The 55,652-nt window shown below is 67.4% G+C and carries 53 protein-coding genes and 1 tRNA gene (1 of these 54 running past the window's edge); 28 read left to right on the forward strand and 26 right to left on the reverse strand.

Annotated features, from left to right (window positions below; genetic code table 11):
• Window positions 1-141: 141 nt before the first annotated feature.
• From ACE3P2_RS05365 to ACE3P2_RS05405, 9 genes are all read right to left on the reverse strand, one after another.
• Window positions 142-651, reverse strand: coding sequence for a nitrous oxide reductase accessory protein NosL (locus ACE3P2_RS05365; protein ID WP_374261838.1), 510 nt, complete (start codon window positions 649-651; stop codon window positions 142-144).
• Window positions 648-1,019 carry a hypothetical protein gene (locus ACE3P2_RS05370; protein WP_374261840.1) on the reverse strand — a complete coding sequence of 124 codons (372 nt, stop codon included), beginning with the start codon at window positions 1,017-1,019 and terminating at the stop codon, window positions 648-650. The genes ACE3P2_RS05365 and ACE3P2_RS05370 overlap by 4 nt, the downstream gene beginning before the upstream one ends.
• Complete coding sequence (locus ACE3P2_RS05375) at window positions 1,016-1,288, reverse strand: hypothetical protein (RefSeq protein WP_374261842.1); 273 nt, start codon at window positions 1,286-1,288, stop codon at window positions 1,016-1,018. The genes ACE3P2_RS05370 and ACE3P2_RS05375 overlap by 4 nt, the downstream gene beginning before the upstream one ends.
• Before the next feature lie 3 nt (window positions 1,289-1,291).
• Window positions 1,292-1,840 (reverse strand): nitrous oxide reductase accessory protein NosL, encoded by a 549-nt coding sequence (locus ACE3P2_RS05380; protein ID WP_374261844.1) that lies wholly within the window; start codon window positions 1,838-1,840, stop codon window positions 1,292-1,294.
• Complete coding sequence (locus ACE3P2_RS05385) at window positions 1,837-2,652, reverse strand: ABC transporter permease (protein WP_374261968.1); 816 nt, start codon at window positions 2,650-2,652, stop codon at window positions 1,837-1,839. The genes ACE3P2_RS05380 and ACE3P2_RS05385 overlap by 4 nt, the downstream gene beginning before the upstream one ends.
• Before the next feature lie 6 nt (window positions 2,653-2,658).
• Window positions 2,659-3,570 carry an ATP-binding cassette domain-containing protein gene (locus ACE3P2_RS05390; protein ID WP_374261846.1) on the reverse strand — a complete coding sequence of 304 codons (912 nt, stop codon included), beginning with the start codon at window positions 3,568-3,570 and terminating at the stop codon, window positions 2,659-2,661.
• On the reverse strand, window positions 3,551-4,828 hold the full coding sequence (locus ACE3P2_RS05395; protein ID WP_374261848.1) for a nitrous oxide reductase family maturation protein NosD: 1,278 nt from the start codon (window positions 4,826-4,828) through the stop codon (window positions 3,551-3,553). The genes ACE3P2_RS05390 and ACE3P2_RS05395 overlap by 20 nt, the downstream gene beginning before the upstream one ends.
• 96 nt (window positions 4,829-4,924) lie before the next feature.
• The gene (locus ACE3P2_RS05400; protein ID WP_374261850.1) at window positions 4,925-5,569 is read right to left on the reverse strand and encodes an HAD hydrolase-like protein; all 645 of its coding nucleotides are present in this window, start codon (window positions 5,567-5,569) and stop codon (window positions 4,925-4,927) included.
• 2 nt (window positions 5,570-5,571) lie between these two features.
• A complete protein-coding gene (locus tag ACE3P2_RS05405) occupies window positions 5,572-5,874 on the reverse strand; it encodes a monooxygenase (RefSeq protein WP_374261852.1) in 303 nt (100 codons plus the stop codon).
• Between the two features lie 104 nt (window positions 5,875-5,978).
• Here ACE3P2_RS05405 and ACE3P2_RS05410 point away from each other — a divergent pair, with 104 nt between their 5' ends.
• The 5 genes from ACE3P2_RS05410 (at window position 5,979) to ACE3P2_RS05430 (ending at window position 10,615) form a co-directional block, all read left to right on the forward strand.
• Entirely contained in the window at window positions 5,979-6,254 is a 276-nt protein-coding gene (locus tag ACE3P2_RS05410) for a type II toxin-antitoxin system HicA family toxin (protein ID WP_374261854.1), read from the forward strand.
• 178 nt (window positions 6,255-6,432) lie between these two features.
• Complete coding sequence (locus ACE3P2_RS05415; protein ID WP_374261856.1) at window positions 6,433-7,701, forward strand: hypothetical protein; 1,269 nt, start codon at window positions 6,433-6,435, stop codon at window positions 7,699-7,701.
• A gap of 9 nt (window positions 7,702-7,710) precedes the next feature.
• Window positions 7,711-8,130, forward strand: a complete 420-nt coding sequence (locus tag ACE3P2_RS05420; protein ID WP_374261858.1) for a hypothetical protein — start codon at window positions 7,711-7,713, stop codon at window positions 8,128-8,130.
• A gap of 291 nt (window positions 8,131-8,421) precedes the next feature.
• A complete protein-coding gene (locus ACE3P2_RS05425) occupies window positions 8,422-9,531 on the forward strand; it encodes a glycosyltransferase (protein ID WP_374261860.1) in 1,110 nt (369 codons plus the stop codon).
• A 16-nt stretch (window positions 9,532-9,547) separates the two neighbouring features.
• Window positions 9,548-10,615, forward strand: a complete 1,068-nt coding sequence (locus tag ACE3P2_RS05430; protein ID WP_374261862.1) for a glycosyltransferase family 4 protein — start codon at window positions 9,548-9,550, stop codon at window positions 10,613-10,615.
• Here ACE3P2_RS05430 and ACE3P2_RS05435 read toward each other — a convergent pair whose 3' ends face one another.
• The 5 genes from ACE3P2_RS05435 to trxB form a co-directional block, all read right to left on the reverse strand.
• A complete protein-coding gene (locus ACE3P2_RS05435) occupies window positions 10,616-11,038 on the reverse strand; it encodes a transcription regulator (protein WP_374261864.1) in 423 nt (140 codons plus the stop codon). It abuts the gene before it with no gap.
• Window positions 11,035-13,242, reverse strand: a complete 2,208-nt coding sequence (locus ACE3P2_RS05440) for a 4Fe-4S binding protein (RefSeq protein ID WP_374261866.1) — start codon at window positions 13,240-13,242, stop codon at window positions 11,035-11,037. The genes ACE3P2_RS05435 and ACE3P2_RS05440 overlap by 4 nt, the downstream gene beginning before the upstream one ends.
• A gap of 182 nt (window positions 13,243-13,424) precedes the next feature.
• Window positions 13,425-15,377 carry a TAT-dependent nitrous-oxide reductase gene (gene nosZ / locus ACE3P2_RS05445; RefSeq protein WP_374261868.1) on the reverse strand — a complete coding sequence of 651 codons (1,953 nt, stop codon included), beginning with the start codon at window positions 15,375-15,377 and terminating at the stop codon, window positions 13,425-13,427.
• A 283-nt stretch (window positions 15,378-15,660) separates the two neighbouring features.
• Window positions 15,661-16,665, reverse strand: coding sequence for a Smr/MutS family protein (locus ACE3P2_RS05450; protein ID WP_374261870.1), 1,005 nt, complete (start codon window positions 16,663-16,665; stop codon window positions 15,661-15,663).
• A 71-nt stretch (window positions 16,666-16,736) separates the two neighbouring features.
• Window positions 16,737-17,696, reverse strand: a complete 960-nt coding sequence (gene trxB, locus ACE3P2_RS05455) for a thioredoxin-disulfide reductase (protein WP_374261871.1) — start codon at window positions 17,694-17,696, stop codon at window positions 16,737-16,739.
• Window positions 17,697-17,930: 234 nt separating this feature from the next.
• On the opposite strand from trxB, the gene ACE3P2_RS05460 reads away from it, so the two are divergent.
• The 4 genes from ACE3P2_RS05460 to ACE3P2_RS05475 all read left to right on the forward strand — a co-directional run bounded on the left by ACE3P2_RS05460 (window position 17,931) and on the right by ACE3P2_RS05475 (window position 23,037).
• Window positions 17,931-18,602, forward strand: a complete 672-nt coding sequence (locus ACE3P2_RS05460; RefSeq protein ID WP_153160900.1) for a Crp/Fnr family transcriptional regulator — start codon at window positions 17,931-17,933, stop codon at window positions 18,600-18,602.
• A 141-nt stretch (window positions 18,603-18,743) separates the two neighbouring features.
• On the forward strand, window positions 18,744-21,035 hold the full coding sequence (locus tag ACE3P2_RS05465; RefSeq protein WP_374261873.1) for a DNA translocase FtsK: 2,292 nt from the start codon (window positions 18,744-18,746) through the stop codon (window positions 21,033-21,035).
• Window positions 21,035-21,655: an outer membrane lipoprotein chaperone LolA gene (lolA, locus tag ACE3P2_RS05470; protein ID WP_374261876.1), complete on the forward strand. Its 621-nt coding sequence runs from the start codon at window positions 21,035-21,037 to the stop codon at window positions 21,653-21,655. The genes ACE3P2_RS05465 and lolA overlap by 1 nt, the downstream gene beginning before the upstream one ends.
• A 26-nt stretch (window positions 21,656-21,681) precedes the next feature.
• Complete coding sequence (locus tag ACE3P2_RS05475) at window positions 21,682-23,037, forward strand: replication-associated recombination protein A (protein ID WP_374261879.1); 1,356 nt, start codon at window positions 21,682-21,684, stop codon at window positions 23,035-23,037.
• On the opposite strand, the gene ACE3P2_RS05480 is transcribed toward ACE3P2_RS05475, so the two are convergent.
• A complete protein-coding gene (locus ACE3P2_RS05480; RefSeq protein ID WP_374261881.1) occupies window positions 23,006-23,272 on the reverse strand; it encodes a hypothetical protein in 267 nt (88 codons plus the stop codon). The genes ACE3P2_RS05475 and ACE3P2_RS05480 overlap by 32 nt on opposite strands.
• A gap of 240 nt (window positions 23,273-23,512) precedes the next feature.
• On the opposite strand from ACE3P2_RS05480, the gene serS reads away from it, so the two are divergent.
• The gene (gene serS / locus ACE3P2_RS05485; protein WP_374261884.1) at window positions 23,513-24,799 is read left to right on the forward strand and encodes a serine--tRNA ligase; all 1,287 of its coding nucleotides are present in this window, start codon (window positions 23,513-23,515) and stop codon (window positions 24,797-24,799) included.
• 171 nt (window positions 24,800-24,970) lie between these two features.
• A tRNA-Ser gene (locus ACE3P2_RS05490) sits at window positions 24,971-25,061 on the forward strand.
• Window positions 25,062-25,235: 174 nt separating this feature from the next.
• Here ACE3P2_RS05490 and ACE3P2_RS05495 read toward each other — a convergent pair.
• The 5 genes from ACE3P2_RS05495 to ACE3P2_RS05515 form a co-directional block, all read right to left on the reverse strand.
• Entirely contained in the window at window positions 25,236-27,308 is a 2,073-nt protein-coding gene (locus ACE3P2_RS05495) for an ATP-dependent helicase (RefSeq protein WP_374261887.1), read from the reverse strand.
• Window positions 27,305-27,505: a hypothetical protein gene (locus ACE3P2_RS05500; RefSeq protein WP_374261890.1), complete on the reverse strand. Its 201-nt coding sequence runs from the start codon at window positions 27,503-27,505 to the stop codon at window positions 27,305-27,307. Before ACE3P2_RS05500 ends, ACE3P2_RS05495 begins: the two co-directional genes overlap by 4 nt.
• 107 nt (window positions 27,506-27,612) lie before the next feature.
• Window positions 27,613-28,131, reverse strand: a complete 519-nt coding sequence (locus ACE3P2_RS05505; RefSeq protein WP_374261893.1) for a YkgJ family cysteine cluster protein — start codon at window positions 28,129-28,131, stop codon at window positions 27,613-27,615.
• Window positions 28,128-29,036, reverse strand: coding sequence for a DMT family transporter (locus ACE3P2_RS05510; RefSeq protein ID WP_374261894.1), 909 nt, complete (start codon window positions 29,034-29,036; stop codon window positions 28,128-28,130). The genes ACE3P2_RS05505 and ACE3P2_RS05510 overlap by 4 nt, the downstream gene beginning before the upstream one ends.
• 145 nt (window positions 29,037-29,181) lie before the next feature.
• On the reverse strand, window positions 29,182-31,296 hold the full coding sequence (locus tag ACE3P2_RS05515; protein WP_374261896.1) for a carboxy terminal-processing peptidase: 2,115 nt from the start codon (window positions 31,294-31,296) through the stop codon (window positions 29,182-29,184).
• 205 nt (window positions 31,297-31,501) lie between these two features.
• Between ACE3P2_RS05515 and ACE3P2_RS05520 the strand changes: the two genes are divergently transcribed.
• Window positions 31,502-33,994, forward strand: coding sequence for an EAL domain-containing protein (locus ACE3P2_RS05520; RefSeq protein ID WP_374261899.1), 2,493 nt, complete (start codon window positions 31,502-31,504; stop codon window positions 33,992-33,994).
• 9 nt (window positions 33,995-34,003) lie between these two features.
• Complete coding sequence (locus ACE3P2_RS05525) at window positions 34,004-36,223, forward strand: histidine kinase dimerization/phosphoacceptor domain -containing protein (RefSeq protein ID WP_374261902.1); 2,220 nt, start codon at window positions 34,004-34,006, stop codon at window positions 36,221-36,223.
• A gap of 9 nt (window positions 36,224-36,232) precedes the next feature.
• Here the strand turns inward: ACE3P2_RS05525 and narL are convergent, their stop codons facing one another.
• Together narL and ACE3P2_RS05535 are read right to left on the reverse strand one after the other, a co-directional pair.
• Window positions 36,233-36,904, reverse strand: coding sequence for a two-component system response regulator NarL (gene narL / locus ACE3P2_RS05530; RefSeq protein WP_374261904.1), 672 nt, complete (start codon window positions 36,902-36,904; stop codon window positions 36,233-36,235).
• On the reverse strand, window positions 36,901-38,817 hold the full coding sequence (locus ACE3P2_RS05535) for a histidine kinase (protein WP_374261906.1): 1,917 nt from the start codon (window positions 38,815-38,817) through the stop codon (window positions 36,901-36,903). Before ACE3P2_RS05535 ends, narL begins: the two co-directional genes overlap by 4 nt.
• Before the next feature lie 357 nt (window positions 38,818-39,174).
• Here ACE3P2_RS05535 and ACE3P2_RS05540 point away from each other — a divergent pair, with 357 nt between their 5' ends.
• Both ACE3P2_RS05540 and ACE3P2_RS05545 read left to right on the forward strand, forming a co-directional pair.
• Complete coding sequence (locus ACE3P2_RS05540) at window positions 39,175-39,951, forward strand: Crp/Fnr family transcriptional regulator (RefSeq protein WP_374261909.1); 777 nt, start codon at window positions 39,175-39,177, stop codon at window positions 39,949-39,951.
• Between the two features lie 48 nt (window positions 39,952-39,999).
• Window positions 40,000-40,875, forward strand: a complete 876-nt coding sequence (locus tag ACE3P2_RS05545) for a dienelactone hydrolase family protein (RefSeq protein ID WP_374261912.1) — start codon at window positions 40,000-40,002, stop codon at window positions 40,873-40,875.
• A 39-nt stretch (window positions 40,876-40,914) separates the two neighbouring features.
• Here ACE3P2_RS05545 and ACE3P2_RS05550 read toward each other — a convergent pair whose 3' ends face one another.
• Both ACE3P2_RS05550 and hda read right to left on the reverse strand, forming a co-directional pair.
• Window positions 40,915-41,577, reverse strand: a complete 663-nt coding sequence (locus ACE3P2_RS05550) for an HAD family hydrolase (protein ID WP_374261914.1) — start codon at window positions 41,575-41,577, stop codon at window positions 40,915-40,917.
• A gap of 8 nt (window positions 41,578-41,585) precedes the next feature.
• Entirely contained in the window at window positions 41,586-42,266 is a 681-nt protein-coding gene (gene hda, locus ACE3P2_RS05555; protein ID WP_374261917.1) for a DnaA regulatory inactivator Hda, read from the reverse strand.
• Between the two features lie 187 nt (window positions 42,267-42,453).
• Between hda and purM the strand changes: the two genes are divergently transcribed.
• The 5 genes from purM to ACE3P2_RS05580 all read left to right on the forward strand — a co-directional run bounded on the left by purM (window position 42,454) and on the right by ACE3P2_RS05580 (window position 46,504).
• Window positions 42,454-43,488 (forward strand): phosphoribosylformylglycinamidine cyclo-ligase, encoded by a 1,035-nt coding sequence (gene purM / locus ACE3P2_RS05560; RefSeq protein WP_374261919.1) that lies wholly within the window; start codon window positions 42,454-42,456, stop codon window positions 43,486-43,488.
• A 141-nt stretch (window positions 43,489-43,629) separates the two neighbouring features.
• Entirely contained in the window at window positions 43,630-44,022 is a 393-nt protein-coding gene (locus tag ACE3P2_RS05565) for an MbcA/ParS/Xre antitoxin family protein (protein WP_374261921.1), read from the forward strand.
• The gene (locus tag ACE3P2_RS05570; protein ID WP_374261923.1) at window positions 44,019-44,717 is read left to right on the forward strand and encodes an RES family NAD+ phosphorylase; all 699 of its coding nucleotides are present in this window, start codon (window positions 44,019-44,021) and stop codon (window positions 44,715-44,717) included. Before ACE3P2_RS05565 ends, ACE3P2_RS05570 begins: the two co-directional genes overlap by 4 nt.
• 89 nt (window positions 44,718-44,806) lie before the next feature.
• Window positions 44,807-45,601, forward strand: a complete 795-nt coding sequence (locus tag ACE3P2_RS05575; protein ID WP_374261926.1) for a crotonase/enoyl-CoA hydratase family protein — start codon at window positions 44,807-44,809, stop codon at window positions 45,599-45,601.
• A 144-nt stretch (window positions 45,602-45,745) separates the two neighbouring features.
• Complete coding sequence (locus tag ACE3P2_RS05580) at window positions 45,746-46,504, forward strand: TetR/AcrR family transcriptional regulator (protein WP_374261929.1); 759 nt, start codon at window positions 45,746-45,748, stop codon at window positions 46,502-46,504.
• 258 nt (window positions 46,505-46,762) lie between these two features.
• Here the strand turns inward: ACE3P2_RS05580 and ACE3P2_RS05585 are convergent, their stop codons facing one another.
• Together ACE3P2_RS05585 and xseA are read right to left on the reverse strand one after the other, a co-directional pair.
• Window positions 46,763-47,350: a superoxide dismutase gene (locus tag ACE3P2_RS05585; RefSeq protein WP_374261931.1), complete on the reverse strand. Its 588-nt coding sequence runs from the start codon at window positions 47,348-47,350 to the stop codon at window positions 46,763-46,765.
• A 119-nt stretch (window positions 47,351-47,469) separates the two neighbouring features.
• A complete protein-coding gene (gene xseA / locus ACE3P2_RS05590) occupies window positions 47,470-48,828 on the reverse strand; it encodes an exodeoxyribonuclease VII large subunit (RefSeq protein WP_374261933.1) in 1,359 nt (452 codons plus the stop codon).
• A gap of 299 nt (window positions 48,829-49,127) precedes the next feature.
• Here xseA and ACE3P2_RS05595 point away from each other — a divergent pair, with 299 nt between their 5' ends.
• The 8 genes from ACE3P2_RS05595 to ACE3P2_RS05630 all read left to right on the forward strand — a co-directional run.
• Entirely contained in the window at window positions 49,128-49,733 is a 606-nt protein-coding gene (locus ACE3P2_RS05595; protein ID WP_374261936.1) for a MotA/TolQ/ExbB proton channel family protein, read from the forward strand.
• 9 nt (window positions 49,734-49,742) lie between these two features.
• Window positions 49,743-50,165 carry an ExbD/TolR family protein gene (locus tag ACE3P2_RS05600; protein ID WP_374261939.1) on the forward strand — a complete coding sequence of 141 codons (423 nt, stop codon included), beginning with the start codon at window positions 49,743-49,745 and terminating at the stop codon, window positions 50,163-50,165.
• 22 nt (window positions 50,166-50,187) lie between these two features.
• Complete coding sequence (gene lpxK / locus ACE3P2_RS05605; protein ID WP_374261942.1) at window positions 50,188-51,198, forward strand: tetraacyldisaccharide 4'-kinase; 1,011 nt, start codon at window positions 50,188-50,190, stop codon at window positions 51,196-51,198.
• On the forward strand, window positions 51,179-51,367 hold the full coding sequence (locus ACE3P2_RS05610; RefSeq protein WP_374261944.1) for a Trm112 family protein: 189 nt from the start codon (window positions 51,179-51,181) through the stop codon (window positions 51,365-51,367). The genes lpxK and ACE3P2_RS05610 overlap by 20 nt, the downstream gene beginning before the upstream one ends.
• Before the next feature lie 2 nt (window positions 51,368-51,369).
• Window positions 51,370-52,143: a 3-deoxy-manno-octulosonate cytidylyltransferase gene (kdsB, locus tag ACE3P2_RS05615; RefSeq protein WP_374261947.1), complete on the forward strand. Its 774-nt coding sequence runs from the start codon at window positions 51,370-51,372 to the stop codon at window positions 52,141-52,143.
• 46 nt (window positions 52,144-52,189) lie between these two features.
• A complete protein-coding gene (gene adk, locus ACE3P2_RS05620) occupies window positions 52,190-52,843 on the forward strand; it encodes an adenylate kinase (protein ID WP_374261949.1) in 654 nt (217 codons plus the stop codon).
• Between the two features lie 96 nt (window positions 52,844-52,939).
• Window positions 52,940-54,205 carry a 6-phosphofructokinase gene (locus ACE3P2_RS05625; protein ID WP_374261952.1) on the forward strand — a complete coding sequence of 422 codons (1,266 nt, stop codon included), beginning with the start codon at window positions 52,940-52,942 and terminating at the stop codon, window positions 54,203-54,205.
• A protein-coding gene (locus ACE3P2_RS05630) for a gamma-glutamyltransferase family protein (protein WP_374261955.1) crosses the window boundary here: on the forward strand, window positions 54,195-55,652 show its 5' portion. 252 nt of this gene lie beyond the right edge of the window; 1,458 of the gene's 1,710 nt are visible here — the first part of the coding sequence; it begins with the start codon at window positions 54,195-54,197; its stop codon lies off the right edge, out of view. Before ACE3P2_RS05625 ends, ACE3P2_RS05630 begins: the two co-directional genes overlap by 11 nt.

The raw sequence follows: 55,652 nt of genomic DNA on the forward strand, positions 1-55,652 counted from the left end.
GAATCGGATAAAACCCATTTCCCGACCCATTCGATGGGCATCAAAACGGGAATGGGAAGCCAATTCCGGGAATGAAGTCATGAGAAATCGAATGGCGAGGACCACTGCTGGCGCGGTTTCTCGGGGTTTTGCATCGGGCTGCTAGTGGTTATGGGCGCCGGCCAGGCTCTTGATGACTTCCCGCGTCACGTCGCCAAAGGCGAGCACCTTGCCGCCTTCCGCTTTCACATGCGCATCGGCGGCTTCGCGGCTGGCGAAGGCGGGGAGGTTGGGGTCGTTCATGGGGCCGCGGGCTTTCGAGCCGAGGACGAAGAAGGCTTTCTTGGCGTCGACCCAGGCTTTGGTGGTGTAGTCGGCCACCCAGATGGCGCCCACGTCGGCGGGTTTGTGCTGCTTGTCGAAGAGCGCCATGTTGCCCAGAAAGCGGAACAGGTCGACGGGGGAGTCGAAGCTGCTGGCGGTCTGGTCGTTGAAGACGATCTGGGCCGTCCATTGCGGGGTGCGGTAGGGGTACATGCCGCACACGGGGCAGCGGGCGGAGCGTTGGACGTATTGGGGCGAGAGATCCGCGGCGCTGGCGGCAACGGGCTGGCCGATGACGAGGGTGGCGAGCATTGCGGGGACGAGGGCGGCGCAAAGTCTGCGGATCATGGCTGGGCTCCGGGGGTGTTTTCGAGCAGCGGGTCTTGCAGGATGGCGTGGATGACGCGGGTGAGGTTGTCGATGGGGGCGCCGCCGCAGTGGGTGAGGGGATCGGCCCGCAGCGTGCCGTCGGCGGCGTGCAGGTGGTTGGGGTAGGTGGCCAGATCGGTGTGCAGGGGGGCGGTGTCGATGCGCAGTTCGGCTTCGCCCCAGATCCAGGCGATGGCGTAGGCGTCGGGGGCGGCGATGCGGGCTTCGAGGATGGCGCCGTTGTCGAGGCGGACGAGGAGGGCGTCGAGCTTGACTTCGACGGGGGCGTCGAGGTGTTCGCCGAAGTGTTCTTCGATCCGCGTGGCGAGGTCGAGGTGCAGGCTCATTGCTGTTGGGTGTCCTTGAGGCGGTCGGCGAGATCGGTGCGGACGTCGGCGTGCAGGGTGGTGAGGATGCGCACGGAGAGGTATTGCTCGTAGCTGGGGTGCTCGGGCAGCTGGCCGTCGGCGATGCGGGCGAGGGCTTGGGCGGCGTCGCTGGCGCCGAGCTGGGCGAGCAGGCTGTCGCGGCCGGCGCGGATTTCGTACATCAGACGGGCGGCGTGTTCGATCTCGATGGCGTCGTCGGGGGCGAGGTGGTCGTAGAAGGTGTGCATGGCTTACATCCGCTGGTCGTGGAGGGCGCCGCCGTCGAGGCGGGCCATGTCGGCGGTGACTTCGGCGAAGGGGTAGACCTTGCCGCCGTTGGCGTCGGCGAACTTCTGCGCGCCGTCGCGGCTGCCGAAGGAGGGGATGGTGGGGCCCATGGCGCCGCGTTTCTTGGAGCCGACGACGTAGAAGGCGCCGCGGGCGTCGATCCAGGCGCCCTTGGGGGCGTCCCAGGGGGTCTTGTCGAGGTCTTGCACGTAGATGCCCTTTACCTTGCGGGCCTGTTCGGGCTTGAGGTAGAGGGAGAACATTTCCATGGTGTCGCAGAAGAATTCGGGCTCGGGGGCGCCATCGTAGAGGATTTGCGCCTTGGGGCCGGGGTAGTCGGCGAGGAACATGCCGTCGAGGGCGCAGGCGGTTTCCTTGGCGATGTCCTTGGGGCCGGCGCTGGTGTCGTCGGTCTTGCCGCAGGCGGCGAGCAGGCCGGCGACGAGCAGGAGGGTGGCGGTGTGCACGACGAGGGGCGGGAGGCGCAGGGTGTGCGGCAGGGGCAGTTTCATCGTTCGAATCTCCAGATGGCCGCAAGGAGCGGGCCGACGATCCAGGCGAGCATGACGCCGCCGAGGGTGGCGGGGTGGCTCAGGGCTTCGGGGAAGACGGTGGCGAGGCCGTAGAGGGTGCGCACTTCGTCGAGGCTGAAGACGTTGAGGACGCGGAACACGTCGGCGGGGTTGAGCAGCAGCAGGTAGGGGAAGACCGCACCGCCGTAGTCGCCGGCGGTGACGACCAGCGCGCCGAGCAGGAGCAGGTCGAACACCAGCACGAAGAAGAACCAGGTGCCGATGGCGAGGCCGGAGGCGCGGGTGCGGTCGGAGGCGAACACCGAGAGCATTACCGCGAGGCTGAGGAAGGCGAAGCCGAGGAGGATGGCCGAGGCCATGAAGCCGGCGTAGTGGAACAGGGCGTTGAGGTTGAGCTGGGGCGACAGGATGACGCCCACCGCGCCGAAGCCGGCGATGGTGGAGAAGGCCAGCGCCCCGGCGAGACCGGCGTATTTGCCGAGGATGAGTTCCTTGCGGGTGATGGGCAGGGTGAGGAGCAGGTCGAGGGAGCCGCGTTCCCGCTCGCCGACGATGGCGTCGAAGCCGAGGATGAGGGCGATGAGCGGAATGAGGTAGATGACCAGACTGACCAGCGAGGCGATGGTGACCTCGATGGAACGGAAGCCCACCGCGCCTTGCTGGGCGGCGCCGAAGTAGGCGATGACGAGGGCGAAGACGGTGAATACGACGGCCACCGCGAGCACCCAGCGGTTGCGGATGCGATCCCAGAATTCCTTGCCGGCGACGATGCCGATCTGTCGAAAGTCGATCATGGTTCAGCTCCGGTACCCGAAGAAGACGTCTTCGAGGGACGGTTCGCGCACGTGCAGGTCGCGCATGGTGTCGCCGAGGGTGGCGAGGCGGGCGAGGGCGGGCATCTTGGCGTCGCGGGGGAGCCGGATGTGGAGGACGCTGCCGCTTTCCTCGATGCTTTCGACGGCCATGCCTTCGAGGACGCGGGCGACGTGTTCGCGCAGGCCGGCGCCGCCGGCGATCTCGAGGGTGAGGGGCAGGTTCATGGCTTCGCGCAGTGCCTGCACGGTGCCGGTGGCGCGGATCAGGCCGCCTTCCATCACGGCGAGGCGGTCCACCCGCTCCTGGATCTCGGCGAGGATGTGGGAGGTGAGGATCATCGTCACGCCCTCGGCCTTGAGTTCCTTGAGGATGCGATAGAAGTCGCGGATGGCGCCGGGGTCGAGGCCGGTGGTGGGTTCGTCGAGAAAGAGCAGGCCGGGCGTGCCGAGCAGGGCCTGGGCGAAGCCGAGGCGCTGGCGCATTCCCTTGGAGTATTCGCGCACGCGGCGGCCGGCGGCGTGGGCGAGGCCGACCTTGTCGAGCAGGCCGGCGCACTGGCTGCGCGGCACGGCTTTGAGGTCGGCGAAGAAGAACAGGGTTTCGATGCCGGTGAGGTTGTCGTAGAGCACGACGTTCTCGGGCAGGTAGCCGATCCTGCGGCGGGTCTCGCGAAAGCGTGGGCCGTTGACCGGCTCGCCGCCGATGCGGATTTCGCCCGAGGTGATGGGGATGAGGCCGAGCATCATCTTGAACAGCGTGCTCTTGCCGGCGCCGTTGTGGCCGATGAGGCCGAAGAGTTCGCCTGTCGCGATGGTGAGGTCGACACCCTTGACCGCTTGAACGGTGCCGAAATCCTTGGTCACCCCGCGGGCTTCAACGATAGTGCTTGCCAAGCCAGTTTCTCCAGTCGGAATGTTCGGGGCGCATGCGCGGCTTGGGGTCCACGATGCTGGGGGCGCGCAGCAGCGGAAACTGCTGGGCGATGAGGCGCAGGGTCTGGATCGCGGGGCTGGCGAGCAGCAGCTTGACCATCGGGTGCCGCCACGAGAGCCGGTCGACCATGTCGTTGGCTTCGTAGGGCACGTCGCCGAGGCCGTCGCCGTTGCGGTCCCAGCCCACGTAGTTGCTCCAGTGGTTGCCTTCCCTGGCGCCCCAGGTTTCGTCCTTCGAGGCGACGTACTTGACCTGCTCGCGGTTGGAGATGAAGTCGTTGCGTTCGACTTCGTTGCGCGTCGAGCCGGCCCACAGGTGCACGCCGACGGCGTTGTCGACGATCAGGTTGCCGCGCAGGGTGTTGTATTCGGCGTCGTAGATGAAGAAGCCGCGGGCGTTGCCGGCGACGACGTTGTTCTCGACCACGGCGTCCTGGATGGTGCGCAGCATGATGCCGTGGTCGGAATTGCCCCAGGCGCGGTTGTTGCGCACGATCTGGTCGCGTACCTCCATCAGGGCGAGGCCGCCGCGGTTGTAGTAGGTGTCGTTGTCTTCCCACAGGTTGTGGTAGGAGTTCATGTAGTGGGTGCCGTAGCGGCTGTGGTGCATCTGGTTGCCGCGGAAGACGGCGCGGTGGGAGACGTCCACGTAGATCGCGTCGCGCACGAAGCTGATGTTGTTGCCGATGATCTGCGCGCCGGTGGTGTTGTAGAGCTGGATGCCGTTGCCGCGCTGGGAGGAGTCGAGGTCGCGCTTGCCGGTGATGAGGTTGTGCTCGATCTTCACGTCCTCGGCCTTCTCGATCCACAGGCCGAACAGGGTGTAGCTGAAGTCGCAATGGGCGACGCGGGCGCGGTGGGCACCGGGCTGGATGTAGACGCCGGCGTTCTGGGCGCCCAGATCGGCACCGGAATCGGCGACGATGAGGCCTTCGACGCTCACGTCGGTGGCGACGATGCGGATGGTGTCGCCCTTGCCGCCGCCGTCGATGGTGGGGCGGCCGTCGCCGACGAGCGTGAGCGGCTTGTCGATGCGCAGGTTTTCGAGGTAGGTGCCGCGGGCGATGCGCAGGGTGTCGCCGGGCGCGGCGCGGGCGATGGCGGCCTGGATCGAGTCGCCGGGCTTGATCTGCCACTGCGCGGCCTGGGCGGTGGCCGACAGGCCGGCCAGCAGGGCCGGCACGAGCGGCAGGAGAGGTGAAAGGCGGAGTCGGGGCATGGGGCAGGCGGGTCTTGTTTGAGCGGAGTATGCGGCGGAGTGTCGCAGCCGGCCTTGATTTGGGTGAAGTCGCACCGCCCGCCGGGGGGCGCCCGCTCAGGTCATGGCGGTGTGGGCCGCGACGGCGGCGGGCAGGGCGGCGAGGGTGTCGAGCAGGGGCGCCGCGCTGTGAGGCTGCAGGGCGTCCGGGTGGGTGTAGCCCCAGCGCACGCCGATGAACGCGATGCCCACCGCGCGGGCGGCGTCGGCGTCGCGGATCTCGTCGCCGATGCTGACCGCCGCGCCGGCCGGCAGCCGGCTGGCCCACAGCAGTTCGCGCAGCTTGAAGCGCTTGCCGAACATCGCGGTGCCGCAGTGCAGATGGTCGAACAGCGCCAGCGTGGCGTCGCCGAGCACCTGCCGGGCGGCGTCGCGGGTGTTGGAGGTGACCAGCGCGAGGCTCACGTCCTGCGCGGCCAGGGCCCGCAGCGCCGCATCCACGCCGGGAAAAGGGCGCACCGTGTCGATGCGCGCCAGCATCCGCCGGCGCATGTCGACGGCGAGGGTCGGCACCTGCCACAGGGCGACGCCGAGGTGCGCCATGAGTTGCCGGCTCGACATCTGGCGGACGCGCTCGGCCTCCTCGTCGGCGATGCGGCGAAAGCCGTGGACCAGGGCGGCTTCGTCCAGGCAGGCGCGGAAGGCGTCGAAGGAGTCGGCCAGGGTGCCGTCGAAATCGAGGACGGCGAGGGCGCGCGGCACGCTCAGAGCGGCGCGCGGTCGATGGCGGAGAGTTCGGCGTTTACGTCGAACAGCTTGCCATTGACCTGCGGGACGCCGAAGCCCTTGAGGCGCGCGGTGTGCATCGCGAGGTAGGCTTCGGCGCTGGGACGGTCGGTAAAGAGGTAGATGCCGCCCGCTTCGCCGGCGGCGGGGTTTTCGGTCCAGATCTTCCAGATCAGGCCCGGTTCCTGGGCGATCGAATGGGCGAGGCCTTGCAGGGCATCGGTCATCGCCTGACCCCAGGGGCCGGAAAAGGGGAAGTCGACTTGCAGCAGCACGGGCATGTTGGGACCTGTTCTTGTCATGGATCAAAGGTGGTGCAAAGGCTACGCGATTCCGCGCGCGGGCGGTGCAAGAATGGCGGAATCGATCATTGGGAGGCCAGGCCATGAGCCAGAAGCACAAGCATGTTCTCGAAGCGATCTACCGCGAGCCGCTGAGCAGCAACATCCAGTGGCGGGAGGTGGAATCCCTGCTCAAACACCTCGGAGCCGAGATCGAGCCTAGCCACGGCGCGCGTTTCCGCATCCTGCTCAACAAGCACGAGTTCTTCGTGCATCACCCGCATCACGGCAACGAGTTCGGCAAGCCGGAGGTCAAGCATCTGCGGGAATGCCTGGCCGCGGCGGGGGTGACGCTGTCGAGCTACGAAGAAGGGCTTTGAGCGAAACTGTTCGCGGTGCGGGTTGTCGCGCTGGGTTATCATCGCGCCCTCGATTGTTTCCCCTGCCCGTCCGCCTGCCCCGAGGGCCGTCCCGCACGGTTCGTCCTGGCGGCTTGCGGGTCGATGCGCCATCACCCTGGTCTGTGAGTCGATGCGGAGCCTGAAGCCCCTTCTCTGAGTGCTTGCCCTTGCGCCGCTGGCGATGGGCGCGCTGTCGGCCCGGGCTGACGACGTCAGCATATCGGGCTTCGGGACGCTGGGTTACGCGGTCTCGAATCGGCCGTACATCTACCAGCGTTTCATCGACGACAAGGGCACCTTCGACCGCGACAGCGTCCTGGCCGTGCAGGCGGATGCGCCCATCGCGCCGCGCTGGAGCGCCACCGCCCAGCTGAAGCTCGCGCCGGACACCGCCGACGACAACCGCTGGCTACCCAAGCTCGCCTGGGGTTTCCTGTCGTGGCGACCCGATGACGACTGGCTGTTGCGCGTCGGCAAGCTGCGCGTGCCGCTGTACCTCAACGCCGAGAACATGGACGTGGGGGTGTCGTTCGATTACGCGCGGCTGCCGGTCGAGATGTATTCGCTGTCGCCCACGTCGGACTTCACCGGCCTGGCGCTGGCGCGCTCCTGGGATGCCGGCAAGGGCGAACTGAGCCTAGAAGGCTACTGGGGCAAGGCGCGCACCCACTGGCGGCAGTACGTGCGCGAGGGCGTGCCGGGGTTTATCGACCCCGGCGTCTCGTACACCGCGCTCGATGTGGTCGCCAGCGGGCTGGTGCTGACCTACCGCGGCGAAAACGCCAATGCCTACCGGTTTGGCCTGCACCGTGCGAGCGCCAAGCTGGCCAGCGGCGATATCTGGATCGACCAGCCCGGTCTCGTGCGGCCCCCCATCGCGCCGTGGGCGAGCTTTTACTGGATGCTGCCCGGCGCCGGTCTGGGTGAGAGCCGCAACCAGGAATTCCTGATCGCCACGTTCGGGGCGGACGTCGAGATAGCCCACGGCCTGCGCGGAGCGGCGGAGTACGCGATCCGCAAGGAAGGCGACATGGAGCGGGGCCAGAGCAGCCGTGGCGGCTACGCGTCGCTGCGCAAGCAGGTCGGGCGGTGGACGCCTTACGCCTACTACGCCGAGCTGCGCTCCGAAGGCTGGCTGCGGCGCCTCTACCAGACGGTCGACAGCTATCGGGTGCCGTCCAGCGTGCCGCTGTCGGGCGCCATCAATGCGTCCCAGGGAGTGGTGGCCGACGGGCTGGAGATCTTCGACCAGTCGTCATGGGCGGTCGGCACCTCGTATTCCCTCACCCCGACCAGCAAGCTGAAGGCGGAATGGATGCGGACCCGGGTCGGGACGACATCCACCTTCGTCGATGCCCCCGCTGGGTCGTCCGTGCGCAATCAGAACATCGATGTGCTCTCTCTTTCCTACAGCTTCATGTTTTAGGGCCGGGCTGTGGAAAAGCGATTCATTCGACACCTGACCGGCCTGCTGCTCGGACTCCTCGCGACCTGCGCTCAAGGTGATGGCGTGGCGGTCATCGGCCATCCGCTCCTGCCCAAGGTGGATGCGCAGCTCGTGCGCAAGCTCTACACCGGGCGTGCGCTCGAAGTGGGCAGCACGCCGGCGGTGGTGCTCAATGCCCGCCCGGGTACGCCGTTGCGTGAGCGTTTTCTGGCGCTTTACCTCAACGAAGAGGACGAGAAGTACATCGCCTACTGGACGGTGCGGCGTTTCATCGGCAAGGGCACGCCGCCCCAGGAGCTCGAATCGCCCGTCGCGATCATCGATTTCGTCCAGAAGACGCCGGGCGCCATCGGTTACATCGACGCAGCCGACGTCAAGCCGGGCATGAACGTCCTGATCCGGCGTTAGCCGGTGGCAGCCCCGCCGCAACGGGTGGGCGATTCCATCTTTCTCCGTGTTGCAGGCCCGTGAACGGGCGCCACTCGCTGCCGGCGGTCCGCGCGACGCGGTGTGACATTCCTTTTTGTCATGCCGGCGCGGACTTGCCAGGTAGTTGTCGGATTTTGCAATTTTTTTGATTCGTAATCCTTTTTTGCTAGGTCGTCGGGTTTTTCGCGTTCAGCATGATCGTCAATGACGACGTATGAATTGCGCCGGTGTGGCAATGGCCAGGCCGGAAATCGATGACGGGTATCTGGGATGAGGATTCTGCATGTGGTGCACGGGCTTGCTCGTGGCGGGCTGGAAAACGGCGTGGTGAATCTGCTCAACGGCCTGCCGCCCGGTGAGTTCGAGCAGGCGGTGTGCTGCCTCGACACGCGCGGCGAGATGGCCGACCGGGTGCGGGGCGACGTGCCGATCTTCGTGCTCGACCGCGGTCGTCACGACCTGCGCCTGCCCCTTCGGCTCAAGCGCCTGATCGCCGACTGGCGGCCCGACGTGGTGCATTGCCGCAACTGGAACAGCTGGCTCGACACGGTTGCCGCCCACCAACTCGCCCCGGGCCGGCGCAAGCTGGTGTGGAGCTTCCACGGCTTTGCCGATCGGGACGATTTTCCGACCCGCCGGCAGGTGATCTCGCGGATGCTGGCGCGCCGCACCGACCGCCTGGCGGCGGTGTGCCACGACGCCGCCAGCCGCTTTGCCGACAAGGCCGGCGTGCCGGTGCGGCGCTTCGAGGTGCTTTACAACGGGGTCGATACGACCCGCTTCGGGTGCGTTGCCGATCGGTCGGCGCGCCGCGCGGCGCTGGGGATCGCCGACGACGCGTTGCTGGTGCTGACGGTGGCCAACTTCAGCCCGGTGAAGGATCACGCGGCTTTGCTGGAGGCCATCGCACGTCTGCCGGCGGCCGGGAGCGCGTCGCGACGCTTCCTTTTCCTTGGCGAGGGGCCGCTGCGTGGCGCGCTCGAGGCGCAGGCGGCGGCGCTGGGCCTGCAGGATCAGGTGTCGATGCCGGGCAGTTCCGACCGGGTGGCCGATTACCTCGCGGTGGCCGACGCCTTCGTGCTGCCCAGCCGCCTGGAGGGGATGAGCAACGCGATCCTCGAAGCGATGGCGAGCGGCCTGCCGGTGATCGCCCGGGCGGTAGGCGGCAATCCGGAGCTGGTGGTGGATGGGGAGACGGGTTTCCTGTGCCGGCCGGGCGATGTGGCCGATCTGGCGGATGCGCTCGGCCGGCTTGTCGCCGACGCGCCGCTGCGCCGGCAGATGGCCCTGGCTGCCCGGGTGCGCGCCGAGGCCCTGTTTTCCATCGACGCAATGATGAATGCCTACGGCGATTTCTATCGTCGCGTGGTGGCGTCCTGACGAGGCGGCGACGATCATGAAAATTCTTCACGTGGGGCCGCTACCGCCGCCGGTGGGGGGCATGGCCAGTGTGGTCGAGGGGCTGACCGGCGCACTCGCCCGCTTTGGCGACGTGCGCATCCTCAACACCGTCAAGACCACCCGGGACGACCGTTCGTTGTTCGAGGGCGTCTTCGCCCAGTTGCGCCTGCTCGGGCGGCTTGCCCAGTTGTGCGTGATGTGGCGGCCGCAGGCGGTGCACGTGCACACCTGTTCGTGGTTCAGTTTCTGGCGTTCGGCGGTGGATGTGGTGCTGGCGCGCCTGCTCGGGCGGGCGGTGCTGCTGCACATTCACGGCGGACAGTTCGAGGAGTTTCTCGATTCGCTGCCGCCCTTCAAGGCGCGCCTGGCGCGGCTGGTGTTCGCGGCCTGCAGCAGCGTGATCGTGCTCGGTGAGGGCTGGAAGGCGCTGCTCGACCGCTGGTGCAACCCGGCGAAGGTGATCGTGGTGCCCAACGGCGTCGAGCTGCAGCCCCAGCAGGTGCTGGGCGGCGACGGCGATTTCACGGTGATCTGCCTGGGCGCCTACGGCCCCGGCAAGGGGCAGGCCGAGCTGCTGCGGGCAGTGGCCGCGCTGCGAGGCGAGCGCCGGGTGCGCGTGGCGCTGCTCGGCCCGGAAGGGCGGCCGGGGCAGCACAAGGCGCTGCAGCGGCTGGCCGACGAGCTGGGACTGGCGGATCGGGCGGACATTCCCGGCCCGGTTTTCGGTGTGCAGAAGGATGCTTGGTGGGCGTTGGCGGACTGCTTCTGCCTGCCGTCCTACAACGAGGGTTTGCCGATGGCGATGCTGGAGGCGATGGCGCGCGGGGTGCCGGTGGTGATGACCCGGGTCGGTGCGATTCCCGAGGCGGTGGCCGACGGCGAGGAGGCGCTGCTGTGCAATGCCGGTGATGTGGCCGGGCTCACCGCGCAGCTGCAGCGCCTGCTCGATGATCCGGCGCTGGCCGCACGCATCGGCCGAGCCGGTCGCGAGCGCCTGATCCGCAGCTTTACCCTGGACAGCAGCGCACGCCGGGTGATGTCGCTGTACAAGCGGCTGGCCTGATCAGACCTGAACGATGCCCATCGACTTGAGGGCGATGAACAGGACCGCGCCGATCAGCAGGTTCTTGAAGCTCACGTAGCAGATCATGTCCATCACCGTGGCGCGGCGATACAGGCGCCCCCACCACGGGCCTTCCTTCACGTAAGGCTTGGCGTCGAGGCGCACGATCACTTCGAAGACGCTCCAGCCAAACCACCAGCCGATGATCGCGCCGGCTTCGAGGCGGCCCATCGCTGCCATCACCCAGGCGACGGTCGCCGCGACGGCGAGGGCGAAGCCCGCTCCCTGGATCGACTTGCGGGCCGGCTGCCCCTTGCCGGCCCATGGCCACAGGTGGTCCCACAGCTCGGCGGCGAGCCAGCCGGCGCCGCTCGCGTTGCCGTAGGCGGGCTGGCGCAGTTCGTTGCGGTCGGCGATGGTCATGCTTGGGCTCCTTCGGTCTTCTTTTCCATCGGAACGGGTTTGATCGGGATGAAGTAGCCCTTGCCGTCGATCGGGGTGAGGGGCTGACCGGCCTTTTCGCGGCGTTTGCGCTCCTGGGCCAGCGGCGGGCAGGCGTGGTCGTCGTAGTAGAACACCATGCAGTCGAGGCACAGCATGCACTCGCGTTGGTCGATGTTGCCCTTGGCGTCGATGGCGAGCGAGCCGCAGCCCTTGGCGCAGGCCTTGCAGCTGGTGCATTCGTCCTTGCGCTTGAGACCGAACCAGCGGAAGGTGGTCGGCATCGCCAGTGCGGCGCCCAGCGGGCACAGATACTTGCAGAACGGCCGCTCGACGAAGATCGCCAGGCCCAGCAGGCTGGCCGCGAACAGGCTGTACGGCCAGCTGCGGTTGGTGATGCCGACCAGGAAGGTGGTCTTGAAGGGCTCGACTTCCGCGAGCTTTTCGGCCAGCCCCATGCTGAAGAACGATACCGCCAGCAGACCGAAGAACACCGCGTACTTCACCCACTTGAGCTTGTCGTGGAGCGCCTGGGGCAGATGACGCTGGAAGCGCTTGAGGCCCACCGCCTGACCGACCTTGTACAGCAGTTCGGACAGCGAGCCGAACGGGCACAGCCAGCCGCAGAAGAAGCCGCGGCCCCACAGGAAGGTGGTGGCGATGATGAAGATCCAGAACACGAAGATCAGCGGGTCGGACAGGAACAGCTCCCACTTCCACTGGAACAGCAGCGAGTGGAACCAGGTGAGCACCTGGGTGATCGAGGGTTGCGCCATGGCGTAGAAGCCGACGAAGCCGATCGACAGCACCCAGCCGGTGTACTTGAAGGCATTGACCGGCCACTTGTTGTGGCGGCTGGCGCGCCGCACGAGCTTGTCGCGGCTGGCGTAGGCGGCGGAGATGGCGAGCAGGAAGACGATGAAACCGGCAATCTCGAACTTGCGCTCCTTCCAGACTTTGAGCCAGGTGGGATCGGGCTTGACGACCACCGGACGGCCGCCTTCGAGATAGGTGTCGGCGAGCCAGTATTCCTTGTCGAAATTGGCGAAGGTCTTGGCGGCGGTTTCCTTGTCGATCTTGTTGCCCAGGAACACCAGCTTCCAGGGGAAGGCGGCCGAGAAGCCCTTGCCGCGGATGATGAAGATCGCCGATTCGTCGAAGGCCGGTGCGCCGGCGGCCGACACGCCCCACAGGTTGAGGTAATCGAGATCGCGGAAGGTGAAGCTGTCCGAGCCCTGGCGGACCTGCACGCGGTCGTAGATGCCGCCTCGCACGAAGCCGGAACCCTTGAACGAGTCCATGCCGGCAGTCTTGATGATGAACAGGGCGTGCTCGCCGTCTTTCAGGCGCGCCATCAGGCTGGCGTAGCCGTCCTTGCCGAGGATCGCCTGGCCGATGGTGGGCTGGTTGAGGTAGCCGAACCAGATGTCCATGTACGGCCGGCCGTCGCTCTTGAGGCCGACTTCCTCGGCTTTGACGGTGAGCCGCTGGACGCTGCCGTCCTCCACCAGCTGCGCCCAGGTGGGTACGGTGGTGGCGGGCGGGAACTTGGCCTGCGGGCGGATCACCGGCTTGAGGATGCCGACCTGCTTGGCCACCGCGCCGCCGGAGGTCATCATCACCTGGTTCTGGGCGATGACGGTGACGGTGGCGCCGGTGATCGCGTCGAGACCGATGAGGTTCTCTTCGGGGCGCGACTTGCCGATCTCGATGTTGTCGCCGACGAACTTGCCGAGGTACTGGTTGTTGAACTTGATGAGCGCCGATTCGGGAATGCCGAGCAGCAGGATCGGCTCGGAGTGCTTGAGGATCTTGACGCCGGCGAACTTGCCGGCAGCGTCCATGCCGATCAGGGTGACCACGGGCTTGCCGGAGTAGGCGGGAATGTCGGTGATGTCGGTGGACAGCATCACGTAGCCGACCAGCTTCTTCTGGCCGTTTGCGTCGGCGTAGGCCTCGACGTAGGGGGGCTGGCCCTTGCGCTCCGAGAAGGAGGTGGCGCCGGGCATGACTTCCTTGCACGGCGCGAAGTCGCACAGCTTCGGCGAGCTGGTGAGCTCGGGCGGGAGCTTGACTTCGTAGGTGTCGGCGAGGGCGGTCCCGGCCAGGGTGCAGGCGGCAAGCGCCGCTGCGAGGCGGGCGCCGAAACGTGGGGCGAAAGTGCGCAGGGCGCGCAGGGAAATCATCGTGTGACTCCGCAAATCAGTATGTGGCCGAATTCTGATGATCGGGACGGAGCGGCGCCTTAAGCTGAGTCAATTTGCCGCGGCGGAGGCAGGCCGATGTCATCGGCGGCGGTGAACAAAAAAGGGGAGACGCGGACGTCTCCCCAAATTACTTCTCGATAAGGAATCGTTACGGCGTCGGCTTACTTCTCGACGATCATCCGGGTGCGCATCTCGAGGTGCAGCGCGTGGCAGAAGTGGGTGCAGTAGCACCAATAGACGCCCGGCTTGTCGGCCTTGAAGGTGACGGACTTGGTTTCCTGCGGATTGACGATGAAGTTGATGTCGTACTTCGGAATCGCGAAGCCGTGGGTCAAGTCCTCGACCTTGTCGAGGTTGGTGAGGATGATCGTGACCTCGTCGCCCTTCTTCACCTTGAACTCGCGCATGCTGTAGGCGGGGGCCTGGGAGACCAGGCGCACGGTCACCTTGTTGCCGTTGCGCGTCACGCCGCCGTCCTTGGCGTCCTTGGTGGCGAGGGGGAACTCGTCGACGTTATAGACCTGGCGGGTCTTGATCTTCTCGCGCTTGACGATCACGAAGTCGTGGGGCTCCGGATAGACCGGGTGGTCGGCCAGCATCTTCATCTTTTCGCCGCGGATGTCGATGATCTGCTCGTTCTCGGGGTGCAGCGGGCCGACCGGCAGGAAGCGGTCTTTCGAGAACTTGCAGCCCACGCACAGGAACTGGCCGTCGGCTTCCTTCGTCTCGGACATCGAGGCGTTGATGTGGCCCGGCTGGTAATGCACGTCCATGCGGTCGACCACGTACTTGGCGTTCTTGTCGCCGGCATGGAACTTGATTGCGGTGTCGATGTTCCACTTCACGATCTGGCTGTCGAGGAACAGCGTGGTGAAGGCGTTGCCGCGGCCGTCGAAAGCGGTGTGCAGGGGGCCGAGGCCGAGTTCGATTTCGGCGACGATGCTCTTGTTCAGGTCGTCGAGCTTGCCGTCGAAGAACTCGTGCACCTTGGCCAGTTCGATCACGGTGGCGGTGGGCGACAGCTTGCCGGAGCAGATGAAGTACTTGCCGTCCGGGCTGGCATTCACGCCGTGAGGATTCTTCGGCACCGGCACGTAGCAGGTGAGGGCGCTCTTCGGATCCTTGTTGGATTCCTTGGTGCCATCGACCACCGGCACCTTGCTGTCGCCGATGGTGGTGAACTTGCCGTCCTTGATGGCCTGTTCGATGCGACCGACGTTGAAGAACACGCAGGCGTCCTTCTCGGCGGACATCATGTCCTCGTACTTGGCGCCGCCTTCGGTGTTGTACTGGTTGGCGGCGGCGAGCTTGCCGTCGAACGAGGTGGCGACGAGGTCCATGTTGCCATCGACGCGGCACTGCCAGCGCACTTCCATCGTTTCGGCATCGACGCAGGTGAACAGCGTCTTGTACTTGGACGGGTCATCCATGTCGCGGCCGTCGTTGGGCTGCGGGATGTGGAATTCGTTGCCGCAGAACACGCGGGTGGTGTGGTTGATCGACTCGTCCACCGGGTCGCGCTTGTCGGGGAAGATGCCGTGGAAGCCCTGGATGTTGGGCAGCTCGGTGATCTTGTCGCACTCGAAGGTGTCGCCCTTGATGCGCGCCAGGCGGCCGTGGATCTTGTCGTTCACCCAGAAATACTTGCCGTCGTAAGTGCCGTCGGTGTACGAGCCGTGGACGTGGTGGGTGTCGCCGGTCTTGTACTTCAGGCTGCCGTCGGCCTTGGTGCCGATGACCGCCTTCGATTCGTTGGTGATGCCCCAGCCGCTCATGCAGTCGATGTTGAAGGTCGGCACCCGCTTGATCTCGCGACCGGACGGAAGACCCAGGATGCGCACTTCACCCGAGTGGCCGCCGGACCAGATGCCGTAGTAAGTGTCGAGCTGGCCCGGGGCCGGGTGGATGTTCAGGCCGTCGGCGGCGTGGGCTGCAGGGGCCGGTGCAGCGGGGGCGACCGGCTGGGTGGCCGGTGCGGCGGCTTCCTGTTTGCAGGACGACAGGCCGACCGACAGACCGGCACCGGCCAGGCCTGCGAGGGCGGCAGTGTTCAGGAACTTGCGGCGTCCCGGAACGAGGGTTTGGTCGTCGTGCTTGATGTCATCGGTGCTCATTGTTGGTCTCCGTTTGTCCCTAACCTGAATCGAAAGGCCGCGTGGCGGCGCTGCGAGTGCGCGGCGACGGGCCGGGCGGTGTTCCGCTGTGCGGCCGTTCGTCACTGCGACAATCTGTCGCAGCGCACTCTAGGGGGATCGGGTCGGAAAAAAATTGACCGGGGGCAAGAATCGCCGATGCAGTGCAAAAAATGCCTTGAAGGCCCGCAGGGCGGGGATTTTGCGGGCTAAATATCAGAAAACGCTAATTTTATTCGCCCGGCGCGGGGGCTCGGATGCCGCCTCAGCCGCGGTTGCCGCCGGCCTGCAGCAGCACCAGCAGGGCACCGTCACCGCCGTCGTGGGGCCGGGCCTGGCAGAAGGCGAGGATGTCCTCCCGCTGGGCCAGCCAGCCGCGGGAGAGGTGCTTGAGCACCGGCAGGCGCCCCGGCGAACCGTGGCCCTTGCCGTGGATCACCCGCAGGCAGCGGCGCCCCTGCTGCAGTGCAAGGGCGATGAACTGGGCGAGGCTGGCGCGGGCTTCGTCGCGGGTGAGGCCGTGGAGGTCGAGTTCGCCCTGCACCACCCAGCGTCCGCGGCGCAGGTCAGTGAGGACGCGGCGCGGCAGGCCGACGCGCAGATAGGCGGCCTCGTCGCCCATGTCGAGGCGGTCTTCGAAGGTCAGCGGCGACTCGATCGCTTCGCGCAGCACCTCGCGCTCGTCTTCCTCGCGCTTGCGGGGGAGGGGGGCGGGAGTGGGGCGTTCGACGTGGGCGAGGTTCTTGTCCTTGAGCGGCGCCACGGCGCCGGCCACGTGGCGGAACAGGGCCACCGGGTCGTGAAGGCTGGCGGCGTCGACGGTGGGTTCGGCGGGGGTCCAGTGCTCGACCGCACGCACCTGCGGATTGGCCTGCTGGCGCTGGACGCTGAGGTCGACGCGGTTGAAATCCTTGATCGGTGCGATGTCGCCCAGCGCGGCGCGGAACACCGCGACAGGATCGTTCTCATCGATGCGCGGCGCGCGACGGGGCGCCTCGGGCTCAGGCTCCGCGCTGCGCGGACGCGGCACCGGTGCGGGCTTGGGGCGGGCCAGTTCGGCGTGGGCGTCCGCCTTGAGCGGCTGGATGCGGCCGATCTGGCTGCGGAACAGGGTAGCGTCGTCGGGCTCCGCCGGGGTCTGACCGGCCGGCCCGCGCGGGGCCGCCACCACCACCGGGGGGGCGATGACGGTTTTCAGGACGCTGTTCGGCACCCGGTCGCGGAGGGCCTTGAGGGCGTCGAGTCCGGCGTTGCGCTTGTCCTTGCCCATGCTGTGCGAAAAGTGAGGTCGAAAAGGAAACGGACCGGGGAGTGCCCGGTCCGTCGCGGTGACGCAGGCGGTCAGCCGGCGAGGCCGAGGCTGTCGAGATAGCGTTCGGCGTCGAGGGCGGCCATGCAGCCGGTGCCGGCGCTGGTGACGGCCTGGCGGTAGATGTGGTCCTGCACGTCGCCGGCGGCGAACACGCCGGGCACGCTGGTGGCGGTGGCGTTACCGTTGCGCCCGCCCTGGGTGACGATGTAACCGCCTTCCATCTCCAACTGGCCCTCGAAGATGTCGGTGTTGGGCTTGTGGCCGATGGCGATGAACACGCCCTTCAGGGCGATGTCCTTGGAGGCGCCGGTCTTCACGTTCTTGACACGCATGCCGGTGACGCCGGTGTTGTCGCCGAGGACTTCGTCGAGGGTCGAGTCGAGTTCGAGGGCGATCTTGCCGGCGGCGACCTTCTCGTAGACCTTGTCGATCATGATGCGCTCGGCCTTGAACTTGTCGCGGCGGTGCACCAGGGTGACCTTGCTGGCGATGTTGGCCAGGTACAGCGCTTCTTCGACCGCGGTGTTGCCGCCGCCGACCACCGCGACTTCCTGGTTGCGGTAAAAGAAACCGTCGCAGGTGGCGCAGGCCGACACGCCCTTGCCGGAGAAGGCTTCTTCGGAGGGCAGGCCCAGGTATTTGGCGGTGGCGCCGGTGGCGACGATCAGTGCGTCGCAGGTGTATTCGCCCGCGTCGCCCACCAGGCGGATCGGCTTTTCGGCCAGGTGCGTGGTGTGGATGTGGTCGAAGATCATCTCGGTGTTGAAGCGGGCAGCGTGCTTCTCGAAGCGTGCCATCAGCTCGGGCCCCTGGACGCCATCGGGGTCGGCAGGCCAGTTGTCCACTTCGGTGGTGGTCATCAACTGGCCGCCCTGGGCAATGCCGGTGATGAGCACGGGGTTCAGATTGGCGCGGGCGGCGTAGACGGCGGCGCTGTAGCCGGCGGGGCCGGAACCGAGGATGAGCAGCTTGATGTGACGGGTGGCCATCGTGGTGGGTCTCTCCGAAGCGGTGGGGCGGTGAAGCGTAAAGACGCGATTATAAGACGCGGAGTTCCCGCCTGCCGCCCGAATTGGCGCCGCCCGCTCCGTGAATATCCGCAAGCCGCGCCCGCACGTCATTCGGAGACCCTCAAGTTTGCTTTATACTTGTCCGTTGATAGCACATGACAACTTGGTCACGTCGCCAAGAAACAATTTAGCCCTTTGCTCAGGAGAGGCCTTATGACCGTTACCAGCTCCGTGTCCACGATTGCCCTGCGAACCTTCCCCATTTTTCAGGGCCTGGGCGATGACCGGCTGGCTGCCGTTGCGCGTTGCGCAATGATGCGACGGGTTCCGCGGGGTTCCGCGGTGGTGCATGAAGGTGATCGCACCGATTTCGTGTATTTCGTGCTCACGGGCAACCTGAAGGTCATGGTCAGTGACGAGGACGGTCGTGAGGTGATCCTCACCATCCTCGGCCAGGGCGAGATGTTCGGCGAAATGGGTGTGCTCGACGACAGCCCGCGTTCGGCGTCGGTCGTCGCGGTGTCGCCGTCGGATCTCGTCACCATCGCCAAGACCGATTTCAAGCGTCTGATGCAGGAGAACTTCGAGCTGGCCTGGCACGTCATGTGCAACCTGACCCGCCGTCTGCGCGACGCCGACCGCAAGATCGAAAGCCTCGCACTGATGGATGTCTATGGCCGTGTGGCGCGCCTGCTGCTCGAGATGTCCGAGGAGGTGGATGGTCTCAAAGTGGTCCGCAAGAAGGTTTCCAAGCAGGATATCGCCAAGATGATCGGCGCCTCCCGCGAGATGGTGAGCCGCGTGATGAAGGATCTCGGCCTGCGTGGCCTGATCGAGGAAACCGACAGCGGCGTGATCCTGCGGGAAAAAATCTACGATTTGTGAATGGTCCGGAAATCCTTCCTTACCCATTCGGATGGTGACGAGGAAGGGCCAACCAGAGACCCTGGTTTATAATCGAAAGCGCGGTGCCTCACCGCGCTTTTGTTTTTTGCTGAGCCGCGCAAGGCTCCGTCGGTTCACGTCATGCTCAATCGTCCTTCCACCCGTCCGCTTCCCCTGCCGGAAAAAATCGCCAGCCTGCTGCAGGAGGCTCGTTGGCTGCTGCTCGGCGTGCTGGCGTTCTACGTCGCGATCATCCTGTTCGGCTACTCGAAGGCCGATCCGGGTTGGTCCCACGCCGTCCAGATGGAGCGGGTGAGCAACCCTGGCGGTCGTTTCGGTGCCTGGTTGTCGGATCTGCTGCTGTATTTGTTCGGACTCTCGGCCTGGTGGTGGGTGGCCTTCCTCGGCCTCGGGCTGGCGGTTGGTTTCCGGCGCCTGCAGCGGAATTTCGGTGCCGATCGGCGTTCGCTCTTCGTGGTGGTGCTGGGCTTCGTCGTCGTGCTGCTGGCGAGCAGTGCCCTCGAATCGATGCGCTTCCACTCGATGAAGGCCACGTTGCCCCTTGAGCCGGGTGGCCTGATCGGCCTTGAGCTTGGCGCCCAGGTTTTCCAGTATCTGGGCTTCACCGGTGGCACGCTGCTGTTGCTGGCGCTCATCGCCGGTGGGCTGTCGCTGTTCTCCGGGGTGAGCTGGGTGGAGGCTTCGGAGGTGCTGGGGACCGGTCTCGAACGCCTGTGGCTGTTCGCCACCAACGGTTTCCAGACCCTGGAAGATCGCCGAATCGGCCGCGAGGTGGCCCAGAAGCGCGAGGCCGTGGTCGAAACCAAGCGCAAGAAGGAAGAGGCCGCGCCACCCCCGCCGCTGCGCATCGAGCCGGCCATCGTCGAGGTCGAGAAATCCGTCCGTGTCGAGAAGGAGCGCCAGACGCCGCTGTTCACCGAGCTCCCGGGGGGCGCGCTGCCGCCCCTGTCGCTGCTCGACGAACCGTCCCACGACGTGGAGCCGCCGTCGCCCGAAACGCTTGAATTCACTTCGCGCCTGATCGAACGCAAGCTGGCCGACTTCGGCGTCGAGGTGAAGGTGCTGGCGGCCTATCCGGGGCCGGTCATCACCCGCTTCGAGATCGAGCCGGCGGTGGGCGTGAAGGGGAGCCAGGTGATGAATCTGGTCAAGGATCTGGCCCGCGCCCTGTCGGTGGTGAGCATCCGCGTCGTCGAGACCGTGCCGGGCAAGACCTGCATGGCCCTCGAGCTGCCCAATCCCAAGCGCCAGACCGTGCGCCTGTCCGAAATCCTCGGTTCGCGCGCCTACCACGACATGCATTCGCCGCTCACCGTGGCGCTGGGCAAGGATATCGGTGGCCAGCCGGTGGTGGCCGACATCGCCAAGACGCCGCACCTGCTGGTGGCTGGCACGACCGGCTCGGGCAAGTCGGTGGGCATCAACGCGATGATCCTGTCGCTGCTCTACAAGTCCGAGCCCGCCGACGTGCGCCTGATCCTGGTCGACCCGAAGATGCTCGAACTGTCGATCTACGAGGGTATTCCGCACCTGCTGGCGCCGGTCGTCACCGACATGAAGCACGCCTCCAACGCGCTCAATTGGTGCGTGGCCGAGATGGAAAAGCGCTACAAGCTGATGTCGGCGCTCGGTGTGCGCAACCTGGCCGGCTACAACAAGGCCGTGGCCGAGGCCGCCAAGGCCGGCACGCCCCTCAAGAACCCGTTCTCGATCACGCCGGACAACCCGGAGCCGCTGGACAAGCTGCCCTACATCGTCGTCATCATCGACGAGTTGGCCGACCTGATGATGGTGGTCGGCAAGAAGATCGAGGAACTCATCGCCCGTCTCGCCCAGAAGGCGCGCGCGGCCGGCATCCACCTGATCCTCGCCACCCAGCGTCCGAGCGTTGACGTGATCACTGGCCTCATCAAGGCGAATATTCCGACCCGCATGGCGTTCCAGGTATCGAGCAAGATCGACTCGCGCACCATCCTCGACCAGATGGGTGCCGAGGCGCTCCTCGGTATGGGTGACATGCTCTACCTGGCGCCGGGCACCGGTCTGCCGGTGCGCGTTCACGGCGCCTTCGTGGCCGACGACGAGGTGCATAAGGTCGTCGAATACCTCAAGAGCACCGGCGAGGCAGACTACGTCGACGGCATCCTGTCGTCGCCCGAAGAAGATGCCGGCGACCTGCTTGGCGGCGGGGAGGGCGGCGAAGGCAGCGAAGCCGACCCGCTTTACGACCAGGCTGTCGAGATCGTCGTCAAGACGCGCCGGCCGTCGATCTCGCTGGTTCAGCGCCACCTGCGCATCGGCTACAACCGGGCTGCGCGCCTGATCGAACAAATGGAGCGCTCCGGTCTCGTCACGCCGATGGGCGCCAACGGCAACCGGGAAGTCGTCGCCCCGGCCCGCGAAGGAGAATGATGAAACGCACTTTTTTCCGCGCTTTGGCGCTCGCTGTCGTGCTCGCGGCCGGCCCGGCCCACGCCGACGCCTTGGCCCAGCTCAAGCAGTTCATGGATGGCACCCGCAGCGCGCGGGGCAGCTTCTCGCAACTGGTGGTGGCCAAGTCCGGCCGCAAGCCCCAGCAGGCGAGCGGCACCTTTGCCTTTCAGCGGCCGGGCAAGTTCCGGTGGGTCTACGAAAAGCCCTATGCCCAATTGCTGGTGGGCGATGGCAGCAAGCTGTGGGCCTATGACCAGGAACTGAACCAGGTCACCACCAAGAAGCTTGGTCAGGCGCTGGGCAACACGCCGGCGGCGATCCTGGCCGGCGACAACGCCCTCGACAAGAATTTCGTGCTCAAGGACGCCGGCAGTGCCGACGGTCTGGAATGGGTCGAGGCGACGCCCAAGGCCGACGACAGCAGCTTCGAGCGCATCCGCCTGGGCTTTGCCGGTGGGCAGCTCAAGGCGATGGTTCTGCACGACAACTTCGGCCAGACGACCTCGCTGCAGTTCGGCCAGCTCGAACGCAATCCCACCCTCGACGCCGCGCAGTTCCGCTTCGTGCCGCCGAAGGGCGCCGACGTGGTCGGCGAATAGGCGCCCGCAGCTTCGTCCCTCGCCGTATGGCCGATCTCTTCGACACCCTCGAACCGCCGCGCCTGCCCCTTGCCGAGGCGATGCGCCCGCAGACCATCGCGGCGGTCATCGGCCAGCGCCACCTGCTCGGCCCGGGCAAGCCGCTGGCGCTCGCCTTCCAGTCGGGCAAGCCCCACTCGATGATCCTGTGGGGGCCGCCGGGCGTCGGCAAGACGACCCTCGCGCGGCTCATGGCCAAGGCCTTCGACGCAGAGTTCACCGCGCTTTCGGCGGTGTTCTCGGGGGTCAAGGACATCCGCGAAGCCATTGCGCAGGCCGAAGCAGCGCGCGCCCGAGGGCGTCACACGATTCTTTTCGTGGATGAAGTGCACCGCTTCAACAAGGCTCAGCAAGACGCCTTCCTGCCGTTCGTGGAGCAGGGCCTGGTGACGCTGGTTGGCGCGACAACCGAAAATCCGTCCTTCGAGGTGAATTCCGCCTTGCTGTCCCGGGCGGCGGTTTACGTACTCGAGCCTCTGTCAGCCGACGAACTGGCAGCGCTGTTCGAACGTGCCCGGACTCACGCCTGCCCCGATCTGGCCTTCGAACCCGATGCTCGCGATCGCCTCACCGGCTTTGCCGATGGCGACGCCCGCCGGCTCCTCAATCTGCTCGAGCAGGTCCAGACCGCGGCCGAAACCGCAGGGGTAAATCCGGTTACGCCGGCGTTCATCGACGAAGCCCTGTCGCGCAACCTGAGACGCTTCGACAAGGGCGGCGAGGCCTTCTACGACCAGATTTCCGCGCTTCACAAATCGATTCGCGGTTCGGACCCGGACGCGGCGCTTTACTGGCTGTGCCGCATGCTCGACGGCGGCGCCGAGCCGCTTTACCTGGGGCGTCGCCTGGTGCGCATGGCGATCGAGGACATCGGCCTCGCCGATCCGCGGGCACTGGAAATTTCGCTCAACGCCTGTTCTACCTACGAACGCCTGGGCTCACCGGAAGGCGAACTGGCGCTGGCCGAGGCAGCCGTGTTCCTGGCCTGCGCAGCCAAATCGAACGCGGTTTACAAGGCGTATAATGCGGCGCGCAAGTTCGTTGCCAACGATGTGTCGCGCCCGGTGCCGATTCATCTACGCAACGCGCCCACCCGGCTGATGAAGGAGCTCGGCTACGGCAAGGCGTACCGATACGCCCACGACGAACCCTGCGGCTACGCCGCGGGTGAGTGTTATCTGCCGGAAGGCATGGCGCGACCCAACTGGTACGATCCCGTGGATCGCGGGCTGGAAGCGAAGATCGCCGAGAAGCTGCAGCGCCTGCGCGAACTGGACAGACAGGCCGAAGCCCGCGCAGGAGAAGATTCGCTCAGTGGGGCTGCACGGGATGCGCCGCGATGAAGCGGGCGCAGGCGGCCCGAAAGCGCTTGGCCTTCGCGCGATCGCCGCGTTCTTCGGCCTGATCGACCAGATCGCACATGAACTGGGTGAGCATCAGCGTACCCTCCCGGGTCTGCACCAGACCGCAGGCGATCTGCGCGGCGGCGGCATCGGGGATGTCGTGGTGCTCGGCAATGATGGCGACATCTTCGTCGGTGAGGTCGCAGTAATCGAGGCAATCGCGGATCGATAACATGGGAGTCTCCTCGTAAGTCAAGTTCTAAGCGACGTCGTCTGCGTACGTCTTTCTTTGAGTGTGGTTTTTTGGCCAGGGAAATCAAGAAAAGTTTAATTTTTCGTTGGCTATCAACTTTCCGGTTTTGATTGATGGCGACGACCGGCCAAAGCAGATTCATGTTGCGCTGCACGCCAGGGCCTCAGCCCGCGATGCAGCGCTTCACCACTTACCGGTTTCACGATTTGAATAGGGATTGTCATGCTTGATGTTCAACTGCTCCGCGCCCGTCTGGATTTTGTCGCTGAACGACTCGCCACCCGCGGCATGAGCCTCGATGTCGCGGCCTTCCAGGCCCTCGAGGACGAGCGCAAGACGCGCCAGACCCGTACCCAGGAGTTGCAGGCGCGTCGCAACACCCTTTCCAAGCAGGTCGGCCAGCTCAAGGGCAAGGGCGAGGACGCTTCAGCGGTGCTCGCCGAAGTGGCGGGCATCGGTGACGAACTCAAGGCCAACGAGGCCGCCCTCGCCGAATTGCTGGAGCGCTTCAACGCCTTCCTCGCCGGCCTGCCCAACCTGCCCCACGAGAGCGTGCCGGTTGGCAAATCGGAGGAGGACAACGTCGAGGTGTCCCGCTGGGGTACGCCGGCCCACTTCGATTTCGAGGTGCGCGACCACGTGGACATCGGCAGCCGCCTCGGGGGGCTCGACTTCGAAACCGCGGTCAAGATCTCCGGTGCCCGCTTCACGCTGATGAAGGGTGGCCTGGCCCGCCTGCATCGCGCGCTGGCCCAGTTCATGCTTGATACCCATACCGCCGAGCATGGCTACACCGAGCTGTACACGCCATACATGGTCAACGCCGCCAGCATGTTCGGCACCGGCCAGCTGCCCAAGTTCGAGGAAGACCTGTTTTCCGTGCCGAAGCCGGACGGCGGCAAGTTCTACCTGATCCCGACCGCCGAAGTGCCGGTGACCAACATCGTGCGCGACGAGATCGTTCCGCTCGACCAGCTTCCCCTCAAGTTCGTCGCCCACACCCCGTGCTTCCGCTCGGAAGCGGGCAGCTATGGCAAGGACACCCGCGGGATGATCCGCCAGCACCAGTTCGACAAGGTTGAGCTGGTGCGCATCGAGCAGCCCGAAAAGGCCTGGGATGCCCTCGAGGAGCTCACCGGTCACGCGGAAGCCATCCTGCAGAAGCTTGAACTGCCGTACCGCAAGATCGTGCTGTGCTCGGGCGACATGGGCTTCTCGTCGGCCAAGACTTACGATCTCGAAGTCTGGCTGCCGGCCCAGAACACCTACCGCGAGATTTCCTCGTGCTCGTGCTTCGAGGGTTTCCAGGCCCGCCGCATGCAGGCGCGTTTCAAGAATGCCCAAGGCAAGAACGAGACCCTCGCAACGCTGAACGGCTCCGGCCTCGCCGTCGGCCGCACCCTCGTTGCGGTGCTCGAGAACTACCAGCAGGCGGACGGTTCGGTGAAAGTACCGGCGGTGCTCCAGCCTTACATGGGCGGTCTCACGGTGTTGAAGCCGCTCGACTGACCGGACGCGCCTGCTTGCCTTCAAAGTCACACCGGGCGCGAGACGTGTCGTGTGTGTGTCCTCTCGTGAAGCAACGCGGTGCCGTTATGGAAGCACTCGGTATCCGGGTAGAAATTCTGCCGGGGCACTTTGCTTTTTGAAAAGGGATGTATATAATTATTGGCTTCGAGCGGAAAGGTGGCAGAGTGGTCGAATGCGCCGGACTCGAAATCCGGTATACGGTTTAGCCGTATCGAGGGTTCGAATCCCTCCCTTTCCGCCATTGATTCAGCAAAAAACGCGCCTTTAGGCGCGTTTTTTGCTTTATACCTCCCGCGGAGTCTTCCCTTTCAAAAGCGCTTGCTGCCAAGGCGTGGCTTTGCCCCACGACCTGCGGGGCGCCATGCTTCGACATGGTTGACTCCAACGCGTGGCGCAGGCGGATGACGTTCCAGCTCTAGTTCCACATATCGCGCATGCGGGCGGCCAGGTCGATGGCGCGTTCGCGGGACTGGGCGTCGCCGGTTACCGCGGGTTCGATGGAGGGCCAGCTGCGACTGCTGAAGTGCCCGCAGAGCCGGTTGGGAATGAAGCGCGTGCGGCTGGCATAGACGTGGCGGTCGCCCATGCCGGACTGGCCGGTGATGTAGAAGCGTTGCGGGACGATGAGGTCGAGGTGATCCTTGGCCCGGGTCATGGCCACGTAGAGCAGGCGCATCTCCTCTTCGATTTCCCGCTCGCTGCCTGTTGCGAGATCTGACGGCAGGCAGCCATCGACCGTGTTGAGCAGCGACACGGCGGACCACTCGCGGCCCTTGGCGGAATGGATGGTGGAGAGGATCAGGTAGTCCTCGTCGCGTAGCGGGGCGCCGGATTCGTCGCTTGTGGCGTCGGGCGGGTCGAGGGTGAGTTCGGTGAGGAAGCGCTCGCGGCTGGGATAGGTGGCGGCGATACGTGCCAGTTGCTGGATGTCTGCCTGGCGCACGTGGGCGTCGTCGAAAAGGCGTTCGAGCTGGGGTTCGTACCACTGGGCAAGGCGTTCGACAGGTTGCGGCCACGTGTCGCCGCCGAGGCCTTCGACCAGGGTGGCGAAAGCGACCCAGCCGTCGCGAACGCCTTCAGGCACGGGCTGTTCGGGGAGGAGGGCACAGCCGGGTGCGGCGGCCTGCAGGTTGTCGAGAATGCGTCCGGCCGTCTTGGGGCCGATGCCGGGCAGAAGCTGGATGGCGCGAAACCCGGCCACCCGGTCGCGCAGGTTCTGCGACCAGCGCAGGACGGCAAGCACGTCCTTGACGTGGGCGGCTTCGAGAAACTTGAGTCCGCCGAATTTGACGAAGGGGATGTTGCGCCGGGTGAGTTCGATCTCGAGGCGGACGCTGTGGTGGGCGGCGCGAAAGAGCACGGCCTGGGCCTTGAGCCTGAGGCCGGCCTCGCGACGGGCCAGCACCTGTTCGACGACGTAAGCGGCCTGGTCGGCTTCGTCGCGCACCGACACCAGGACCGGCTTTTCGCCTGCGGGGCGTTCGCTCCACAAATCCTTGCTGAATCGCTCGCGGGCCTGGGCGATGACTGCGTTAGCGGCGGCCAGGATCGAGGGGGTGGAGCGGTAGTTGCGATCGAGGGTGACGCGTCGGGCGGGCGGGTCGAACTGATCGGGAAAATCGAGGATGTTGCGTACCGTGGCGCCGCGGAAGCTGTAGATCGATTGGGCATCGTCGCCTACCACGGTGAGGCCACGACCGTCGGGTTTCATCGCCCGCAGCAGAGCTGACTGGAGGTGGTTGGTGTCCTGGAATTCATCCACCAGCACGTGGCGGAAGCGCTCGCCGACTTCGCGGGCCAGATCGGGCTCGCTCACCATCTGGGCCCAGTACAGGAGCAGGTCGTCGTAGTCGAGTACCTGCTGGGCCTGCTTGGCTTCGACGTAGGCGCGGAACAGCTGGCGCAGGTCGGCCTCCCACTCGGCGCACCACGGGAAACTGGTCTGGAGGACATCGGTGAGGCGGTTCTGGGTGTTGACGGCCGCCGAGTAGATGGCGAGGCAGGTGCCCTTCATGGGAAAGCGCCGTGTCTTGGACGACAGGCCGAGTTCGTGCCGGACGAGGTTCATCAGGTCGGCGGAATCTTCGCGATCGTGGATCGTGAAGGCCGGGTCGAGGCCGATGCGCCCGGCGAATTCCCGCAGCAGGCGGGCGCCGACGCTGTGGAAGGTGCCGGCCCACGGAAAGCCGCCCTGGGCGAGCCGTGCGTGACGCGGCGAGACCTTGGCGGCGATGCGCTGGACGCGGCGGATCATTTCGTCGGCGGCACGGCGGGAGAAGGTGAGGAGCAGGATCTGCGCCGGATCTACGCCCTCGGCCAGAAGGTGGGCGACCCGGTGGGCGAGGGTGTTGGTCTTGCCCGAGCCGGCGCCGGCGATGATGAGCAGCGGGCCGGCCGCGTTGCCGCTGCCGTGCAGGGCGGCGTCCCGCTGGGCGTCGTTGAGACCGTCGAGATAGGTGGGGCGTGGGCAGCGCGTGTCGTCGCTCACGGGGTGGGCTCCGGAATGAGGGCTGCCACGCCTGACGGGGCGGACGCTTCGACGGCAGGCTGTGGGGCCAGGGCGATCAGCACGGCTTCGTCGCAGACCGGGCAGATACGGTAGTGGGCCGAAGGGCCTGCGGCGCTGTCCATGGCGTCGGGATCGACCGGGCTGTGGCAATGGGGGCAGATGAAGCGGCGGGGCATGGCTGGATTCCTTTTGCTGTAATAATATACAGATAATTGGAAATCTCAAGCCGTTTGTGTGCCCGTGCCGTGCCGACCGGGCGTCCCGAGGCGCCCAGTGTGGGGTTTCAGCGGTGGAAATCAGGAGGATCGTCGGCGAACCAGTCGGTGAGGGAGCGGGCCTGGCCCAGGCTGTCGAGCCGCCGCGTGATGGCGTCGTGGTTGCCCCACACCACGCTGGCGAGGCGACCGGCCTTGGCGTGGGCGTCGATGTCGCCACAGTACAGTCCGCCGTCGCGTTCGACATAAAAGCCGTAGGTGCGGCACGCGACGGGACGCTGGGCATACACCGGACAGGCGCCGCTGGCCGCGTCGAGCATCGGGCAGACCAGGGGGCGCTGCGGCGTGGTGGCGAGGGCGTCTATCCGCTGGCGGATCTCGTCGAGGCGTACCGGCGGCAGGTCTGCCAGGCCCGCGCGCAGCAGCGCCCATTCGGCGGCGGTGAGGCGGGGCACGTCGGCAAGACGCCGGCAGCAGGTATCGCAGCCCTTGGTGCAGGGCCAGTCGGGGTGGCCGGCACGGATGTGGCCGACCCGGGCGTCGATGTCGGCGTGCAGGCTGGTGAGCGCGCTGGATGTGGTGGTCATGCGGGGTCTTTCATGCCGTCCGGGATGGGGTTTTCGCGGCGCAGGATAAAGAAGTTGCCGGCCACGGCGGTGCCGAGGCCGATCAGGCCGATGGGCGTCCAACGGAAGTGCTCGAAGAGGCCCGACAGCACCAGGGCGACGACCGGCGTCATCACGCCGACGTAACCGGCCCGGCCACCACCGACGCTGTCGAGCAGCTCGAGGTAGAAGTAGAACGCGAACACCGAGCCGAACACCGCGAGATACAGCCATGACAGCACGTACGCCGTGCTCGCGGCGAAGCCCAGCGACTGGCCGCCCAGGCGGGCCGCGATCAGGCAGCAGAGGGCGCCGTAGGCCATGCCCCAGGCCATCTTCTGCCATACGTGGAGCCCGTCGGTGGCGAGGCGGGTCGAGAAGACGTTGCCGACGGCGCTGGCGATGACCCCGCCGGCAGTGAGCAGGGCGCCGAGAAAGACGTCGCGTCCCGGCTGGAGGCGGGTCAGTTCGGGCCAGAACACACAGCCGACTCCGACGAGGCCGACCAGCCCGCCGATCCCCACCCGGCGGTTGAGGGGTGTGCCGACGGCGATGCGGCTGGCGAGCATGTTGGTGAGAGGGAGTGCGCTGTAGCCCAACGCCACCAGCCCCGAAGCGACATGGCCCTCGGCGTAATACACGCACAGGTAGCCCAGACCGAACATCGAGGCGCCGAATCCGGCGAGGCGCAGATGCACGGCCGGCGCGAGGCGCAGCGCGAGTCCCTGCCAGCGGCAGATGCCGGCGCAGAGCAGGCTGGCGAGGCCGAAGCGCCAGGCGACGCTGGCTTCGGGGGCGACACTGCCAAGCTGGAAGGTGATGGCCAGCCAGGTGGTGCCCCAGATCAGGACGCAGGCGAGGAACCTGCGCAAATCCACTGCGGACATGGCGCGGAGTCGATCGTCGGAAAGCCGGGAAGGCTAGCACACCGGCCTTGGCCGGTCGTGCGCGGCACGCGCCGGCCATGAAAAACGCGCCCGGAGGCGCGTCTTGGGAGGAGGCGAAGGGCCGCGCCGTCGCGCGGACACGGTTTTAGCGGACGGCCGCACCGCGTTCGCGCAGGGCCAGCTGGGCGCGGCTGGCGGCAAGGTCGGCTTCGTCGCCGACGATGCGCGCGGCTTCGGTGAGCAGCACGTCCTTGCTGTCCTTGCGCGCCTTTTCGGCGGCCAAGTCGGCGGCAAGGCTGCGCTCGCCCGATTGCAGGCCGTCGTCCTGCAGGGCGGCGAGCTTGTCCTTGCCCTTGTCGCGCGCCTTGAGACGGGCTTCCTGGCGTTCCTTTTCCTGGCGTCGCTCGGTTTCGTTGAGCGACAGCAGCTTGGTGTCGCGCAGGCGCTTGAACTCGTTCACGTCGTCGAGGAGTTGGAGGAAATCCTTGTCCTTGGCGACACGGGCGTCGTGGCGGCGCTTCAGGTCGGCCAGACGCGGGGCGACTTCGCCGACTGGTCGGAAATCGGCGGCCTTGATCTGGATCCACGGCAGCGCGTTGTCGTAGCTCGACTCGCCGTAGCTGTCGGCGTCGGAGACCGAGGGGAAGGCGATGTCGGGCGTCACGCCGCGCAGCTGGGTGGTGCCGCCGTTCACGCGGAAGAACTGGGCGATGGTCATCTTCAGCTCGCCGAAACGGGGCTTGTCGTTGCGCGCGACTTCGTCGAGATTGACCATCGTCTGGACGGTGCCCTTGCCGAAGCTGGGTTCGCCGATGATCGGGGCACGGCCGTAGTCCTGCAGCGCGGCGGCGAAAATCTCGGAGGCGGACGCCGAGCCGCGGTTGATCAGCACGGCCAGCGGGCCGTCCCAGGCGGTGCCGGCGTGTTCGTCCTTCTCGACGCCGATCTGGCCGTCGGTGCGGCGTTGCTGGACGACCGGGCCCTTGTCGATGAACAGGCCGGTGAGCTCGACCGCCTCGCGCAGCGAGCCGCCGCCGTTGTTGCGCAGGTCGATCAGCAGGCCGTCGACCTTTTCTTTCTTGAGTTCGTCGATCAGGCGGGCCACGTCGCGGCTGGCGCTGCGGTAATCCTTGTCGCCCTTGCGGCGACCCTCGAAGTCTTCGTAGAAGGCGGGCAGGTTGATGACGCCGATCTTGTGGGTGCTGGCGCCTTCGCCGACCTTGATGACCGATTTCTTGGCGGCCTGCTCTTCGAGCTTGATCTTGTCGCGCTGAAGGGCGACCTGCTTGTGCTTGCCATCCGGGCCGGCGTCGGCGGGCAGGATGTCGAGCACGACGCGGGTGTTCTTCTCGCCACGGATCAGTTTGACGACTTCGTCGACGCGGGAGCCGACCACATCGGCCACCGGCTCGTCGCCCTGACCGACGCCGACGATGCGGTCACCGACGGCGAGCTTGCCGGAACGCGCGGCCGGGCCGCCGGGCACCAGCTCGCGGATGGTGATGTAGTCGTCGCGCTCCTGCAGCACGGCGCCGATGCCGACCAGCGACAGGCGCATCGAGATGTCGAAATCCGCCGAGGCGCTGCGGCCGAGATAGTTGGTGTGGGGCTCGATGGACATCGCGTAGGCGTTCATGAACACCTGGAAGACGTCCTCGCTCTTGTTGCGGGTGGCGCGGGCCACGTAGTTGTCGTAGCGCTTGGCCAGTGTCTCGCGGATGGCCTTGTCGTCCTTGCCGGCGAGCCTGAGACGCAGCCAGTCGTTCTTGACGCGCTTCTTCCACAGGTCGCGCACCTCGGCTTCGTCGGCGGGCCACGGGGCCTTGTCGCGGGCGTAGGGGTAGCTTTCCTTCTGGGTGAAGTCGAAGCCTTGGTCGAGCAGTTCGCGGGCGTAGCCGAGGCGTTCGGTGACGCGCTGCTCGTAGCGCTGGAAGATCGCGAAGGGGGCTGCCAGGTTGCCGCGCAGGATCGCGTCGTCGAGGGTGGTGCGGGCGTCGGCGAAGCTGTCGATGTCGGCTTGGGTGAAGAACAGGCGTTCCGGGTCGAGGGCCTTGAGGTAGCGGTCGAAGATCTTCTCCGACATCGCGTCGTCCAGGGGCTGCGCCTTGTAGTGGTAGCGGCCGAGGATCTGGGCGCTCAGGTAGGCGGTCTGGGCCTGGTCGGCGGTGGGCGCCAGGCGGGGCGTCGATGCGGCCTCCTGGGCGGCGGTCTGCCCGGCACAGATGACGGCCAGCAGGGTCCAGATGATTCGTTTCTTCAAGGGTGTTTCTCCACCGCGGTTGTTGAGCCCGGAAGGACGGTACGCCTTTCCGGGCCACAGGTCGACAACGTAAATGCTGAAATGTTCAGCAGGATGGTTCAGACTCTCGAAAGTTATGACTAAAGTCATAGGCCGGAGGCCCGTTAGCTTCGACTCACGCGGTGTGAATTGTGTTGGCCCGGCGGTGGCCGGGTAGGGAGAGAGCATGAGCGACAAGCCGACCAGGATCCTGATCGTCGAGGACGAGGCGATCATCGCGATGGACCTGGCGCAGCGCCTCGAGGATTACGGTTACGTCGTGACCGGCATCGCCGCCAGCAGCGAGCAGGCCATCGCCGAGTTTGCGACCGATGCGCCCGATCTGGTGATGATGGACGTGGTGATCCGGGGCAGCCTCGACGGGATCCAGACCGCGGCGTGGATGCGCGCCCATCGCGACGTGCCGGTGATCTACGTGACGGCCTTCGGCGACGAGGCGACCCGTCGGCGGGCAGGCGAGACCGCGCCTTACGGTTACCTGCTCAAGCCCTTTCGCGCCGAGGACATCCGCGCCGCCATCGAGGTGGCGCTGGTCAAGCATGGCATGGAGTCGCGCTTGCGCCAGCGCGAGCAGTGGTTCGCGCGCACCCTGCGCTGCATCGACGACGGGGTGATCGCCACCGACGCCGACGGTTGCGTGCGGGTCATCAACCCGGTGGCCGAGCGGCTCACGGGCTGGGTCCGCGCCGAAGCGCTGGGCCAGCCGCTGGACACAATCCTGAGCCTGCGCGACGAGGCTTTGCCAGGGGCGTCGCGAGCAGGGCTGGCCGAGGCGCCGGCGGCGGGCGCCGAGCCGTCGGTGGGGCTGCGCTGTGGGGTGGTTACACCGCGCGGCGGCGGCGAGATGCCGGTGGAGTACGGTACGGCGCCGATCCTCGACGACGACGGCCTGCGCGTGGGGGCGGTGCTGGTGCTGCGCGACATCGGCCGGCGGCGCGAGATGGAGCGGGCCCTGGCGGAGAGCGAGCAGCGTTTCCACGCGGCGTTCGAACATGCGGCCATCGGTATGGCGTTGGTGGCGCTGGACGGGCGTTTCCTGCAGGCCAACGAGGTGGTGGCGACGATGCTGGGGCTCCAGGGCGAGGCGATTTCGCGCCATTCCTTCCGCGATCTGTGTCACCCGGGCGACCGCGGCGTGCTCGACGAATACCTCGATCGCCTCGCCGCCGACACGCTGCCGACCTTCCAGGTCGAGCTGCGGATGTTGACGCCCGACGGGCGGCTGGTGTGGACGCTGCTGTCGGTGTCGGCGGTGCGCGACGCCAAGGGCGCGCCGCGCTACCACATCGTGCAGATGCAGGACGTCACCGCGCGGCGTTCGGCCGAGGCGCAACTGGTTTTCGTGGCCTACAACGATGCGCTCACCGGCGTGTCGAACCGGGCCCAGATCAATCGCCAGCTGGAGCAGTCGCTGGCTTTCTGCCGGCGCCGCGACGAGAAGCTGGCGGTGATGTTCATCGATCTCGACAACTTCAAGCTGGTCAATGACAGCCACGGCCACCAGGCCGGCGATGCGCTGCTGCGCGAGGTGGCGCGGCGCCTGCGCGGCACCGTGCGCGAGGCCGACAGCGTCGGGCGCCTGGGGGGCGACGAGTTCGTGGTGGTGCTGCCGGGCATCGAGGACGACCAGGCGGTGGCCAGCGTGTGCGCCAAGCTGATTGCCGCGATGGAGGCCCCGTTCTATTTCGAAGGCCAGCAGATGCAGGCCTCGTGCAGCATCGGCGTGAGCCGCTATCCCCAGGACGCGGTTACCAGCGATCGCCTGCTGGTGACCGCCGACGATGCCATGTACCGCGCCAAGGAGCTCGGCAAGAACGGCTTCGTGTTCTACTCGAGCGAATGGGGGCGCCAGCTCAACGAGCGGATGATGCTCGAGTCCGACCTGCGCCGCGGGCTGGCCGACGGGCAGTTCGAGATCCACTACCAGCCGATCCACGACACCGGCGGCGGCATCCGTTCCCTGGAGGCGCTGCTGCGCTGGCGGCATCCCGAAAAGGGGTTGCTGCTGCCCGATGTGTTCATGACGACGGCCGAGCGCAGCGGGCTGATCGTGCCGATCGGCGACTGGGTGCTTAAGAGCGTGTGCCGGCAGATCCGTCGCTGGCGCGATGCCGGGGTGGCGACGGTGACGGTGGCGGTCAACCTGTCGGCGCGCCAGTTCCGCGATGCCGGGCTGGTGGCCACGGTGATGAACGCGCTGGCCGAAAGCGGGCTCGAACCCGGCTGCCTGGAGCTCGAGCTCACCGAGTCGAGCATCATGCAGCAGCCCGAGCGCACCAGTGCGATCCTCGACGAGCTGCGCCAGAACGGCCTGCGCATCGCGGTGGACGATTTCGGCACCGGCTACTCGAGCCTCAGCTACCTCAAGCGCTTCCCGATCCACGCCCTGAAGATCGACCGCTCGTTCATGGCCGATCTGCCCGACAACCGGGAGAGCGGGGCGATCGTCTCGGCGATCGTCACCATGTCCCGCGCCCTGGGGCTGACGGTGGTGGGCGAGGGCGTCGAGAACGCCGATCAGGCGAGCTTCCTGCGCGGTCTGGGGTGCGATCTGTTGCAGGGCTTCCTGTATCAGCGGCCGGCGCCGGCGACGGTGATCGGCGATCTGCTCGGTGCCGGCACGGGGCGGTGCGCCGCGGTGCCGAGCCTGGCCGGCTGAAGGACGGCGGTGCGCCTGCAACGGCTGATCCTGTTTGCCGGCGTACTGGCCGTGCTGATCGGCCTGTCGCCGCCGGGCCGCGCCGACGTGGACGCCACGATGGCCGCCGGGCGCAAGACGGTGCTGGTGCTCAACGCCTACCACTGGGGCGACGCGTGGACCGATGCCCAGGTGAGCGGGATCATGCAGGTGCTACGCGCCGCCAGCGCGGCGCCGGAGGTCTTCCTCGAACATCTGGACGTGCTGCGCCAGCCCGCCGCGGCGGATGACGGCCTGACACGGGCCGAAGACCTGTCCCGGCGCTTCGGGGGCCGGCAGTTCGATCTGGTGATCGTCACCGACGATCCGGCGCTGGCCTTTGCCCTGCGCCATCGCAAGCGGCTTTTCCCGGCCGCCGCGATCGTCTTCAGCGACGCCCTCGACTTCGATCCGATGGGGCTGCCGCCGGACGTTCCGATCACCGGGGTGCGCGAACGGGTGGACATCGCCGCCACGCTGGCGATGGCCCGGCAACTGCAGCCGGACGCCCGTCGCGTGGTGGTGTTCGGCAACCGCGGCGGGCCGGCCACCGGCTACGCCCATGCGGCGGCGGCCCTGCGTGCGCTGCCCGAATCGGAGGGCGTCGAGCTGCATGTGGATCTGGACGTGGAGCGGATCGCCTCGGTGCTGGCCGGGGTGTCGCCGCGCGACATCGTGATCCCGCTGGCGACGGCCACCGACCGCGACGGCCACGCGTACGACTACGGGGCCTTGATCAACCTGATCTCGCGGCTGTCGCCGGCGCCGGTCTTCGGCATCATCGGCGAGCGGGTGCGCGCGGGGCTCACGGTGGGCGGCTGCGTTCTGGACGGCGAGGCCGAGGGGCGGCTGGCGGCCGAAATGGCGCTGCGCATTCTCGACGGCACGCCGGCCGGGCGCATTCCGGTGGTCGAGGCGGGGTGCGAGGGGCTGTTCAGCTATCCGGTGATGCAGCGTTTTGGCATTCCCGAACGGCGTCTGCCGGCGGGCAGCACGCTGGTCGGCAAGCCACCGGGGCTCTACGACCAGTACCGCGGCGTGGTGTGGGCGATGCTGGCGGGGGCGGCGCTGCTGCTGGCGGTGATCGTCTCGCTGGGGCTCAACATCCGCCACCGGCGTCGGGTGGAGGCGGCGCTGGAGCAGAGCGAGGAGCACTTGCGCCTGGCGCTGGAAGGGGCGACCGACGGCGTGTGGGACTGGAACCTGCAGACCGGCGCGATCTACGTGAGCCCGCAGTACTACACCTTGCTCGGCTATGAGCCGGGTGGCTTTCCGTTGGGCTACGACACCTGGCGTTCGCAGATTCACCCGGACGATCTGGAGGCGACCGAGACCAACCTGCAGCGCTATCTGGACGCCGGCGAGACGATGTTCCGGGCAGAGTTCCGGATGCGCACCAGGGATGGCCGCTGGCGCTGGATCCTGTCCCGCGGCGGGGTGGTGGCGCGGGATGCGTCGGGGCGCGCGGTGCGCATCGCCGGCGCCCATTCCGACATCACCGAGGCCCGTGCCGGCGCCCAGCGGATCGCCTCGGCGCTCGCCGAGAAGGAGGTGTTGCTCAAGGAAATCTACCACCGGGTGAAGAACAATCTGCAGGTGGTGGCCAGCCTGCTGACGATGCAGGGCCGCGATGCGCCGACTCCGGTGGTGCAGGCGATGTTCGAGGATAGCGCGGCGCGGGTGCTGGCGATGTCTCAGGTGCACGAGCAGCTCTACCAGTCCGACGATCTGGCGAGCATCGATTTCGGGCACTACCTGGGCCAGCTCGTCCAGCGGCTCGACCGTCAGTACGCGCGACAGGGCGTGCGCCTCGAGGCGCAGCTGCAGAAGGTGGTGCTGGGCATCGAGACGGCGATTCCGAGCGCCTTGATCGTCAATGAACTGGTGGCCAACGCGGTCAAGCACGCGTTTCCCGACGGCCGGGCGGGGCGGGTGCGGATCGGGCTGGTGGCCGAGGTGGAGGCCGGGGTGCGGCTGACCGTGGAGGACGATGGCGTCGGGCTGCCCGCGGCTTTCGAGCCGCAGGCCCAGGGCAGCCTGGGGTGGCGTCTGGTGGCGGGGTTGGTGAACCAGCTCGGCGGCCGCTTCGAACAGGGGGGCGGCCCCCTGGGCGGCACGCTGATCACGATCCGCTTCCGCGCCACCGCGCGGGAGAGTCGCCGCTACGCCGGCGCGCTGGCGGGCCGCCGCGACGATCCGGCGCTGGCCTGACGCGGCGCCTCAGCGCGGAGGCGTGCCGGCGGGGCGCAGGTTCTGGTCGATGGCCCACACCGCAGCTTCAAGGCGCGAACGGAACTTGAGCTTTTTCAGCAGATTCTTGATGTGCACCTTGACGGTGCCTTCGGCGATGTTCAGATCGCGGGCGATCAGCTTGTTGGACAGCCCGCTGGCGAGGCAGCCGAGGATGTCGCGCTCCCGGTCGGTGAGCGGGGCGAGGCTGCGTTCGGCGGCCTGGGCTTCGTCGCGCAGGGAGCGGGCGAGCAGGCCGTTGAGGCTTTCGCTGATGACGATGCGGCCGCGCAGGGCTTCGACGATGCGGGCGAGCAATTCCTCGGGTTCCATGTCCTTGAGCAGGTAGCCGTCGGCGCCGGCGCGGATCGCGGCCACCAGATCGTCGGCGGCGTCGGACACCGTGAGGATCAGGATGCGGGCGGCGAGGTCGGCCTCGCGCAGCGCCTTGAGGGTTTCGATGCCGCCCATGCCTTTCATGTTGAGGTCGAGCAGGATCAGGTCGGGTTCCAGCGCGCGCGCGAGTTCGAGCCCTTCCTCGCCGCTGGACGCCTCGCCGATGAGGTGGAGCTGGTCGTTCAGGGCGATGAGCTGGGAGACGCCTTTGCGGAACAGCGGGTGGTCGTCGATGATGATTACCGAGGTGGTGGCGGGGGTGTTCATTGCACGCCTCCTTGGGCGGTCGGGTTGGGGGTGTCGGGGAGGGGCGCCTCGGCCGGAAAAACCAGTTCGACCCGCGTGCCGCCGCCGTCCCGGGGCGTCACCGCGAGTTCGCCGGCGAGGCTCTGGGCGCGATCGCGCATGATCACGATGCCGTAACGATGCAGCGGTCGCGCGGCCTCGTCGAAGCCGACGCCGTCGTCGTCCACCGTGACCCTTACCCGCTCGCCGTCGCGGGCGAGGTGCACCGCCACTGCGCGGGCCTGGGCGTGGCGTTCGATGTTGGAGAGCGCTTCGCGGACGATCTGCAGGACGTGGATCTCGCGACTGGCGGCGAGCTGGAGGTCGGCGAGCCGGTTGTCGAGGCCGATCTCGAGCCCGGTACGGCGCCGGAAGGCCTGTACGGCGTCGTCGATGGCGGCGTTGAGGCCGCGTCCGTCGATACGCAGGCGGAAGGTGGTGAGCAGTTCGCGCAGCTGCCGGTAGGCTTCGTTGAGGCCGTCGCGCAGCTCGCCGACCACTTCATTGACCGGCTCGGGCGGCGGCGTGCGTCCGAGCAGGGTCTGCAGCCGGGTGACCTGGATCTTGAGGTAGGACAGCGACTGGGCCAGGGAGTCGTGCAGCTCGCGGGCGATCACCGAGCGCTCGTCGAGCAGGGCGAGGCGGTGGCGTTCCTCGTTGCGCTGGGTGGCGGCGAGGGCCGAGCCCACGTGCCGGCCGACGGTTTCGAGGAGCTCCACCTGCCATGGGGCGAGGGGTTGGTCGTCGGGCTGGGTCAGCAGCAGGGCGCCGTGGCTGCGGCTACCGTCGAACAGCGGCACCGAGATCGTCTGCCCGGCGCCGCGGGCGCCCGGGGTGGCGACGAGACCGCTGGCCGGGACGCCCTCGGCGTCGCAGCCGTGACAGCGCTTCTGGCAGAGGGCCTCCACCTGCACGTCGGCCGGCAGCGTGCCCGTGAGGGCCGGGCCCATCTCGTCGGTCTTGCCCAGGCACAGGGCGCCGGCCTGTACGCCGATGACCTGCTCCACGTCTTCGAGCACCTGTTCCAGCGTGGCACGGGTCACCGCGCGTTCGGACAGGGCGCGGGTGGTGCGGTAGAGCAGGTTGAGCGACTGGTTGGAGCGGGCCAGGGCCTCGGTTTTTTCCCGGACCCGGCTCTCGAGCTGCGCGTAGCTGCGCGACAAATCCTCGACCATGAAATTGAAGGCTTCGCCGAGCTGCCCCAGCTCGTCCGGCTCGCGGGGAGGGATCCGCACCGAAAAGTCGCCGCGCCGAACCTGCCGCGCAGAGGCGAGCAGATCGTGGAGCGGGGTGAGGACATGGGTCTTGAGCTGGAGCACGGCGGCGGCGCCGACCACCACCAGCAGGATCAGCGAAATGCCCTGCACGAGGCGCAGCAGCTGCAGCTTGTCTTCCAGCCCTTGCTCGACCAGCACCACGAGGCGGTCGATGCGCGCCACCATCTCGTTGGTCTCGGCGGTCAGTGGCGGGCGCTCGGCCTGGCTGCGCGCGCTGTTGACGGCCAGTGCAGCCGGCCGGAAGTGCCCCGACCACAGCGCGCCGACGGCCTCGTAGGCGCGGCGCATCGGGTCGTCGGCGCCGCTGGGAATCACCCGGACGAGGTCGGGGCTGCGATAGCGCAGCTCGAAGTCGGCAATGCTCCGGGCAACGCCCTGCGGGTCGGCTTGGCACACCGCGGTGCCGATGGCGTACGACTGCATCCGCAGGGAGCCGGCGAGGTTGATCGCGCGGGCCTCGCCGGACGACAGCTCGGCGACGGTGATCGAGGCCAGGATCGACACCGCGGCGAGGCTGGCGATGGCGGCGATCCAGGTGCCGAGCCGGAGCACGACGGACGGGCCGTGGCGTCGCGGCGGTGCGCTGGGGTTGCCCTCCGGGGGGCGCTCGTGAGTCACGCTGGGGGCTCCATGGGTTCCGGGGCTGTCATTTTGGCCCGCGGGGGCGCTTCGGGTCACGTCGGGGTGCGTCGACGGCCAGGAAAATGGTAATAGGCCAAACCCCCTCCAGCGCCGCTCCCGACATATGGGCCTGCGGCGCAGGTGCTTTTCTAAGGTATTGAGAAACAGGGGGTTGGGCGGATTTTCTGAATATTTCGACTATACCTATTAGGAGGTAATCAGGTGGTTTTGGTGGTTTTGGAAGTCTGATCTAAGTCAAATCCCGGCCCCGGACCGGCTCCTAGACTGCGCATCACGTTGTTGGGAGTCGCTCGATTTTGCTGCGGCCCTGCTTTGAATCTTGCGAGGGAAACTATGCACACGAGTCTCGATGATCTCTCTTTGGTCCTGGGCGAAATCGCCTTGTTCCGTGGCCTCGCCGACGCAGTCGTCGCCGAGGTCGCGCGTTCCTCCCAGGTGCTCAGCGTGCCCAAGGGCGCTTCGATCTACGCCGCCGGCGAACGGCCGCGGGCGCTTTACCACGTGATGTCCGGCCACCTGAAGGTGGCGGTGTCGTCGCCGGACGGGGGCGAGAAGGTCATCGAGCTGATGTCGCCGCGCCAGGTCTTCGGCGTGGCCGAGCTGTTCGGCGACGCGGCCTACGTGTCGTCGGTGGAGGCGGTGACGCCGGTGGTGCTGCTGGCGGTGGGCCGCGACGGCATCTTCCGCGCGATGGAGCAGGCGCCCTGCGTGATGCGCCGGATGCTCGGTGCGGTGGCCGAGCGCCAGTCGTCCATCGAGCGCGACATCGCCGCCGACTGCTTCCAGTCGGGCACCGACAAGGTGGTGGACTACTTGCGCGGGTTGGCCGGCACGGCGCTGGGGCAGGCGGCCAGCATCGAGCTGGAACTGGAGATTCCCAAGCACGTGCTCGCGGCGCGCCTGGGCTTCACGCCCGAGACGCTGTCGCGGATCTTCCGCGAGCTGTCCGACGGTGGCCTGATCCACGTCAATGGCAAGATGGTGACGCTCACCGACAAGTTCGCCCGGCGCCACGGTGGCCGTCCGCCGGTCGAGCGGCGTGCCGTGCCGCGCGGTGAAACCTGGTTCGACCGGGCGGCCGGCACCTCGGCGCAACGCGCCTGGATCTGAGCCCTTCTTCGGGTATGCTGGGTGCTCCCCAACAGCGAGGAGCGCACGATGACGGCGGTTCAGGAATCCGATTTCGATAGTCTCGTCCCCGGCCTTCCGGTGAGCCGCAGGACCTTTGTCGGCGGCACTTTGGCGGCCGGATTCGCGCTGGCGGTGCGGCCCGCGCTGGGGCAGAGCGTGGTGCAGACGCCGGCCGACGGGCTCGTGGCCGGCGAGGTGAGCCTGCCGGCGCCCGATGGCGTCGCCCTCGAGGCCTACCGCGCGCAGCCGGCGGGGCGCGGGCCGTTCCCGACGATTCTGGTGGTGCAGGAAATCTTCGGCGTCCACGAATACATCCGCGACGTCTGCCGACGCCTGGCCCAGCGGGGCTACCAGGCGATCGCCCCCAACCTTTACCAGCGCCAGGGCGACCCGGCGGGTATCGACAGCGTGCCCGACATCCTCGCCCGGATCGTCAGCAAGGTGCCGGACGCGCAGGTGATGGGCGACCTCGACGCTGCCGCGACCTGGGCCGCGGCGAACGGTGGCGATCCGGCGCGGCTGGGCATCACCGGCTTTTGCTGGGGCGGGCGGATCACCTGGCTGTACGCTGCGCACAACCCGCGCCTGAAGGCTGGCGTGGCGTGGTACGGCCGCCTGACCGGAGTGGCCGGTGCGCTCACGCCGTCCCATCCCATCGATCTGGTGGACGCCCTCAAGGCGCCGGTGCTCGGGCTCTACGGCGCCAAGGATCAGGGCATTCCGGTGTCGGACGTGGACGACATGAAGGCCGATCTCGCCAAGGCCGGCAAGCGGGCCGAGTTCGTGATCTACCCGGAAGCCGGCCACGCCTTTCATGCGGATTACCGTCCGAGCTACCGGGCGGCCGACGCGGCGGATGGCTGGTCGCGGTTGCTGGCCTGGTTCAAGGCCAGCGGGGTGTGAGCGGACGGTGCGCCGGTCGAGGCCGGCGCGCCCGATCCATCAACGCAGTGAGATCACCGGCCAGCCCTGCGCCTGGGCGTGGGCGCGCAAGGTGTCGTCCGGGTCGACGGCCACCGGGTGGGTGACCTTGCCCATCAACGGCAGATCGTTGTGGGAGTCGCTGTAGAAGCTGCTCTTGGCAAAACTCTCCCAGCACAGGCCAAGGCTTTCGAGCCAGGCCTCGACGCGTTCGATCTTGCCCGCCTTGAAGGCCGGCGTGCCGCGCGGCTGGCCAGTGAAGACGCCGTCGCGCTGGGCCGCAATGGTGGCGATCAGGTGCGGGATGCCGAAGGCGCGGACGATCGGGCCGGTGACGAAGCTGTTGGTGGCGGTAACGACGGCCACCACCGCGCCGGAATCCAGATGCGTCCGGACCAGTGCCCGCGACTTGTCGGTCATCATCGGGCGGATGCGGGTGTCGAGAAATTCCCGGTGCCAGGCGTCGAGCTGGGCGCGGCTGTGGCGGGCCAGGGGCTTCAACTGAAAGTCGAGGAACTCTAAGATGTCCAGCGTGCCGGCCTTGTACTGGTCGTAGAACTGCTGGTTGCGGGCCTCGTAGACTTCCTTGTCGAGCACGCCCTTGGAAATCAGGAATTGGGCCCACTCGAAATCCGAGTCGCCGGCGAGCAGGGTGTTGTCCAGGTCGAAGAGTACGAGTTCCATTTTCGGCTTCAGAGGGTCGGGTCGCGCTGCAGGATCTCCCGCAGCAGGGGCAGGGTGATAGCGCGCTTGCGCTCCAGCGATGCCGCGTCGAGGGCGTCGAGGGTGCGCAGCAGGCTGGCGAGGTCGCGCCGGCCGTGGCGTAACAGGTATTGCACCAGCTCGGGTTCGAGGCGCAGCCCGCGGGTGGCGGCCTGGGCCTGCAAAATCGCCTGACGATCCTCGTCGGTGAGCGCCTTCACCTCGAAGATCAGGCTCTGGCCGACGCGGGTGCGCAGATCCTCGCGCAGGGCAAGCTGCAGCGGGGCCGCGCCGCCGCTGGTGACGAGCGTCATCCGGAGTCCGCGGGCGGCGTTGAAGGCGCGGAACAGGGCGATCTGGGCGTCGGGGCCGAGGGCTTCGACGTCGTCCACCGCCAGCAACAGGCCGGGCGCTTCGGGCAGCGTCGCGCCCACGTCGGCGGCGCGCAGGTAGCAGGCCGGCCGGCCGGCCTGGGCGGCGGCGGTGACGACGCTCTTGAGCAGGTGGCTGCGGCCGCTGCCGGCATCGCCCCACAGGAACAGGTGCTGCGGCACATCGGCCACCGGCACGGCCTCGTAGAGGGCGGCGAGGAGGTCGGCGTTGGCGGCGGCGACGAAATTTTCCAGCAGCGGCGGAGAGTCGGCGTGCAGGTCGAGGGTGAGTTGCTTCACGCGGCAGTTGCGCGGGCGCACCCGGCAGGGCGGGCCGGCGACATTTCGGCTAAAATTAAAGTTTGTTTGCGCGGCAGGGGCAAAACCCCGGCGCAAGGCCCGTTAATGTAGCCGGTTCCGGCGGGGTGCTCAATCCGACGAGCGTTCCCGGCGGCATCCGGACGCTTCAAAAGAGATCACAGAACCCATGAGCTCCCTTACTTATCGTGACGCCGGCGTGGACATCGATGCCGGCGATGCCCTGGTCGACCGCATCAAGCCCTTCGCCAAGCGCACCATGCGCCCCGAGGTGCTCGGCGGCATCGGCGGTTTCGGCGCGCTGTTCGAGATCTCCAAGAAGTTCAAGGAGCCGGTGCTCGTCTCCGGCACCGACGGCGTGGGCACCAAGCTCAAACTCGCGTTCCAGCTGGGCAAGCACGACACCGTCGGCCAGGATCTGGTGGCGATGAGCGTCAACGACATTCTGGTGCAGGGCGCCGAGCCGCTGTTCTTCCTCGATTACTTCGCCTGCGGCAAGCTCGACGTGGACACCGCGGCCACCGTCGTGCAGGGCATCGCCCAGGGTTGCGAGCTCTCCGGCTGCGCGCTGATCGGCGGCGAGACCGCCGAGATGCCCAGCATGTACCCCGATGGCGAGTACGATCTGGCCGGTTTCGCGGTCGGCGCGGTCGACAAGTCCAAGATCATCGACGGTTCCACCATCCGCCCGGGTGACGTGGTGCTGGGCCTCGCCTCGAGCGGCGCGCACTCCAACGGCTACTCGCTGATCCGCAAGATCATCGAGGTCAGCAAGCCCAACCTCGAAGGCGACTTCCACGGCCGCAAGCTGAAGGACGTGATCATGGAGCCGACCCGCATCTACGTGAAGTCGCTGCTGGCGCTGATGGAGAAGCGCGATGGCCTCGTGAAGGGCATGGCCCACATCACCGGCGGTGGTCTGCTCGACAACGTGCCCCGCGTGCTGGCCGAGAACCTCACTGCCGTGCTCAAGAAGGACGCCTGGCAGATGCCGCCGCTGTTCCAGTGGCTGCAGGGCGCCGGCAACGTGGACGCGCAGGAGATGTACCGCGTGTTCAACTGCGGCATCGGCATGGTCGTGATCGTCGCGGCCGAGGATGCCGAGATGGCAGCGGCCCAGCTGCGTGCCACCGGCGAGACGGTTTACACCCTCGGCACCATCGAGGCCCGCGCCGATGGTCAGGCACAGACCGTGGTGATCTGAGCGGCGCAGCCGATCCGGTTTCAGCGAGCGGGCCTGCGGGCCCGCTTTGCTTTTGGGGCGAGAATTCGACGGATTGGCTAGATTTGTTTTATTTGAATCATTTTTGGTTATAATTAAAACAAATTAGACCGGGAGCCCATCGTGAGCGCCACCCAAGTCGCCCTTGCCGACAGCATCGATCGCAAGGCCATTGCCGGTATGCTCGTCCAGTTGTTCGAGCACTGGCAGCTCAGCACCGAGGAGCAACTCGATGCCCTCGGTTTCGCCACGTCCAATCGTGCCGTGCTGGGGCGTTTTCGCCGTGGCGAGCCCATTTCGGGGAGTCGCGATACGCTGGAACGCGCCGGCCACCTGCTGGGCATCCACAAGAACCTGCGCCTGCTGTTCCCCCACAGCCGGGAACTCGCCTACGCGTGGATGAAGACGCGCAATCTGGCCTTCGAGCACCGTACGCCGATCGAGGTGATCCGCGAATTTGGCTTTGCCGGCCTGCTGATGGTGCTGGCCTATCTCGACCGGGCGCGCGGCCAGTGATCGAGAACGTCTTCGCCACCGTCGGGTTGGCCGAGACCCACGGCGATCTCGTGCGCAACATCGTGTCGATCCGCGTCTCGCAGGATCTCTTCGACGACCTCTCCGACAATCCGGCCGACTGGCAGGCGGCAATCAACCTCGAACTCGCCACCAAGCCGCGCATGTTCGCCTCGGCGACGCCGGTGATCGATCGGCCGTTCGAGGACGCGCGCTGGAACGACGCGATCCATTACCCTTTCCGCCACTGGATGCGGAGCCGCTATTCCGACGGCAGCTTCGGCGTCTGGTACGGCGCCGACAGCATCGAGACCAGCGTCCACGAAACCGTGCATCACTGGCGCGCAGGCCTGCTGCAGGACGCGGGCTTCACCCAGCCGGGCATCCGCCTCGAGCGCAAGTGCTACCGGGTTCGCTGCGACGCCGCGTTGGTGGATCTGCGCCCTCTGGTGGCGCAGTTTCCGGCGCTCGTCGATCCGGCCGACTACACGCTGACCCATCAGGTAGGCGCCAAGCTCGACCGGGAAGGGCATCCGGGCCTCGTCAGCCGTTCGGCCCGCTGCGACGGCGACGTGTTCGCGGTGTTCAACGCGCGGGTATTGTCCGATCCGCGTCAGGTCTGTTTCCTCAGCTACGTGACGACCGCAGCCGGCGTCAGTGTCGAGCGCGAGCCCGGCAGCGCCTGGATGACGCTCTAGCCGGCACGCGTCGTGCGCCCACCGGCGGCGCCATTTGCGCTAAGGTTCGGCGCACACTTTCCCCGTGACCCGAACCGAAAGGAAGACCCATGTCCGATTTTCTGCGCTACGACCAGGATGGCCCCATCGTCACCTTGACCATGGATCAGCCCGAACTGCGCAACGTGCTCACCGGCAACTCGGCGGCCGACGAATTCGTCGCCGCCTGCGAACGCATCACGGCCGACCAGTCGGTGCGCGTCGTCATCCTCACCGGCAACGGTCCGGCGTTCTCGTCGGGCGGCAATGTGCGCAACATGCAGAAGTATTTCGTGGACGACATCGACCCGGCCTTGATCCGCCATGAGTACCGCACCGGCATCCAGCGCCTGGCGCTGGCGGTGTTCAACCTCGAAGTGCCGACCATCGCGGCCGTGAATGGCCCCGCCATCGGCGCGGGCTGCGACCTGGCATGCATGTGCGACATGCGCATCGCCGCCGAGGAGGCGGTGTTCGCCGAGAGCTTCGTCAAGGTCGGGATCGTGCCCGGCGACGGCGGTGCCTGGCTGCTGCCGCGCGCGGTGGGGCAGGCGCGGGCCGCCGAGATGGCCTTCACCGGCGACAGCATCGACGCTGCCACGGCGCTCGAGTACGGGCTCGTTTCCCGCGTGGTGCCGGCGGCCGAACTGCTGCCGACGGCGCGGGCCCTCGCCGGGCGGGTCGCCGCCAACCCGGGGCAGGTGCTGCGCATGACCAAGCGCCTGATGCGCGAGGCGCAGACCACCCGCTTCGAAACCTTGCTGGAAATGTCGGCAGGCTTCCAGGCCGTCGCCCACAAGACGGCTCATCACCGCGAGGCGGTCACCGCCTTCATCGAAAAGCGTCGCCCCGATTTCGCCGACTGAACCTCCGTTCGCCCCCGCTGTCAGTCCAGGATACAAGAACCCGCCGGATCATTCGAAAAATGTATCGCGATCCTGAGCCCGCGTCCTGCGTGCTGGCCCGGATCGCCGACTCGTGCCGGACGGGGCGTTGGATGAGGGGGGTGAATGCGACAACTCGAACTCAAAGGCCGGCGACTCACGTCGAGTCGGGCGCGTGCCTGGGGCGCACCGGCGGAGGCGATTCCGCTCAACAAACTGGGACAGGCGATGGGCGCCAAGGGCCGGGCGACCCGTCAGCGCCTGCTCGACGCCGCCGTCCGGTTGCTGCGCGCCGATCCACCGGTTGCGCTGTCGGCGGTCACCGTGGCCCGCGCGGCGCAATCGTCGTCGGCGGCTTTCTACCTGTACTTTAACGACGTGCCCGACCTGTTCCATGCGCTGGGCGAACAGGCCTGTCAGGATGCCCGCGCCGTGCTCGGGATCGCCCGCGAGAGCTGGCGGCCCGACAATCTTGACATCCAGGCCTCCCGCCTCGTCGATGCGTTCTTCGGGGCGTGGAGCGTCCACCGGCCGGTGCTGCGCTATCGCAACATCGAGGCCGACCGCGGCGATCCGCGTTTCGTCGCGCTGCGTCGGGACGTCTGCCTGCCTCTTATCGAGGCGCTGGCGCAGCGCATCCAGGCCTGCAGTCCGCCGGACCGGCAGCCTTCGCTCGGCGATGCGCGCACCTATGCCGCGATCCTGCACGCGGCCATGGAGCGGATGGCCCAGGCGGAGCCCGGCCACGACAACGGTGCGCCGGATTTCGAGCGGGTGAAGGCCGGCCTGGTGCGTTCCATCGTGCTGATGGTCCGGGGCGCGGCAGGGCAGCCGCCACTGCTCGCTGATCCGTCCGAGGGCGCCGCGCCCGGCGCACCGACGTGAGCGCGAGGTTGGCGCGGGGGGGCTTTTCACGGGCGCTGCCTCTGGCCGATGGCAACCGTGGGGCGCAGGGCCTGTCGTTCGGCGATACGGCGCTGAAGGGCTTCGGAGGCCGGATAACGGTTGCGGCAGGCTTCGGCAGCGTCGAGCCGCCGCGCGGTTTCGTCGTCGGGCGGGTGCCGTCTGTCTGTGCCGGCCGTAGACGCGACAAGCCCCGGGAGGCCAGGTGGCGCCCCGGGGCTTGGCGGGATCAGCAGGCGATCAGGCGAAATTCGCGGCGGCGAAATCCCAGTTGGCCAGGCTGTTCAGGAAGGTCTCGACGAACTTCGGGCGGGCGTTGCGGTAGTCGATGTAGTAGGCGTGTTCCCACACGTCGATGGTCAGCAGCGGCTTGCCTTCGCCGGACTTCAGCGGATTGCCGGCGGCGCCGGTGTTGACGATGTCGACGCTGCCGTCAGCCTTCTTGACCAGCCAGGTCCAGCCGGAACCGAAGTTGCCGACCGCGGAGGCCTGGAAGGCCTTCTTGAACTCGTCGAAGGAACCCCACTTGGCGTTGATGGCGTCGGCCAGCGCGCCGGTCGGGGCGCCGCCACCGTTCGGCTTCATGGAGCTCCAGAAGAAGGTGTGGTTCCAGACCTGGGCGGCATTGTTGTAGACGCCGCCGGCCGGGGCCTTCAGGAAGGTTTCTTCCACGGACAGGTTTTCGTACTCGGTGCCCGGGATCAGGTTGTTCAGGTTGGTCACGTAGGCCTGGTGGTGCTTGCCGTAGTGATACTCGAAGGTTTCTTCGGAAATGTGCGGAGCCAGGGCGTTCTTGGCGTAGGGCAGTTCGGGCAGGGTATGAGCCATGTATGTTCTCCGGTTTTGGTTGGGGTATTGATTGCCCGACTATTCTAGTCGGGATTAGTCGTGCTGCACAATCCGGGGCGGTCGCGCGCTGCCACGGCATTCGCCATTTTGCACCCGGCTCAGTCGTTTTGGCTGACTACGCTCGCATCGACGCTGCCGACCTGGAATTCGACCGTGATACGCGAACCGGGTTCAAGCTGCCCGGCATCGCGCACGATGGTACCGCCGGCGTCGCGGGTGATGCTGTAGCCACGGGACAGCACCCCGTGCGGATCGAGGTGCGCCAGATGCTGGCCGAGGGCGTCGAGGCGCTGGTGGTGCGTGGTGACGAGATGGCGGCCCGCGCGTTGAAGCCGGCCCGCGAGGGCCTCGAGACGCGTGCCGTGGCCGGACAGATCGGGGCGCCGCGCCGCCAGGCGCAGGCCGAGGGCTGCCAACCGCGCGTCGCCCGCTGCGAGCTGGCGATGGAGGCGCGTCTGCAGCCGTTGTTCGAGGTTGTCCAGGCGCAGGCGGGACTGCTCGATGCGCTGGCGTGGGTGAGCGAGCCGGGCGGCAGCCCGGTCGAGGCGCTGCGCGGCCGCTTCGACGCGGCGGCGGATCGCCCGCTCAAGCTGGAAGCCCAACCGTTCGAGCCGGTCGCGCAGGTCGACGAAGCCTGCACTGGCCAGCTCGGCCGCGGCGGTCGGGGTCGCGGCGCGCAGATCGGCGGCGAAGTCGGCGATGCTCACGTCGGTTTCGTGGCCGACGCCGACCACCACCGGCAGGGGGCAGGCGCGGATGGCGCGGGCGACGGCCTCGTCGTTGAACGCGGCCAAGTCTTCGAGGCTGCCACCACCCCGTACCAGCAGCAGCACGTCGGTGCCATCGCGCACGGCACGCCGGCCGGCCTGGCGGATTGCCGCCACGATGCGTGCCGGCGCGCCATCGCCCTGGACGGCGGTAGGGTAGAGGCACAGAGGCAGCTGCGGCGCCCGTCGTCCGAAGGCGGCAATGACGTCCTGCCAGGCGGCGGCCTGGGGCGAGGTCACCACGGCGACACCGCGCGGGTAACGTGGCAGCGGTCGCTTCACGGCCGGGTCGAACAAGCCTTCGGACTCCAGCCGCGCCTTGAGGCGCAGGAAGGCCTCATAAAGATTGCCCACGCCCGCCCGACGCACCGATTCGACGTTGAGCTGATAGTCGCCGCGCGCCTCGAAGAGGGTGACCAGCGCCCGCACCTCGACGCGCATGCCGTGTTCGAGACGGAATGGCAGCAGCTGCGCGCGATTGCGCCACATGGTGCACCGCACCTGCGCATCGGCGTCCTTCAAGGTGAAGTACACGTGGCCCGAGGCCGCGCGGGTGAGGGTCGAAACCTCGCCGCCGACCCACAGCAGCGGGAAGCTGCCCTCGAGTGCCTCGCGCGCCGCGCGGTTGAGCCAGGACACGGAGACCACCTCGCCGGGCTTGACTTCTGAAGAAAATCCAAGGGCGTTCATGGACGCGGATTCTACCGGAATCCACATGTGCGGCTGATCGGGGTCAAAAAAATCGAGTCACCGGGCTTGACTTGGGTTAAAAGTTGTAAGTGTTTGATTTTAAAGAAATGTAGTCTTAGCTTAATTTTTGACCCGAGTAGAAAAAAGCCTTACCGGCTGCGGGTTTAGGCGTCTCGGCAGGCGACAATCCACAAAGTTATCCACAGATTTTGTGGATTGTCCGGCACGCTTCGCTTGTTGCTCTGCGCCGAGGAGCGGGTTACATTCTCGGGCTTCGTCCGATTCGCAGGAGTCCTCGCGTGTTCGCCATCCTCCAGGCTGCTGGCTGGCCGATCTGGCCCTTGTTGTTCGCTTCCATCGTTGCCGTGGCGTTGATCATCGAGCGACTCATCACGCTGCGCCGCAGCAAGATCCTGCCGCCCGGACTGCTCGAGAAAGTCGTCGGCGAACTGCGCCAGAGCGGCGCGACGCCCGAGATGATCAACCGCGTCGCCCTCAGCTCGCCCCTTGGCCGTGTCCTGGCCGCCGGCCTGCGCAACGTGCGCAGCCCCCGCGAGGTGATGAAGGAGTCGATCGAGGAGACCGGCCGCGCCGTCACCCACGATCTGGAGCGCTTCCTCACCACCCTCGGCACCATCGCCTCGATCAGCCCGCTGATGGGCCTGTTCGGCACGGTGGTCGGCATGATCGAGATCTTCGGCTCCCAGGCGCCCGGCGGCTCTAATCCGCAGCAGCTCGCCCACGGCATCTCGATTGCGCTTTACAACACCGGTTTCGGCCTCGTGATCGCGATTCCGAGCATGATCTTCTGGCGCCATTTCCGCGCCACCGTGGATAGCCTGGTCATCGAGATGGAGCAGCAGGCGATCCGTCTCGTCGAAGTGGTGCACGGCGAACGCCGCTGAGGTCCGATCATGAATTTCGGCCGTGGCCGCTCCCGCGAGGAGCCGGAGATCAACCTGATCCCGATGATCGACGTGCTGCTGGTGATCATCATCTTTTTGATGCTCACCACCACCTATTCGCGCTTTGCGGGCCTGGAGATCAACCTCCCGACGGCCGACGCCCAGGCGAGCAACGAGAAGACCGTCGAGGTCAATGTGGCCGTCACCGCCACCGGCGAGGTGGTCGTGAACAAGCGCGCGGTCAGCGGTGGCAGCATCCCCGCCATCGTCGCGGCGATGCAGGCCGTGGTGCCGGCCGGCGCCAAGGAGCCGGTGGTCATCATCAACGCCGACGCCAAGGCGGCCCACCAGCGCGTCATCGACGTGATGCAGGCGGCCCAGCAGGCTGGCCTGGTGCACATTTCGTTCGCCACCCAGGCGGCGTCCCGCTAGCCGCCTTCCGATCCCCGACGCCATGCCACGCAGCGCCCCCGGGTTCTGGCAGCGCCGCGGGGCGGCGGCGTGGAGTCTATTTCCGCTTTCCCTGTTGTTTGCCTTGCTCGCCGGCCTGCGTCGCCGGCTTTTTGCGTTAGGTCTCAAGAAGATCGAGCGCCTGCCGGTGCCGGTGGTGGTGATCGGCAACATCGCCGTCGGGGGGAGCGGCAAGACGCCCGTCGCGCTGTGGCTGGCCGCCGAGCTGCGGGCCCGTGGGCGCCGGCCGGGCATCATCAGCCGCGGCTACGGTGGAACGGTCGACGGCGTGGCCGAGGTGCCGCCAGGAGGCGATCCGGCCCGCTTTGGCGACGAGCCGGTGCTGATGGCATCGGCCTCGGCGTGTCCGGTTTTCGTCGGACGCGATCGCCCGGCGGCGGGGCGTGCCCTGCTGGCGGCCCATCCCGACGTGGACGTGCTGATCGCCGACGACGGGTTGCAGCACTACCGCCTGGCGCGCGACGTGGAAGTGGTGGTCGTGGACGAAGCGACGTTCGGTAATCGTCTGCGCCTGCCGGCCGGCCCCTTGCGCGAAGGGGTCGGACGCCTCGCCGAGGCGAGCGTGGTGCTGGCGCACGGCAGCCTGTCGCCGACGCTGGCCGACGCGATCCGGCCGGTTCCCGTATTCGGCTTTCACCTCGAAGGCGATGCTTTCGAGCGGGTCGGCCGCCGCTCCGAGCGCTGTCTGCCGGCCGATCTGCAGGGGCGGCGCCTCCACGCGATGGCCGGCATCGGGCGTCCGGAACGTTTTTTTTCGCAGCTCGAGGCGATGGGGCTGGCGATCCAGCGTCGCCCCTTTGCCGATCACCATGCCTTCACACCGGACGACCTCGCCATGCCGGATGGCGATGTGCTTCTGATGACGGAGAAGGATGCGGTAAAATGCGCGCCTTTCGCCCCGGCCGACAGCTGGGTGTGGCCGGTCCGGGCGCAGCTTGCGCCGGGCGCGGCGGAACTGATTGTGGAGAAGATCGATGGATCCCCGACTGCTTGAAATCCTGGTTTGCCCGATCACCAAGGGCCCGCTCGACTTCCACAAGGACAAGCAGGAGCTGTGGAGCGTCAGCGCCCGCCTGGCTTACCCGATCCGCGACGGCATCCCCGTCATGCTCGAGGACGAAGCCCGCGCGCTGACCGACGAAGAACTCGCCCAGGCTCGCTGAGCATGCGCTTCAAGGTCGTCATCCCGGCGCGCCACGCCTCGAGCCGGCTGCCCGGCAAGCCGCTGCTCGACATCGCCGGCAAGCCGATGGTGCTGCGGGTGCTCGAGCGTGCCGCCGAGGCCGGTGCCGACGAGGTGTGGGTCGCCACCGACCACGAAGGCATCGCCGAGGTCGTGCGGGGTGCGGGGGCGCAGGTTATCGTCACCTCGCCCGAGCATCCGTCCGGCACCGACCGCCTCGCCGAGGTGGCGATGCGGCTGGGCTGGGCCGACGACACGGTGGTCGTCAATGTGCAGGGCGACGAGCCGCTGATTCCGCCGCCGTTGATCGGCGCGGCCGCTGCGGCCCTCGCCGCCGACGCGGACGCGGCCATCGCCACCGCCTGCCATCCGCTCGAATCCGCCGAAGAATTCTTCAACCCGAACGTCGTCAAGGTGGTGATGGGGGCCGACGGTCGCGCGCTGTATTTCTCCCGAGCCCCGATCCCGTGGGCGCGGGACGCCTTCGCGGCCGACCGCAGCACGCTGCCGGTGGGCCTGCCGGCCTATCGCCACATCGGTCTCTACGCCTACCGGGCGGGTTTCCTCAAGCGCTATTCGAGCCTCGCGCCGTCGCCGCTGGAGCAGTGGGAGGCTCTCGAGCAGCTGCGCGCCATGGCCCACGGCTTCCCGATCCAGGTCATGGTCCTCGACCACGCGCCGCCGGCCGGCGTCGATACCGCCGACGATCTCGAGCGGGTTCGCCGGGCGTTTGACCTTACGTCAGTTTCACGTTAATTTCGTCGTCCATCATCGCTGCGACAATAACCAGAGGAGGGTAAGCATGCGTCTGATTCTGTTGGGACCGCCGGGTGCCGGCAAGGGCACTCAAGCCAATTACATCAAGGAAAAATTCGGGATTCCGCAGATTTCCACCGGCGACATGCTGCGCGCCGCCGTCAAGGCTGGCACGCCGCTGGGCATCGAGGCCAAGAAGGTCATGGATGCCGGCGGCCTCGTCTCCGACGACATCATCATCGGCCTGGTCAAGGATCGCCTGAAGGAAGCTGACTGTCAGTCCGGCTACATGTTCGACGGCTTTCCCCGCACCATCCCGCAGGCCGAGGCCATGAAGGCGGCCGGCGTGCCGATCGACTTTGTGCTCGAGATCGACGTGCCCGACGAGGAAATCATCGGTCGCATGTCCGGTCGCCGTGTGCACGTGGCGTCGGGTCGCACCTACCACGTCAAGTTCAACCCGCCCAAGGTCGAGGGCAAGGACGACGAGACCGGCGAGCCGCTGATCCAGCGTGACGACGACAAGGAAGAAACCGTCAAGAAGCGTCTCGACGTTTACCACTCCCAGACCAAGCCGCTGGTGGCCTACTATTCCGACTGGGCTGCGAAGGGTGAGGCCAACGCGCCGAAGTACCGCAAGATCGGCGGTCTCGGCAAGGTCGAGGAAATCCGCGACCGCGCCTTCGACGCGCTGAAGTAAGCGCCGCGCCGCTGCGCGACGCACCCGGGGCCGGCCGTCACAGCCGGCCCTTTTTCGTTCTGGCGGACCCGTTTCCGCGCAACCGAGTCTTCGCCGATGACTGGACTCCCGACCCCAGGAAACTTGCTCTACGCCCAGTCGGGCGGCGTGACGGCCGTCATCAACGCTTCGGCCGCCGGCGTGATCCAGGAAGCCCGCGACCAGCCGGGGCGCATCGGTCGCGTGCTGGCGGCTCGCAACGGGGTGCTCGGCGTGCTGCGCGAGACGCTGTTCGATACCGCCGGTCTGTCGGCCGCCGATCTGGCGCGCCTGCGCGCGACACCGGGCGGCGCGTTCGGCTCGTGCCGCTTCGATCTCGACCCCCTCGAACGCAACCCCGCCCAGTACGACCGACTGTTCGCGGTGCTGGCGGCCCATGGGGTGCGCCATTTTCTCTACAACGGCGGCAACGGTTCGATGGAAACCTGCCGCCAGATCCAGGCTGCGGCCGACGCCCGCGGCTACCCGCTCACCGTGGTCGGCGTGCCCAAGACGGTGGACAACGACATCGTCGGCGCCGACTGCTGCCCGGGATTCGGCTCGGCGGCCAAATACCTCGCCACCTCGGTGCGCGAGGTGGGACTCGATCTCGCCGCGATGACCACCGACGGCGGACGCGCTTTCGTGCTGGAAGTGATGGGGCGCAACGCCGGCTGGCTGGCGGCGGCCTGCGCGCTGGCCGCCGATCACCCGGACGCCGCGCCGCACCTGATCCTGCTACCCGAGGTGCCCTTCGACGAGGCCGCTTTCCTCGCCCGGGTGCGTGAGGTGGTCGAGCGGGTCGGCGCCTGCGCCGTGGTGGTGGCCGAGGGCATCCGGGGCCCCGACGGCACCGTGCTGGCGATGCAGGCTCGCAATCAGAAGGGGTACATCCAGCTGGGCGGTGCCGGCGAGGTGGTGGCCGAACGCATCCACCGCTGTCTCGGCTACAAGGTCCACTATGCCCTGGCCGATTACCTGCAGCGCTCGGCCCGCCACCTCGCGTCGCGCACCGACACGGCGCAGGCCCTGGCGGTGGGCAAGGCGGCGGTGCGGCGGGCAGTGGCCGGACAGGCTGGGGTGGTCGGTATCGAACGGGTGTCCGACGCGCCTTACCGCTGGCGGACCAATCTGCTGCCCTTCGCGGCGGTGGCCAACCTGGAGCGCCGACTGCCCGCCGGATTCATCGCCGCCGACGGCTTCGGCGTGACCGAGGCGTTCCGGACCTGGTGCCGGCCGCTGATCGCCGGCGAGGATTGGCCGGTTTTCCGGGGCGGCCTGCCGGATTACCTGCGCCTCGCCCTGCCGCTGTTGCCGCCCCTGCTGCCGCCCCATGAGGGCTGAATCGCGGCGGCGGGTGGTCGCCGGCCTGCTGATGTTCGGTGCCGGCTTCGCGTCGGCCGACCCGCCACCTCCCGAGATCGCCAGTGCCTTCACGCCGCGCCCGACGGCCGGCGGCCGGCATTTCATGGCCGTCACCGCCAATCCCCACGCCACCGTGGCGGCCGTGGCGGTGCTGCGGGATGGCGGCTCGGCGGTGGATGCGGCGATCGCCGCCCAGATGGTGCTTGGCGTGGTCGAGCCCCAGTCGTCGGGGATCGGGGGGGGAGGGCTGATGCTGCATTTCGACGCGCGCCGGCAACGCCTCGACGCGTGGGATGGCCGCGAGACCGCCCCGCGGGCTGCCGTCGATGGTCCGTTCCGGAATGCCGTCGGCGCGCCGCTGGCCTTTCGCGACGCGGTGCGCGATCCGCGCGCGGTGGGCGCCCCCGGGCTGGTGGCGATGCTGGCGCTGGCGCATCGGTCGGCGGGCCGGTTGCCGTGGGCGCGGCTGTTCGCCCCGGCGATCCACCTGGCGGAAGCCGGCTTTCCGGTGTCGCCGCGCCTTCATGCCTTGCTGGCGTGGGAGGGGGGCTTCGCCGACCCGGCGGCGCAGGCGCTGTTCTTCGACGCGGCGGGCCAGCCCTGGCCCGTGGGGCACGCCCTGCGTAATCCGGCCCTCGCCGACAGCCTGCGCCGCATCGCCGCGCAGGGGCCGGAGGCGCTGCGGCGTGGCGTGCTGGCGGACGCGATGATCGATGCGCTGCGTGCGGGCCTGCCGGCCGACCAGGCGGAGGCTCTCGGCCTGCTCGGCCATGGTGATCTTCTGGCCTACGCGCCGCAGCGGCGGGTGGCACTGTGCCGGCCGTTCCGGGGGTATCGGGTGTGCGGTTTTCCGCCCCCCAGTTCGGGGGCGACCACGGTGCTGGCGATGCTCGGCATCTGGCACGCGCTGCCGGGAAGGGTGGCACCGGACAGTGCGGGGTTCGTCCACCGCTTCGCCGAGGTGGGCCGGCTGGCCTACGCGGATCGCGCCGCGTGCGTCGGCGACCCGGCTTTTCATGCGGTGCCGGTGTCGGCCTTGCTCGACCCGCGCTACCTGGCGCGCCGCGCCGCGCTGGTGGGCGAGGACGCCGGCCCGCGGCGCACCAGCGGGCTGGACTGTGCGGCGGAGGCCGATGAGGCCGAACGGCCGTCCACCAGCCATTTGTCGATCGTCGATGGGGCGGGTAACGCGGTGGCCCTCACCAGCTCCATCGAGGACGCGTTCGGCAACCGGCGCATGGCGGGTGGATTCCTGCTCAACAATCAGCTCACCGATTTTTCGACGGGGGGCGCCAACCGCATCGCGCCGGGCAAGCGGCCGCGCAGCGCCATGGCGCCGACCCTGGTCTTCGACCGCCGCGGCGCGCTCTATGCGGTGCTTGGTTCGCCGGGCGGGAGCCAGATTCCGAATTTCGTGGTCCAGGCG

Source organism: Zoogloea sp. (assembly GCF_041911615.1).
GTDB lineage: Bacteria > Pseudomonadota > Gammaproteobacteria > Burkholderiales > Rhodocyclaceae > Zoogloea.

Bases quoted from the DNA above. Each gene is read 5' to 3' on its own strand.
- kdsB (WP_374261947.1), top strand. From the start codon at position 51,370: ATGCGCTTCAAGGTCGTCATCCCGGCGCGCCACGCCTCGAGCCGGCTG.
- ACE3P2_RS05450 (WP_374261870.1), bottom strand. From the start codon at position 16,665: ATGGGCAAGGACAAGCGCAACGCCGGACTCGACGCCCTCAAGGCCCTC.
- adk (WP_374261949.1), top strand. From the start codon at position 52,190: ATGCGTCTGATTCTGTTGGGACCGCCGGGTGCCGGCAAGGGCACTCAA.
- xseA (WP_374261933.1), bottom strand. From the start codon at position 48,828: ATGAACGCCCTTGGATTTTCTTCAGAAGTCAAGCCCGGCGAGGTGGTC.
- lpxK (WP_374261942.1), top strand. From the start codon at position 50,188: ATGCCACGCAGCGCCCCCGGGTTCTGGCAGCGCCGCGGGGCGGCGGCG.
- nosZ (WP_374261868.1), bottom strand. From the start codon at position 15,377: ATGAGCACCGATGACATCAAGCACGACGACCAAACCCTCGTTCCGGGA.
- ACE3P2_RS05380 (WP_374261844.1), bottom strand. From the start codon at position 1,840: ATGAAACTGCCCCTGCCGCACACCCTGCGCCTCCCGCCCCTCGTCGTG.
- ACE3P2_RS05465 (WP_374261873.1), top strand. From the start codon at position 18,744: ATGCTCAATCGTCCTTCCACCCGTCCGCTTCCCCTGCCGGAAAAAATC.
- ACE3P2_RS05540 (WP_374261909.1), top strand. From the start codon at position 39,175: ATGCACACGAGTCTCGATGATCTCTCTTTGGTCCTGGGCGAAATCGCC.
- ACE3P2_RS05625 (WP_374261952.1), top strand. From the start codon at position 52,940: ATGACTGGACTCCCGACCCCAGGAAACTTGCTCTACGCCCAGTCGGGC.
- ACE3P2_RS05520 (WP_374261899.1), top strand. From the start codon at position 31,502: ATGAGCGACAAGCCGACCAGGATCCTGATCGTCGAGGACGAGGCGATC.
- ACE3P2_RS05550 (WP_374261914.1), bottom strand. From the start codon at position 41,577: ATGGAACTCGTACTCTTCGACCTGGACAACACCCTGCTCGCCGGCGAC.
- ACE3P2_RS05425 (WP_374261860.1), top strand. From the start codon at position 8,422: ATGAGGATTCTGCATGTGGTGCACGGGCTTGCTCGTGGCGGGCTGGAA.
- ACE3P2_RS05410 (WP_374261854.1), top strand. From the start codon at position 5,979: ATGAGCCAGAAGCACAAGCATGTTCTCGAAGCGATCTACCGCGAGCCG.
- ACE3P2_RS05580 (WP_374261929.1), top strand. From the start codon at position 45,746: ATGCGACAACTCGAACTCAAAGGCCGGCGACTCACGTCGAGTCGGGCG.
- ACE3P2_RS05600 (WP_374261939.1), top strand. From the start codon at position 49,743: ATGAATTTCGGCCGTGGCCGCTCCCGCGAGGAGCCGGAGATCAACCTG.
- ACE3P2_RS05370 (WP_374261840.1), bottom strand. From the start codon at position 1,019: ATGAGCCTGCACCTCGACCTCGCCACGCGGATCGAAGAACACTTCGGC.
- ACE3P2_RS05440 (WP_374261866.1), bottom strand. From the start codon at position 13,242: ATGATTTCCCTGCGCGCCCTGCGCACTTTCGCCCCACGTTTCGGCGCC.
- purM (WP_374261919.1), top strand. From the start codon at position 42,454: ATGAGCTCCCTTACTTATCGTGACGCCGGCGTGGACATCGATGCCGGC.
- ACE3P2_RS05475 (WP_374261879.1), top strand. From the start codon at position 21,682: ATGGCCGATCTCTTCGACACCCTCGAACCGCCGCGCCTGCCCCTTGCC.
- ACE3P2_RS05375 (WP_374261842.1), bottom strand. From the start codon at position 1,288: ATGCACACCTTCTACGACCACCTCGCCCCCGACGACGCCATCGAGATC.
- ACE3P2_RS05575 (WP_374261926.1), top strand. From the start codon at position 44,807: ATGTCCGATTTTCTGCGCTACGACCAGGATGGCCCCATCGTCACCTTG.
- serS (WP_374261884.1), top strand. From the start codon at position 23,513: ATGCTTGATGTTCAACTGCTCCGCGCCCGTCTGGATTTTGTCGCTGAA.
- ACE3P2_RS05585 (WP_374261931.1), bottom strand. From the start codon at position 47,350: ATGGCTCATACCCTGCCCGAACTGCCCTACGCCAAGAACGCCCTGGCT.
- trxB (WP_374261871.1), bottom strand. From the start codon at position 17,696: ATGGCCACCCGTCACATCAAGCTGCTCATCCTCGGTTCCGGCCCCGCC.
- ACE3P2_RS05510 (WP_374261894.1), bottom strand. From the start codon at position 29,036: ATGTCCGCAGTGGATTTGCGCAGGTTCCTCGCCTGCGTCCTGATCTGG.
- ACE3P2_RS05460 (WP_153160900.1), top strand. From the start codon at position 17,931: ATGACCGTTACCAGCTCCGTGTCCACGATTGCCCTGCGAACCTTCCCC.
- ACE3P2_RS05545 (WP_374261912.1), top strand. From the start codon at position 40,000: ATGACGGCGGTTCAGGAATCCGATTTCGATAGTCTCGTCCCCGGCCTT.
- ACE3P2_RS05430 (WP_374261862.1), top strand. From the start codon at position 9,548: ATGAAAATTCTTCACGTGGGGCCGCTACCGCCGCCGGTGGGGGGCATG.
- ACE3P2_RS05500 (WP_374261890.1), bottom strand. From the start codon at position 27,505: ATGCCCCGCCGCTTCATCTGCCCCCATTGCCACAGCCCGGTCGATCCC.
- ACE3P2_RS05365 (WP_374261838.1), bottom strand. From the start codon at position 651: ATGATCCGCAGACTTTGCGCCGCCCTCGTCCCCGCAATGCTCGCCACC.
- ACE3P2_RS05505 (WP_374261893.1), bottom strand. From the start codon at position 28,131: ATGACCACCACATCCAGCGCGCTCACCAGCCTGCACGCCGACATCGAC.
- ACE3P2_RS05405 (WP_374261852.1), bottom strand. From the start codon at position 5,874: ATGCCCGTGCTGCTGCAAGTCGACTTCCCCTTTTCCGGCCCCTGGGGT.
- ACE3P2_RS05480 (WP_374261881.1), bottom strand. From the start codon at position 23,272: ATGTTATCGATCCGCGATTGCCTCGATTACTGCGACCTCACCGACGAA.
- ACE3P2_RS05395 (WP_374261848.1), bottom strand. From the start codon at position 4,828: ATGCCCCGACTCCGCCTTTCACCTCTCCTGCCGCTCGTGCCGGCCCTG.
- ACE3P2_RS05610 (WP_374261944.1), top strand. From the start codon at position 51,179: ATGGATCCCCGACTGCTTGAAATCCTGGTTTGCCCGATCACCAAGGGC.
- ACE3P2_RS05435 (WP_374261864.1), bottom strand. From the start codon at position 11,038: ATGACCATCGCCGACCGCAACGAACTGCGCCAGCCCGCCTACGGCAAC.
- lolA (WP_374261876.1), top strand. From the start codon at position 21,035: ATGAAACGCACTTTTTTCCGCGCTTTGGCGCTCGCTGTCGTGCTCGCG.
- narL (WP_374261904.1), bottom strand. From the start codon at position 36,904: ATGAACACCCCCGCCACCACCTCGGTAATCATCATCGACGACCACCCG.